At 70.3% G+C, this 56,740-nt stretch carries 51 protein-coding genes, 2 tRNA genes and 1 riboswitch (1 of these 54 only partly in view); of the genes, 36 read left to right on the top strand and 17 right to left on the bottom strand.

Translation table 11 applies throughout. The features are described 5' to 3' along the window. Positions 1-416, top strand: the final stretch of a protein-coding gene (locus MRBLWS13_RS06740; RefSeq protein WP_349428242.1) for a glycosyl hydrolase family 65 protein. 2,110 nt of this gene lie to the left of the window's left edge; the window shows 416 of its 2,526 coding nt (coding positions 2,111-2,526); its start codon lies beyond the left edge, outside the window; the stop codon is at positions 414-416. 109 nt (positions 417-525) lie between these two features. On the opposite strand, the gene MRBLWS13_RS06735 is transcribed toward MRBLWS13_RS06740, so the two are convergent. The 3 genes from MRBLWS13_RS06735 to thiM all read right to left on the bottom strand — a co-directional run bounded on the left by MRBLWS13_RS06735 (position 526) and on the right by thiM (position 3,550). Next, positions 526-2,061 (bottom strand): bifunctional hydroxymethylpyrimidine kinase/phosphomethylpyrimidine kinase, encoded by a 1,536-nt coding sequence (locus MRBLWS13_RS06735; RefSeq protein WP_349428241.1) that lies wholly within the window; start codon positions 2,059-2,061, stop codon positions 526-528. Continuing rightward, positions 2,058-2,702, bottom strand: a complete 645-nt coding sequence (gene thiE / locus MRBLWS13_RS06730) for a thiamine phosphate synthase (protein ID WP_349428240.1) — start codon at positions 2,700-2,702, stop codon at positions 2,058-2,060. The genes MRBLWS13_RS06735 and thiE overlap by 4 nt, the downstream gene beginning before the upstream one ends. A gap of 29 nt (positions 2,703-2,731) precedes the next feature. Then, positions 2,732-3,550: a hydroxyethylthiazole kinase gene (gene thiM / locus MRBLWS13_RS06725; protein WP_349428239.1), complete on the bottom strand. Its 819-nt coding sequence runs from the start codon at positions 3,548-3,550 to the stop codon at positions 2,732-2,734. After that, a riboswitch (TPP riboswitch) is annotated at positions 3,541-3,635 on the bottom strand. It overlaps the preceding gene by 10 nt. A gap of 64 nt (positions 3,636-3,699) precedes the next feature. Here thiM and MRBLWS13_RS06720 point away from each other — a divergent pair. The 3 genes from MRBLWS13_RS06720 to MRBLWS13_RS06710 all read left to right on the top strand — a co-directional run bounded on the left by MRBLWS13_RS06720 (position 3,700) and on the right by MRBLWS13_RS06710 (position 7,660). Continuing rightward, positions 3,700-5,994, top strand: coding sequence for a DNA polymerase III subunit gamma and tau (locus MRBLWS13_RS06720; RefSeq protein ID WP_349428238.1), 2,295 nt, complete (start codon positions 3,700-3,702; stop codon positions 5,992-5,994). Positions 5,995-5,997: 3 nt separating this feature from the next. Continuing rightward, positions 5,998-6,591: a recombination mediator RecR gene (gene recR / locus MRBLWS13_RS06715; RefSeq protein WP_349428237.1), complete on the top strand. Its 594-nt coding sequence runs from the start codon at positions 5,998-6,000 to the stop codon at positions 6,589-6,591. 139 nt (positions 6,592-6,730) lie between these two features. Then, positions 6,731-7,660, top strand: a complete 930-nt coding sequence (locus MRBLWS13_RS06710) for a DMT family transporter (protein ID WP_349428236.1) — start codon at positions 6,731-6,733, stop codon at positions 7,658-7,660. Positions 7,661-7,695: 35 nt separating this feature from the next. Here the strand turns inward: MRBLWS13_RS06710 and MRBLWS13_RS06705 are convergent, their stop codons facing one another. Then, positions 7,696-8,184, bottom strand: coding sequence for a hypothetical protein (locus tag MRBLWS13_RS06705; RefSeq protein WP_349428235.1), 489 nt, complete (start codon positions 8,182-8,184; stop codon positions 7,696-7,698). A 134-nt stretch (positions 8,185-8,318) separates the two neighbouring features. Here MRBLWS13_RS06705 and MRBLWS13_RS06700 point away from each other — a divergent pair, with 134 nt between their 5' ends. The 5 genes from MRBLWS13_RS06700 (at position 8,319) to MRBLWS13_RS06680 (ending at position 15,436) form a co-directional block, all read left to right on the top strand. Further along, on the top strand, positions 8,319-9,605 hold the full coding sequence (locus tag MRBLWS13_RS06700) for an aspartate kinase (protein WP_349429008.1): 1,287 nt from the start codon (positions 8,319-8,321) through the stop codon (positions 9,603-9,605). A gap of 292 nt (positions 9,606-9,897) precedes the next feature. Further along, positions 9,898-10,968, top strand: coding sequence for an aspartate-semialdehyde dehydrogenase (locus MRBLWS13_RS06695; RefSeq protein WP_349428234.1), 1,071 nt, complete (start codon positions 9,898-9,900; stop codon positions 10,966-10,968). 236 nt (positions 10,969-11,204) lie between these two features. After that, positions 11,205-12,635, top strand: a complete 1,431-nt coding sequence (gene mqo / locus MRBLWS13_RS06690; RefSeq protein WP_349429007.1) for a malate dehydrogenase (quinone) — start codon at positions 11,205-11,207, stop codon at positions 12,633-12,635. A gap of 91 nt (positions 12,636-12,726) precedes the next feature. Then, positions 12,727-14,763: a DUF2207 domain-containing protein gene (locus MRBLWS13_RS06685; protein ID WP_349428233.1), complete on the top strand. Its 2,037-nt coding sequence runs from the start codon at positions 12,727-12,729 to the stop codon at positions 14,761-14,763. Between the two features lie 25 nt (positions 14,764-14,788). Continuing rightward, positions 14,789-15,436, top strand: coding sequence for a thymidine kinase (locus MRBLWS13_RS06680; RefSeq protein ID WP_331912316.1), 648 nt, complete (start codon positions 14,789-14,791; stop codon positions 15,434-15,436). An 18-nt stretch (positions 15,437-15,454) separates the two neighbouring features. Here the strand turns inward: MRBLWS13_RS06680 and MRBLWS13_RS06675 are convergent, their stop codons facing one another. Continuing rightward, positions 15,455-16,285, bottom strand: coding sequence for a DUF1295 domain-containing protein (locus MRBLWS13_RS06675; protein WP_349428232.1), 831 nt, complete (start codon positions 16,283-16,285; stop codon positions 15,455-15,457). A 137-nt stretch (positions 16,286-16,422) separates the two neighbouring features. Here MRBLWS13_RS06675 and MRBLWS13_RS06670 point away from each other — a divergent pair, with 137 nt between their 5' ends. Together MRBLWS13_RS06670 and MRBLWS13_RS06665 are read left to right on the top strand one after the other, a co-directional pair. Then, positions 16,423-17,196: an FCD domain-containing protein gene (locus MRBLWS13_RS06670; RefSeq protein ID WP_349428231.1), complete on the top strand. Its 774-nt coding sequence runs from the start codon at positions 16,423-16,425 to the stop codon at positions 17,194-17,196. A gap of 11 nt (positions 17,197-17,207) precedes the next feature. Then, positions 17,208-18,605 carry an alpha-hydroxy acid oxidase gene (locus MRBLWS13_RS06665; protein ID WP_349428230.1) on the top strand — a complete coding sequence of 466 codons (1,398 nt, stop codon included), beginning with the start codon at positions 17,208-17,210 and terminating at the stop codon, positions 18,603-18,605. Between the two features lie 539 nt (positions 18,606-19,144). Here the strand turns inward: MRBLWS13_RS06665 and MRBLWS13_RS06660 are convergent. The 5 genes from MRBLWS13_RS06660 to MRBLWS13_RS06640 all read right to left on the bottom strand — a co-directional run bounded on the left by MRBLWS13_RS06660 (position 19,145) and on the right by MRBLWS13_RS06640 (position 25,500). Then, positions 19,145-19,921, bottom strand: a complete 777-nt coding sequence (locus MRBLWS13_RS06660; protein WP_349428229.1) for an HAD-IIB family hydrolase — start codon at positions 19,919-19,921, stop codon at positions 19,145-19,147. Positions 19,922-19,975: 54 nt separating this feature from the next. After that, a tRNA-Pro gene (locus tag MRBLWS13_RS06655) sits at positions 19,976-20,049 on the bottom strand. 17 nt (positions 20,050-20,066) lie between these two features. Continuing rightward, positions 20,067-21,602 carry a hypothetical protein gene (locus MRBLWS13_RS06650; RefSeq protein WP_349428228.1) on the bottom strand — a complete coding sequence of 512 codons (1,536 nt, stop codon included), beginning with the start codon at positions 21,600-21,602 and terminating at the stop codon, positions 20,067-20,069. 158 nt (positions 21,603-21,760) lie between these two features. Next, positions 21,761-22,693, bottom strand: coding sequence for a metallophosphoesterase (locus tag MRBLWS13_RS06645; protein WP_349428227.1), 933 nt, complete (start codon positions 22,691-22,693; stop codon positions 21,761-21,763). Further along, on the bottom strand, positions 22,693-25,500 hold the full coding sequence (locus MRBLWS13_RS06640) for a transglycosylase domain-containing protein (protein WP_349428226.1): 2,808 nt from the start codon (positions 25,498-25,500) through the stop codon (positions 22,693-22,695). The genes MRBLWS13_RS06645 and MRBLWS13_RS06640 overlap by 1 nt, the downstream gene beginning before the upstream one ends. 109 nt (positions 25,501-25,609) lie before the next feature. On the opposite strand from MRBLWS13_RS06640, the gene MRBLWS13_RS06635 reads away from it, so the two are divergent. Both MRBLWS13_RS06635 and MRBLWS13_RS06630 read left to right on the top strand, forming a co-directional pair. Next, positions 25,610-25,825, top strand: coding sequence for a hypothetical protein (locus tag MRBLWS13_RS06635; RefSeq protein ID WP_349428225.1), 216 nt, complete (start codon positions 25,610-25,612; stop codon positions 25,823-25,825). Between the two features lie 2 nt (positions 25,826-25,827). Beyond that, a complete protein-coding gene (locus MRBLWS13_RS06630; RefSeq protein ID WP_349428223.1) occupies positions 25,828-26,295 on the top strand; it encodes a RidA family protein in 468 nt (155 codons plus the stop codon). A 179-nt stretch (positions 26,296-26,474) separates the two neighbouring features. Here MRBLWS13_RS06630 and acs read toward each other — a convergent pair whose 3' ends face one another. Then, positions 26,475-28,469, bottom strand: coding sequence for an acetate--CoA ligase (acs, locus tag MRBLWS13_RS06625; RefSeq protein WP_349428222.1), 1,995 nt, complete (start codon positions 28,467-28,469; stop codon positions 26,475-26,477). 836 nt (positions 28,470-29,305) lie between these two features. On the opposite strand from acs, the gene MRBLWS13_RS06620 reads away from it, so the two are divergent. The 9 genes from MRBLWS13_RS06620 to MRBLWS13_RS06580 all read left to right on the top strand — a co-directional run bounded on the left by MRBLWS13_RS06620 (position 29,306) and on the right by MRBLWS13_RS06580 (position 39,210). Continuing rightward, positions 29,306-30,238, top strand: coding sequence for a TadA family conjugal transfer-associated ATPase (locus tag MRBLWS13_RS06620; protein ID WP_349429006.1), 933 nt, complete (start codon positions 29,306-29,308; stop codon positions 30,236-30,238). After that, the gene (locus MRBLWS13_RS06615) at positions 30,220-31,275 is read left to right on the top strand and encodes a type II secretion system F family protein (RefSeq protein WP_349428221.1); all 1,056 of its coding nucleotides are present in this window, start codon (positions 30,220-30,222) and stop codon (positions 31,273-31,275) included. Before MRBLWS13_RS06620 ends, MRBLWS13_RS06615 begins: the two co-directional genes overlap by 19 nt. Positions 31,276-31,386: 111 nt before the next feature. Beyond that, entirely contained in the window at positions 31,387-31,629 is a 243-nt protein-coding gene (locus MRBLWS13_RS06610) for a DUF4244 domain-containing protein (RefSeq protein ID WP_349428220.1), read from the top strand. Continuing rightward, complete coding sequence (locus tag MRBLWS13_RS06605) at positions 31,626-31,961, top strand: TadE family type IV pilus minor pilin (protein ID WP_349428219.1); 336 nt, start codon at positions 31,626-31,628, stop codon at positions 31,959-31,961. Before MRBLWS13_RS06610 ends, MRBLWS13_RS06605 begins: the two co-directional genes overlap by 4 nt. A gap of 133 nt (positions 31,962-32,094) precedes the next feature. Beyond that, the gene (locus tag MRBLWS13_RS06600) at positions 32,095-32,400 is read left to right on the top strand and encodes an Rv3654c family TadE-like protein (protein WP_349428218.1); all 306 of its coding nucleotides are present in this window, start codon (positions 32,095-32,097) and stop codon (positions 32,398-32,400) included. A gap of 67 nt (positions 32,401-32,467) precedes the next feature. After that, a complete protein-coding gene (topA, locus tag MRBLWS13_RS06595; protein WP_349428217.1) occupies positions 32,468-35,185 on the top strand; it encodes a type I DNA topoisomerase in 2,718 nt (905 codons plus the stop codon). A 62-nt stretch (positions 35,186-35,247) separates the two neighbouring features. Beyond that, positions 35,248-35,859: a dTMP kinase gene (gene tmk, locus MRBLWS13_RS06590; RefSeq protein WP_349429005.1), complete on the top strand. Its 612-nt coding sequence runs from the start codon at positions 35,248-35,250 to the stop codon at positions 35,857-35,859. A 559-nt stretch (positions 35,860-36,418) separates the two neighbouring features. Beyond that, positions 36,419-37,621, top strand: a complete 1,203-nt coding sequence (locus tag MRBLWS13_RS06585) for a DNA polymerase III subunit delta' (protein ID WP_349428216.1) — start codon at positions 36,419-36,421, stop codon at positions 37,619-37,621. A gap of 128 nt (positions 37,622-37,749) precedes the next feature. Continuing rightward, positions 37,750-39,210 (top strand): alpha/beta hydrolase, encoded by a 1,461-nt coding sequence (locus MRBLWS13_RS06580; protein ID WP_349429004.1) that lies wholly within the window; start codon positions 37,750-37,752, stop codon positions 39,208-39,210. A gap of 76 nt (positions 39,211-39,286) precedes the next feature. On the opposite strand, the gene MRBLWS13_RS06575 is transcribed toward MRBLWS13_RS06580, so the two are convergent. The 3 genes from MRBLWS13_RS06575 to MRBLWS13_RS06565 all read right to left on the bottom strand — a co-directional run bounded on the left by MRBLWS13_RS06575 (position 39,287) and on the right by MRBLWS13_RS06565 (position 41,966). Then, positions 39,287-39,946: a methionine ABC transporter permease gene (locus MRBLWS13_RS06575; protein WP_349428215.1), complete on the bottom strand. Its 660-nt coding sequence runs from the start codon at positions 39,944-39,946 to the stop codon at positions 39,287-39,289. Further along, on the bottom strand, positions 39,939-40,976 hold the full coding sequence (locus MRBLWS13_RS06570; RefSeq protein WP_349428214.1) for an ATP-binding cassette domain-containing protein: 1,038 nt from the start codon (positions 40,974-40,976) through the stop codon (positions 39,939-39,941). The genes MRBLWS13_RS06575 and MRBLWS13_RS06570 overlap by 8 nt, the downstream gene beginning before the upstream one ends. Positions 40,977-41,063: 87 nt before the next feature. After that, a complete protein-coding gene (locus MRBLWS13_RS06565) occupies positions 41,064-41,966 on the bottom strand; it encodes a MetQ/NlpA family ABC transporter substrate-binding protein (RefSeq protein ID WP_349428213.1) in 903 nt (300 codons plus the stop codon). A 256-nt stretch (positions 41,967-42,222) separates the two neighbouring features. Between MRBLWS13_RS06565 and MRBLWS13_RS06560 the strand changes: the two genes are divergently transcribed. Further along, a tRNA-Thr gene (locus MRBLWS13_RS06560) sits at positions 42,223-42,295 on the top strand. A gap of 58 nt (positions 42,296-42,353) precedes the next feature. After that, positions 42,354-42,749 (top strand): hypothetical protein, encoded by a 396-nt coding sequence (locus tag MRBLWS13_RS06555; RefSeq protein ID WP_349428212.1) that lies wholly within the window; start codon positions 42,354-42,356, stop codon positions 42,747-42,749. A gap of 25 nt (positions 42,750-42,774) precedes the next feature. Here the strand turns inward: MRBLWS13_RS06555 and MRBLWS13_RS06550 are convergent, their stop codons facing one another. Then, on the bottom strand, positions 42,775-43,728 hold the full coding sequence (locus tag MRBLWS13_RS06550) for an EamA family transporter (protein ID WP_349428210.1): 954 nt from the start codon (positions 43,726-43,728) through the stop codon (positions 42,775-42,777). 89 nt (positions 43,729-43,817) lie between these two features. Between MRBLWS13_RS06550 and MRBLWS13_RS06545 the strand changes: the two genes are divergently transcribed. The 6 genes from MRBLWS13_RS06545 to MRBLWS13_RS06520 all read left to right on the top strand — a co-directional run bounded on the left by MRBLWS13_RS06545 (position 43,818) and on the right by MRBLWS13_RS06520 (position 49,132). Further along, on the top strand, positions 43,818-46,154 hold the full coding sequence (locus MRBLWS13_RS06545) for an efflux RND transporter permease subunit (protein ID WP_349428209.1): 2,337 nt from the start codon (positions 43,818-43,820) through the stop codon (positions 46,152-46,154). Next, on the top strand, positions 46,151-46,741 hold the full coding sequence (locus MRBLWS13_RS06540) for an isochorismatase family protein (RefSeq protein WP_349428208.1): 591 nt from the start codon (positions 46,151-46,153) through the stop codon (positions 46,739-46,741). Before MRBLWS13_RS06545 ends, MRBLWS13_RS06540 begins: the two co-directional genes overlap by 4 nt. A gap of 9 nt (positions 46,742-46,750) precedes the next feature. Continuing rightward, a complete protein-coding gene (locus tag MRBLWS13_RS06535; protein WP_349428207.1) occupies positions 46,751-47,404 on the top strand; it encodes a DNA alkylation repair protein in 654 nt (217 codons plus the stop codon). Positions 47,405-47,431: 27 nt separating this feature from the next. Further along, positions 47,432-47,881, top strand: a complete 450-nt coding sequence (locus MRBLWS13_RS06530; RefSeq protein WP_349428206.1) for a GNAT family N-acetyltransferase — start codon at positions 47,432-47,434, stop codon at positions 47,879-47,881. Then, on the top strand, positions 47,878-48,186 hold the full coding sequence (locus tag MRBLWS13_RS06525; protein WP_349428205.1) for a hypothetical protein: 309 nt from the start codon (positions 47,878-47,880) through the stop codon (positions 48,184-48,186). Before MRBLWS13_RS06530 ends, MRBLWS13_RS06525 begins: the two co-directional genes overlap by 4 nt. A gap of 478 nt (positions 48,187-48,664) precedes the next feature. Then, positions 48,665-49,132, top strand: coding sequence for a hypothetical protein (locus tag MRBLWS13_RS06520; protein ID WP_349428204.1), 468 nt, complete (start codon positions 48,665-48,667; stop codon positions 49,130-49,132). Positions 49,133-49,139: 7 nt separating this feature from the next. Here MRBLWS13_RS06520 and MRBLWS13_RS06515 read toward each other — a convergent pair whose 3' ends face one another. After that, positions 49,140-50,561: a protein kinase gene (locus MRBLWS13_RS06515; RefSeq protein WP_349428203.1), complete on the bottom strand. Its 1,422-nt coding sequence runs from the start codon at positions 50,559-50,561 to the stop codon at positions 49,140-49,142. Between the two features lie 194 nt (positions 50,562-50,755). Further along, positions 50,756-51,418 carry a fasciclin domain-containing protein gene (locus tag MRBLWS13_RS06510; RefSeq protein WP_349428201.1) on the bottom strand — a complete coding sequence of 221 codons (663 nt, stop codon included), beginning with the start codon at positions 51,416-51,418 and terminating at the stop codon, positions 50,756-50,758. Positions 51,419-51,629: 211 nt separating this feature from the next. On the opposite strand from MRBLWS13_RS06510, the gene MRBLWS13_RS06505 reads away from it, so the two are divergent. The 6 genes from MRBLWS13_RS06505 (at position 51,630) to MRBLWS13_RS06480 (ending at position 56,484) form a co-directional block, all read left to right on the top strand. Continuing rightward, positions 51,630-53,357, top strand: coding sequence for a cytochrome c biogenesis protein DipZ (locus MRBLWS13_RS06505; RefSeq protein ID WP_349428200.1), 1,728 nt, complete (start codon positions 51,630-51,632; stop codon positions 53,355-53,357). 39 nt (positions 53,358-53,396) lie between these two features. Further along, entirely contained in the window at positions 53,397-53,999 is a 603-nt protein-coding gene (gene sigK, locus MRBLWS13_RS06500) for an ECF RNA polymerase sigma factor SigK (protein ID WP_349428199.1), read from the top strand. Beyond that, the gene (locus MRBLWS13_RS06495; protein WP_349429003.1) at positions 53,999-54,808 is read left to right on the top strand and encodes an anti-sigma factor; all 810 of its coding nucleotides are present in this window, start codon (positions 53,999-54,001) and stop codon (positions 54,806-54,808) included. Before sigK ends, MRBLWS13_RS06495 begins: the two co-directional genes overlap by 1 nt. Positions 54,809-54,856: 48 nt before the next feature. Next, the gene (locus MRBLWS13_RS06490) at positions 54,857-55,264 is read left to right on the top strand and encodes a helix-turn-helix transcriptional regulator (protein WP_349428198.1); all 408 of its coding nucleotides are present in this window, start codon (positions 54,857-54,859) and stop codon (positions 55,262-55,264) included. 94 nt (positions 55,265-55,358) lie between these two features. Further along, the gene (locus tag MRBLWS13_RS06485) at positions 55,359-55,766 is read left to right on the top strand and encodes a VOC family protein (protein WP_349428197.1); all 408 of its coding nucleotides are present in this window, start codon (positions 55,359-55,361) and stop codon (positions 55,764-55,766) included. Between the two features lie 79 nt (positions 55,767-55,845). Then, positions 55,846-56,484, top strand: a complete 639-nt coding sequence (locus MRBLWS13_RS06480; protein WP_349428196.1) for a DNA-directed RNA polymerase subunit beta — start codon at positions 55,846-55,848, stop codon at positions 56,482-56,484. The last annotated feature ends 256 nt before the right edge of the window (positions 56,485-56,740 follow it).

Here is a 56,740-nt window from a genome sequence, read left to right as displayed (position 1 = left end):
GCGGCGTGTGGACGGCGTTGGTCTCGGGCTTCGGAGGCATGCGCGACCACTTCGGCGAGCTGTCCTTCGACCCGCGGCTGCCCGAGGCGTGGCCCTCGCTCGAGTTCGTGCTGCACTGGCACGGCACGCGCCTGCTCGTCACCGTAACCCGCGACGAGCTGCGCGTGCGCGCGATGGAGGGCGACCCCGTCGGCTTCAGCGTGCGCGGCGTCGGCTACGTCGTCGGCCCGGGCGAAGAGGTAGTGGCCGCTCTCGACGGGCAGGGACCCGTCATCGCCGGGCGCCCGTCGCTGCGCGAGCTCGGCGACGCCCGCCGCGAGGACGGCTCCCTGCTGTCGGCGTCCGTGCCCACCGTCACCTCGACGATCCCGATCATCGTGGGAGCGGCGGACGTCGAGCACGGGGCGGACGTCTGACGGTCTCGCGAGCACCGGAGATACGGCGAGAACGGGACGATCCGAGCCGATCCGTCCTGTCTCCGCCGGATCTCCTGCTCTCGGGCGAGTGCGCGGCGGGCCGGACGCATCACGCGCGGGCGAAGAACTCCAGTTCGTGCTCCATCGAGCGGGCGAACGCAGCGCTCATGCGCGCCCGCTCGTGCGGTCCGGCCTCCCGCGCCGCTGCGTCGGCGATGTCGGCCGCCCGCGCGGTCGCGGCCGTGAAGGCGGGGTCGCCGTACATCGCGAGCCAGTCGTCGTACGGGTGCGCGTCATGGCGCCAGGCCGCCAGACGGACGCCGAGGTCGGTGTACAGCCAGAAGCACGGCAGCAGCGCGGCGACGAGCTCGCCGTATGACCGCGCCGAGGCGTGCAGGTGGTTCGTGTAGGCCAGGGTCTGCGGTGCGGGCGCGTCGGGGGGCGACCCGAGATGCGACTCATGCAGCCGCCTCTCCTCGACGATCGAGGACTCGGCCGCGCGTGCCCAGAACGCCTGCTCCGCGGAGGTCGGCGCGAGCGCGCTCGCCTTCGCCAGCACGCGGGAGTACTCGCCGAGGTAGAGCGCGTCCTGGGCGAGGTAGCGCAGGAACGTCGCGCGCGGCAGGCTGCCGTCGGCCAGCCCTCGGACGAAGGCGAGGGCGTCGACGTCGGCGCGCACGGCGGCCGCGGCATCCCACACCTGCGCCGCCCAAGAGGCGGCGGGGGCGCTCCCCACGGCCCCGCCACGCACCGCCGGCGCGTCGCGCGGAGCCTCCGGCCGCGTGGGCTCAGCCGCGACCCGCTGTTCGTGGAAGTGGTCGATCGGGCCGTTGCCTCCACCCACACCCAGGGCATCGGCGTGTGCGAGTGCGCCGGTGAGCCACGTCTTCGCGCGCACCAATGCGTCGGGCCAGGCCGCACCGCCCGCGCGCAGGGTCGCCATCGCCGACGAGAGCGAGCAGCCGGTGCCGTGGGTGTTCCGGGTTGCGACGCGGGTGCCGCCGACCTCGTGGACCGCGCCGTCGGCCGCGACGACCGCATCGGGGCAGTCCGCGCCGTCGAGATGCCCGCCCTTGAGCAGCACGGCCGTTCCCGTCGCGCTCGCGAGAGCCCACGCGTCGTCGAGAGCCTGCTCCCATGCCGTCGCTCGTGGGCGCCGGACGAGCACGGCCAGCTCCGCGAGGTTCGGGGTGATGAGGTCCACCGCGGTCGCGAGCGTGCGCAGCGCGTCCTCGGCGGCGGGGTCGAGCAGCCGATCGCCGCTGGTCGCCACCATGACCGGGTCGAGCACGACGACCGGCGGGCGCACGCGGGCGAGCCACTCCCGCACGGTCTCGATGATCTCGGCCGACTGCAGCATCCCGATCTTCACCGCATCGATCTGGACGTCATCCGATACGGCGTCGAGCTGCGCGGCGAGGAACGCCGTCGGCGGCACGTGCACCTCGCGCACGCCGTGCGTGTTCTGCGCGACGAGGGCGGTCACCACCGCCATGCCGTAGCCGCCGAGTGCGCCGATGGACTTGAGATCGGCCTGGATGCCCGCGCCGCCCGTCGGGTCGGTGCCGGCGATGCTCAGCACGCGCGGGATCGCCTGCGGGCGATGCGGCGCCGTCACGGTCTGCGCGACGGACACGTCGCTCACCGAGCGACCCCCTCGGCCTCGAGCGCGAGCACGTCGGCGGCGCTGCGGAAAGCGCGCGACGCCGCTGCGGGATCGTCGGCGCCGCAGATGGCCGAGATCACCGCGATACCCGCTGCGCCGGCTTCCCGCAGCGGTGCGACGTCGCTCAGGCGCACTCCGCCGATCGCGACGCAGGGCACGGTCGTGCTCGTCGCGAACGCCGCGAAGCCGTCGATGCCGAGCGCCGGCGGGTGGTCGGGCTTGGTCGAGGTCGGCCGGATCACCCCGACTCCGAGGTAGTCGACCGTGCCGGAACGCAGAGCGGATGCCGCGACCCGGTGCTCCGGCGAGTTCGCCGTCCATCCGATGACGGCGTGCGCGCCGAGCAGGCGTCGCGCCGTCTCGGGCGGCACGTCGGCCTGGCCGAGGTGGACGCCGTCGACGAGCGCCCCCGCCTCGCGCGCGGCGACGGCGACGTCGACGCGGTCGTTGAGCAGGAGCAGGCAGCGGCGGTCGATGACGTCCGACATCGCCACCGCCTGCCGCAGCAGCTCGCGCGCGCTGATGGACTTGGCGCGCAGCTGCACGACGTCGACTCCGGCGCCGACTGCGGCGTCGACGACGTCGACCAGCCGGTCGAACGGCACGCGGTCGTCGGTCACGAGATGCACCGCGAGGCGCGCGGCGCGGATCATCGAGCCGCGAGCGCGTCGGCGACGCGTGCATCGAGGTCGGCGGGCGCCGCCACCACGGCGTCGAGCGCATCGAGGAACGCCACGGCGAAAGACCCCGGCCCCTCCGACCGCGCCGCGGCCCGTTCCGAGGCGACCGCGTAGAGGGCGGATGCCGCCACCGCCGCCTCCAGCGGGGCGCACACACCGAGCAGCGCGGCCATCACCGCGCCGAGCGAGCAGCCGCCGCCGGTGACGCGGGTGAGGAGCGCGTCGCCGCCATGGATCCGCACGACCCGCTCGCCGTCGGTGACGAGATCGACCGGGCCGGACACGGCGACCACGCCGCCGGTGCGCAACGCGAGCGATCGCGCGGCGCCGGCCGCGGCATCCGTCCCGTCCGTCGCGTCGACACCGCGACCGCCGGCGCCCGCGCCTGCCAGCGCCAGGATCTCGGAGGCGTTGCCGCGGATGATCGTCGGTCGGTGATCGATCAGCTCGGCCGCGAGAGCCGTGCGCACCGGGAGCACACCGACCGCGACGGGGTCGAGCACCCACCGCGACGTGTGACGCACGGCCTCGCGGGCGGCATCGCGCTGCTCCGCGGTCGGGGTGCCGAGGTTGACAAGCACGCCGTCTGCGACGCCTGCGAACAGCCCTGCCTCACCGGGGATGTCGCACATCGCCGGGGCCGCGCCGACGGCGAGGAGGGCGTTGGCGGTGAAGTTCGTCACCACCGCATTGGTGATGCACTGCACCAGGGGTGAGGCCTCCCGCAGCGCCGTCAGCGCGGCGGCGGGGGAGAGGGCGGACAGGTGGGGTTCGGTGCGCGCGTTCATCGCGACATCCCTTCGCTCGCATGATCGAGATCAGGTTCGACGGGTGTGTTCTCAGCCCGTCGCGCGGGCACCCCGTGTCACTGCCGAGCAATCTAGCAGGCCGCGGGAGCGGCCACCGCGATGTCGGCGTCACGCCGTAGGCTGGGGGAGTGACCACCGCCCTCTACCGCCGCTACCGGCCCGAGTCGTTCGGCGAGATGATCGGGCAGTCGCAGGTCACCGAACCCCTGATGACGGCGCTGCGCAGCGACCGGGTCGGGCACGCCTACCTGTTCTCCGGCCCGCGCGGGTGCGGCAAGACGACGTCGGCCCGCATCCTGGCGCGCTGTCTCAACTGCGCGCAGGGGCCGACCGACACGCCCTGCGGCACCTGCGACAGCTGCGTCGAGCTGGGGCGCGGCGGTGGCGGCTCGCTCGACGTCGTCGAGATCGACGCCGCGAGCCACAATGGCGTCGACGACGCCCGCGACCTGCGCGAGCGCGCCGTGTTCGCCCCCGCGCGCGACCGCTTCAAGATCTTCATCCTCGACGAGGCCCACATGGTCACGCCGCAGGGCTTCAACGCCCTGCTCAAGCTCGTCGAAGAGCCGCCCGACCACGTCAAGTTCATCTTCGCGACGACCGAGCCCGAGAAGGTCATCGGCACGATCCGCTCGCGCACGCACCACTATCCGTTCCGCCTCGTGCCGCCCGCGGCCATGCTCGAGTACGTCGAGCAGCTCTGCGGGCAGGAGGGCGTCGAGGTGGAGAAGGGCGTGCTGCCGCTCGTCGTGCGTGCGGGCGGCGGGTCGCCGCGAGACACGCTGTCGCTGCTCGACCAGCTCATCGCCGGGTCCGACCCTTCGGCAGGCTCAGGGACCATTCTCGTGACGTACGCCCGCGCCGTCGCGCTGCTCGGCTACACCCACGCCGAGCTGCTCGACGAGGTGGTCGACGCGTTCGCCGCCTCCGACGCGGCGGCCGCGTTCGCCGCGGTCGACCGGGTCGTGCAGACGGGCCAGGACCCACGCCGGTTCGTCGACGACCTGCTCGAGCGCCTGCGCGACCTCATCGTCGTGTCGGCGACCGGTCAGGGCGCCGCCGCGGTGCTGCGCGGCGTCTCGGCGGAAGACCTCGCCCGCATGCAGCGCCAGGCCGATGCCTTCGGCACGTCGCGCCTGTCGCACATCGCCGACCTCGTGATCGCGACCCTCGACGACATGACGGGTGCGACCTCGCCTCGGCTCCAGCTCGAGCTCATGGTCGCTCGCGTGCTGGCTCGCGGAGCGGGCAGTGCGGGGCCGACAGTGCCTGCGGCTGCCGCGGCGCCGGCGGCCGCCGCTGCTGCCGCGCCGGCGGCTGCGCCCGCGTCGAGCGCACCGGCGCCGGTAGGCGCGACGAGCGATCGTCCTGCTGCGGCCTCGGCGCCCGCGTCTCCGAGCGAGCCCACGCCGTCACCCGCGGCCGCAGCGCCGGCACCCGCTCCCGTCGAAGCCCCTCCGGTTCCCGCGGGACCGGTCACGCTGGAGCGCCTGCAGCAGGCCTGGCCGCAGGTGCTCGGTCAGCTCGAGAACGTCAGTCGCTCGTCGTGGATGCTCGCCTCCGGCGCACGTATCGCGGCACTCGACGACGACGTGCTCACGCTCACCTTCTCGAGCCAGAGCGACGTCGCGAAGTTCAAGCAGCTCGCCGCCGGCAAGGGCCCGAGCGAAGACCTGCGCCAGGCGATCCTGGCCGTGCTCGGCATCCGTGTGAAGTACATCGCCCGCCACGACGCGGGCGGCGGCCCGGGTGGCGCGGCCGGATCCGGTCCGGCGAGCCCTTCGCCGACGGGTCCCGCACGCGAGGCGCCCCCGCGCACCGCCGCACCTGAGACCCCCGCCGCTCCGCGAACGCCTGCGACGGCACCTGCCGCCCCCGCCGCAGCACGACCCTCGAACTCGTCAGGACCCCGTGCGTCGGCATCCGGTCCCACCCAGCGCGGCCTGGTCTCGGCGCCCCGCGCCTCGGCATCCGGGGCTGCGTCGACAGCGTCGGCTGCGGCCGCCCCCGTGACCGACTGGGCCGTCGCGGCGATCCCGTCCGACGACGACGCCCCGCCGCTCGACCCGGGGCCGGCGGCGCTGCCGACCGAGACGCCCGGCCAGTTCGCGGTCGACGACGAGCCCGAAGACGCGGCGACCTCGATGGCGCGCGTCGCGACCCTGGCGCCCCCGCGCGAGGGAGACGTTCTTCCGCGCACCGAGGTCGTCCCCTCGATCGAGCGCGACGACGACGAGCCCGAAGACGAGCCGGATGCCGTCGCCGACGTCCCGGTGCCGCCGACGGTCGCGCCGCCCCTGACTCCGGTGGTCACGACGCGCAACGGCGGCGTGCAGCGCTACGGCGAGGCGGTGGTGCGCCAGGTTCTCGGCGCCACCTTCGTGCGCGAGGAGCCCTACGAGCCGCCGACGAGGTTCAGCTAGCCCATGTACGACGGCATCGTCCAAGATCTCATCGACGAATTCGGCCGCCTGCCCGGGATCGGCCCGAAGTCGGCGCAGCGCATCGCCTTCCACATCCTGCAGACGCCCAACTTCGACGTGTCGCATCTCGCCGAGCTGCTCAGCGTCGTGCGCGAGAGGGTGCGCTTCTGCGAGGTCTGCGGCAACGTCTCCGAGCAGGAGCGCTGCTCGATCTGCCGCGACCCCCGCCGCAACCTGACCCTCATCTGCGTCGTCGAAGACGCGAAGGACGTCGCCGCGATCGAGCGCACGCGGGAGTTCCGCGGGCTCTATCACGTGCTCGGCGGCGCGATCAGCCCGATCGCCGGCATCGGTCCGGACGACCTGCGCATCACCCAGCTGATGCAGCGGCTCGCCGACGGCACGGTGCAGGAGGTCATCCTCGCCACGAACCCGAATCTCGAGGGCGAGGCGACTGCGACCTACCTGAGCCGGCTGCTGCACACGCTCGAGATCTCGGTCACCCGTCTGGCGTCGGGCCTTCCCGTCGGAGGCGACCTGGAGTACGCCGACGAGGTCACGCTGGGCCGGGCGTTCGAGGGCCGACGCTCGGTCTGATCTCGACGGATGTCGGAACTCCGCCGTAGATTGGCGGTCGCCCGCCTCGCGCCGGGGTGCCGGTTCCCGGATGCTGAATCCCGAGGCCTGCGCACCGATCCGTGCCGCGGCGGACGATCACTTGACGGAGAGACACCATATGAACTCCTCGCAGCGCTTCGACACGCGCGCGTGGCTGCTGTTCGCCGCGATGGCAGTGCTGTGGGGCATTCCCTATCTCTTCATCAGCATCGCCGTGGAGTCGTATTCTCCGGCTGCGGTGGTGGCGGGCCGCACGCTTCTCGGCGCCGTGCTGCTCCTGCCGTTCGCGATCCGGCAGAAGGCGCTGCGCCCCGCGTTCGCCAAGATCGGCTGGGTGCTGCTGTTCGGCGCCATCGAGATGGCTGGGCCCTTCCTGCTCCTCGGTCATGCCGAGCAGACGCTGCCGTCGGGGCTCACCGGTCGGCTCGTCGCGACCGTTCCGCTGTTCGCGGCGATCATCGCGTTCGGCGGAGGTGACCGTTCGGTTCTCAGCCCGGCGCGCAGCATCGGCCTCTTCGTCGGCTTCGTCGGCGTCTTCGTGATCGTCGCAGGCCCCGGCCTCGCGGTCGAAGGCGGCGGCGGTCTCATCGCGGTCGGCGAAGTCCTGCTGGTCGCGCTGCTGTACGCGATCGCGCCGTTCGTCATCGCTACCAAGCTGCGCGACGTGCCCTCGCTCGGCTCCATCACCCTCGCGCTCCTCGCTGTCGGGATCTTCTACACGCCGATCGCGTTCCTGACGCAGCACCAGGTGCCAACCCTCGAGGGCACGCTGTCGCTCATCGCGCTGGCCGTCCTGTGCACGGCGGTGGCGTTCATCACGTTCTTCGCGCTGATCGCGCGCGTGGGCCCGGTGCGGGCGCCGCTGTTCACGTACGTCAACCCCGTCGTCGCGATCGTGCTCGGCACGCTCATCCTCGGCGAGCCGCTCACCCTCGGCCTGCTGATCGGATTCCCGCTGGTGATCGCCGGGTGCTGGCTCGCCGCCACCGGCGGCACGGTGCGAGCTCGCAAGGCGACGGCCGACCTGCCGCCGATCGGCCCGAGCTGACCGCTGCCGGCGCGGCCGCCGGCATCCTCCCCGCGTCAGCGGAGCACTTCGACGAGCACGATCCATGACACCAGCAGCGCCGCGACCACCGCGATGAGGGAGCCGGACGCGAACCACAGCAGTCCGCCCGGCTGATCCGCCGCCAGCAGCGCGCCGCCGACCAAGTAGGCGAGCGGAGCGATGAAGCCTACCGCGGACTTGCCGGCGCGAAGCCGGTTGGCCGGATGCCGGTTCTCGAAGATCCGCCGTGCCGCCTGCACCTGAAAGACGCCGGCGCCGAGCGCGAGCACGATCATCGCGACCCCGTAGGGGAGCGCGCCGACCTCGGGGATGAGTCCGACCGCCGACCCGATGAGCGCGAGGACGAGACCGGAGATGCCCGCGGCGAGACGCGCCGTGAGAGAAGCCTCTTTGATGATGTCGCCGATGTTGACGCTCGCCGCGACGATGACGAGACCGGCCAGAGCCGCCGTCGCGCCGACCATCGCGACGTTGAACTCCGACCATGCCTCGATCTGCTCCATGCTCGGATGCTAGCGCCGAGACACATGGCCGGTGGCGCATGGGAGCGTCCGTAAGATGGAGCGTCGGGTGAAGTTCAGAAGCTCTGGTGCGGCATCCGTTCTCGCCCACCCCTGACATACGCGTGGAGTTCGATGTGGCGCTGATCGTCCAGAAGTACGGCGGATCGTCGGTCACGGATGCCGAGAGCATCAAGCGCGTCGCGAAGCGCATCGTCGACACGCGCCGCGCCGGGCACGACGTCGTCGTCGCCGTGAGCGCGATGGGCGACACCACCGACGAGCTGCTCGATCTGGCGGGGCAGGTCGCGCCGATCCCCGCACCGCGCGAGCTCGACATGCTGCTCTCGAGCGGTGAGCGCATCTCGATGGCGCTGCTCGCCATGGCCATCCACTCGATGGGATTCGAGGCCCGCTCGTTCACCGGCAGCCAGGCCGGCATGATCACGACCGCCGATCACGGCTCCGCGCGCATCGTCGACGTCACGCCGATCCGCCTGCGTGAGGCCCTCGACGAGGGCGCGATCGTCATCGTCGCCGGCTTCCAGGGGTTCAACCGCGACACACGCGACATCACGACGCTCGGCCGCGGGGGTTCCGACACCACCGCCGTCGCGCTGGCGGCGGCACTCCAGGCCGACGTCTGCGAGATCTACAGCGACGTCGACGGCATCTTCACCGCCGACCCCCGCGTCGTGCCGAAGGCGAAGAAGCTGACCGTCGTGTCGGCGGAGGAGATGCTCGAGCTCGCCGCCAACGGCGCGAAGGTGCTGTACATCCGCGCCGTCGAGTACGCGCGGCGCCACCGCGTGCTGATCCACGCCCGCTCCACGTTCAGCTCGGGCGTGGGGACCTATGTGCTCGGCCCGGGGATGAGCGTCCCCGAGGGCGAAAAGGGAGAAGAGATGGAAGAGCCGATCGTCGCCGGGGTCGCCACCGACCTGGGTCAGGCCAAGATCACCGTCATCGGCGTGCCTGACGTGCCGGGCAAGGCGGCAGAGATCTTCAAGGTCATCGCGAAGTCCGGGGCGAACGTCGACATGATCGTGCAGAACGTGTCGGCCGCCGCGACCGGCCGCACCGACATCTCGTTCACGCTCCCCAAGACCGATGCCGCGACCGCGCTGAAGGCGCTCGCCGGCGACCAGTCCGACATCGGCTTCGAGAACCTCGTCCACGACGACCAGATCGGCAAGCTCTCGGTCGTCGGCGCGGGCATGCGCACGCATTCGGGTGTCTCTGCCACGCTGTTCGAGGCGCTCAGCGTCGCCGGCATCAACATCGAGATGATCTCGACGTCCGAGATCCGCATCTCGGTCGTGGTGCGCGGCGACGATCTGGCCGAGGCCGCGCGCGTCGTCCACACCGCGTACGGCCTGGACGGCGACATCGAGGCCACCGTCTACGCCGGCACCGGCCGCTGACCCCGACTCGCTCGGCGGCGATCCCGTCTCATGCCACGAGATCAGGTGATGTCACCGGTGCAGGAGGATCCCTCGCGCAACGTCCTGTCCTCGTGAGATCACCTGACCCCGTGACGCCCGCCGCCCGCGGGCAGCAGCTGGCGCCGCGCCCGCCTCGCGACAACGCGCAGCCCTGGAGCAGCCCGTAACGGCGGACCTCGCCGCAGCGGCAGGGCGGTAGAATCGGGCAACCCCGCGCGTCCGACGGTGCCCGCGCGTCCGCTCCACGCTTGTGCCCACGCTGAGGAACACCATGACCCGCATCTCCGATTCAGGACTCTCCGTCGCCATCGTCGGCGCCACCGGCCAGGTCGGCGGCGCCATGATCGACATCCTCGAGGAGCGCGGGTTCCCGGTGCGCGAGATCCGCGCCTTCGCCACCGCACGCTCGGCCGGATCCGACATCATCTTCCAGGGCAAGGCCGTGACCGTGGAGGATGTCGCCACCGCCGAACTCGGCGGCATCGACATCGCCCTCTTCTCGGCCGGCGCCACGGGCAGCCGTGCGCACGCCCCGCGCTTCGCCGAGGCGGGCGCCGTCGTCATCGACAACTCCAGCGCGTGGCGCATGGACCCCGACGTGCCGCTCGTCGTGAGCGAGGTCAACCCGCACGCGATCGCCGAGGCGCGCAAGGGCATCATCGCGAACCCCAACTGCACCACCATGGCCGCGATGCCGGCGCTGAAGGTGCTCGACAACGAGGCCGGTCTCGAGCGGCTCATCGTCAGCACGTACCAGGCCGTCAGCGGCTCAGGCCTCGCCGGGGTTCAGGAGCTGCTCGGCCAGGTCGAGGGCGTGCTCGCTCAGGGCGACGTCGAGCGGCTCGCCCGCGACGGCTCGGCGCTGGACTTCCCCCAGCCCGAGAAGTACATCGCTCCGATCGCCTTCGACGTCATCCCCTTCGCCGGGAACCTTGTCGACGACGGCCTCAACGAGACCGACGAGGAGAAGAAGCTCCGCAACGAGAGCCGCAAGATCCTCGAGCTGCCCGACCTCCGCGTCGCCGGCACCTGCGTGCGCGTGCCGGTCTTCACCGGCCACTCGCTCAGCATCAACGTGGAGTTCGCCCGCGACATCACGCCCGAGCGTGCGCGCGAGGTGCTCTCGAGCGCCCCCGGAGTGAAGCTCGAGGAGGTGCCGACGCCGCTGCAGGCTGCCGGCACCGACCCGGCATACGTCGGTCGCATCCGTGCCGACCAGTCCGCGCCGGAGGGCAAGGGGCTGGTGCTCTTCATCTCGAACGACAACCTGCGCAAGGGTGCGGCGCTCAACGCCGTGCAGATCGCGGAGCTCGTCGCTGCCAACCTGGGCGTCAGCGTCTGACCTTCCCTTCGACGACTCGAAAGCGAGCGGATGCCGCGGCCGCGGCATCCGCTCGCTTCTCGTTTCGGCAAGAACCGCAGGACTTTCGGGGGAGGAGCCGGCGCCCGGTCGGGGGTGCTTTCCGGCGGAACTAGAATCATCTGGTGACCGAAACGCCCTCCGACGCCCTGCCCAGCCCTGACGACAGCGATCTCCCCACGGGGACGGTCGACGTTCTGCTGATCGGCGGCGGCATCATGAGTGCGACGCTCGGCACGCTGCTGCAGCAGCTGCAGCCCGACCTCAAGATCGCGGTCTTCGAACGGTTGAGCGATGTCGCGCAGGAGAGCTCCAACCCCTGGAACAACGCCGGCACCGGCCACGCAGCGCTCTGCGAGCTGAACTACATGCCCGAGGGCAAGGACGGCACGGTCGATCCCGCCAAGGCGATCTCGATCAACGAGCAGTTCCAGCAGAGCCGTCAGCTGTGGTCGTCGCTCGTCGAGGCCGGCGTGCTCGACGCGCCGTCGACGTTCATCAACTCCACCCCGCACATGACCTTCGTGCGCGGTGAGAAGGACGTCGCTTACCTCAAGAAGCGCTACGAAGCGCTGAGGGACGAACCGCTGTTCGCCGGCATCGAGTACAGCGAGGACTCCCGGGTCATCAACCAGTGGGCGCCGCTGCTCATGCAGAAGCGCCGCAAGGGGGAGCCGTTCGCGGCGACCCGGATGCCGGCGGGCACCGACGTCGACTTCGGTGCGCTGACCCATCAGCTCATCGACCGGCTCGCCGAGAACGGCGCCGACGTCCGCCTCAACACCGAGGTCCGTCGCCTGAAGCGCCTGCCCGACGGCTCGTGGCGCGTCAAGTACCGTCGCACCGTCGGTCGCACGCCCGGCGAGATCCGCGCGAAGTTCGTCTTCGTGGGCGCCGGCGGCTGGGCGCTGAAGCTGCTGCAGCGCTCCGGGATCCCGGAGATCTCCGGCTACGGCGTGTTCCCGATCGGGGGGCAGTTCCTGAAGACCTCGAACCCGGCGGTCGTCGCTCAGCACAAGGCCAAGGTGTACTCGCAGGCGTCGGTGGGCGCCCCGCCGATGTCGGTGCCGCACCTCGACACGCGCGTCGTCGACGGCGAGGCGTCTCTTCTCTTCGGCCCGTTCGCGACGTTCAGCCCCAAATTCCTCAAGACCGGCTCGTGGTTCGACATCGTCGGCCAGGTGCGGCCCGGCAACCTGGGTCCGATGCTCAAGGTCGCGTGGGACAACCCGAGCCTCATCACCTATCTCGTCGGTGAGCTGCTGAAGAACCACGCCAAGAAGGTCGACAGCCTCCGCGTCTTCATGCCGACCGCGAAGGACGAGGACTGGGAGATCATCCAGGCCGGCCAGCGCGCCCAGGTCATGAAGAAGGACCCGGAGAAGGGCGGCGTGCTGCAGTTCGGCACCGAGGTCGTCACCGGCGCCGACGGCACCATCGCCGGCCTGCTGGGTGCGTCACCGGGGGCGTCGACCGCGGTGTCGATCATGCTCGGTCTGCTGAAGACCTGCTTCCCCGACCGCATCGACGCGTGGGAGCCGCGTCTGCGCGAGCTCATCCCGACCTACGGCGACACCCTCAACGCTCGGCCCGAGGTCGCGCAGGAGCTGCTCGGCGAGACCGCGGAGACACTTGCCCTCACCGCGTAGCGCGCGTGGGGCAGTGGTCGCTGCATCCGTCGAGCCTCGACCGGAACGCCCGACCGTGGGAGCGCGAGTGCTCGCCCCCTAGGGTGGGGGCATGCGAGCACGGCTCACCTGGCGCGTCTGGGCGATCGCCGTCGCCCTGATCCTCGTCGTCGTGGTGGCCGGTGCCGTCGTTCTCGTCCGCGCGGCGGCGTCCGACGGTGGCGCCGGGGGAGTCGCCTTGCGATCGAGCGCCGGTGGCGCGGCGGCACTGCGGGTGGCGGCATCCGTCGACGACTTCGCGTACGACTCGTTCGAGGCCGATTACTGGCTCGGAAGGGATGCCGGCGGCCGGAGCCAGCTCTACACGACCGAGACGATCGTCGCCCGCTTCCCGGACTTCGACCAGAACAAGGGCATCGTCCGGTGGATCCCGCAGGCGGATTCGGGCATCGCGCACGACACCGTGATCGTCAGCGTCACGGGTGCCGGCGGCGAACCGATCCCCTGGTGGACCGAGGAGGACGAGGAATTCGTCTATGTCCTGACCGGCGACGACACCTACGTGCAGGGGACGCAGACCTACGTCATCACCTACACGATGAGCGACGTCGTGCTGCGCTACGAAGACACCGACGCCGATGAGTTCTACTGGGACACCGTCGGCACCGACCACACACAGCCGTTCGGCGAGGTGAGTGCGCACGTGCACGTCCTGGGCGACGCGGCCGCAGGGCTGCAGCCCGACCGGGTCTCCTGCTACAGCGGACCCGCCGAATCGACCGAGCCCTGCGACATCCAGGCGGCGCCACCGACCGCGCCTCCCGATGAGATCGCGGTGTGGGCTCTGGGGCATGGCATCACGGCAGCGGGGGAGCGGCAGCTCGCCTTCACCGCAGCCGAAGCAGGCGTCGGGCGAGACGAGAACGTCACCGTGGCGATCGGCTTCGAACTGGGCACGTTCTCGGCGCCGACACCGCCACCGCCTCCGCCGTACCCCTGGTGGGAGTGGATCCTGCCCGTCCTGGGGCTTCTCGCCGGGTTCGGCGGACTGTTGTTCGTCCTCGCGATGAGGCGCTTCCTGCGCCGCAATCCCGATCGCTCGCCGGTCATCGTGCAGTACTCGCCACCGGTCGATGAGTCGCCAACGTTGTCGGCCGGTGTCCTCGGCGTGCCCGCGAAGGCGCTCGCCGCCCATGTCGTCGACCTCGCGGTGCGAGACAAGGTCGAGATCACGGCATCCGGCGATCGGTCCGACGCGGACGATTTCGACGTGATCCTGCGGGATGCGAACGGGCTCGAGCACGACGACAGACGCATCGTGACGACGCTGTTCGGAAGGGATGCCGCACCGGGCGACCGCGTGGACCTGGGGGTGTTCGCCAAGAAGCCGCCGGTCCGAGCGGTGACATATGTGCGGCGGATCGAGGACGCGACGGTCGATCGCGGCTATCGCAGCAAGACCCCGGGCTGGGTCGGCGGGGTTCGCGGCCTGCTGCAGTTCGGCGGCCTGGCGGTCGCCGTGATGCTGACGTTCTTCCTGGACGCGGTGCCGTCGGTGCTGGCGGATCTCGGGGCACTCGGCGGCTGGATCAATTTCCTCTCGATCGCGAGTGCGTTCGGCGCATTCATCGTGCTGCCGTGCATCGGCCTCCCAAAGACGACACTCACGCTCGCCGGCGGCACGCACAAGACGTACCTGGAGGGCATCCGCGCGTACCTCCGCCTGGCTGAGGAGGATCGCCTCCGGGCGGCGCAGACACCGCGGACCGCCGACCTCGTGTCGGGCGGACGCCGCGCCTACACCGACGCCCCGAACGCACCCGGTGCGGAGGTCGTCAACCTGTACGAGCGGCTCCTGCCGTACGCGGTGCTGTTCGGCATGCAGGGCGAGTGGGTCTCGGTGATCCGTGCTGCGCAGCCCGCCGAAACGCCCGTGGCACGCGTCGCCCTGTTCGACTCGGTCACGTCCGACTCGCTGTCGAATGCGTCCTCGTCCATCGGACGCCTCGCCGCCACACCCGTCTCGCGCGGAAGCTCCTCGAGCTCGTCCGGGTCGTCGTTCTCGAGCAGCTGGTCATCGTCGGGCGGTTCCTCCGGCGGCGGATTCTCGGGCGGCGGGGGAGGAGGTGGCGGCTTCGGCGGGCGGTGACGCCGCCACCGACTACGCTCGATCCGTGGCCAAGCTCTACTTCCGCTATGGGGCGATGAACTCCGGCAAGTCGACGTCGCTCCTGCAGGCCGCCTACAACTACGAGGAGCGCGGTCAGCATGTGCTGCTCGCCAAGCCCTTGATCGACACCAAGGGTGCCGACCAGATCGACAGCCGCCTCGGCGTCAAGCGCACGGTCGACTTCCTCGTCGGCCCCGACGACGACATCCGTGCCCTGTTCGCCGAGCACCGCGCGCGTGTGAGGGCGGATGCCGCGGCCACGCTGGTTCCGGAATCCGAGGAGCACGAGGTCGACGTCGCATGCTTCCTCATCGACGAGGCGCAGTTCCTCACCCGCGAGCAGGTGGACGACCTGCTGCGTATCGTCGTGTTCGACGGCGTCCCCGTGCTGGCCTACGGCATCCGCACCGACTTCCAGACGCAGGCGTTCCCCGGCTCGGCGCGGCTGCTGGAGCTGGCCCACAGCCTCGAAGAGCTCAAGACGATCTGCCGCTGCGGTCGTAAGGCGCTGTTCAACGCCCGCCTGGTCGGCGGCCGGTTCGTCTTCGACGGTGACCAGGTCGCCATCGACGAGCTCACTGCGGACCGCATCACGTACGAATCGCTGTGCGCCGAGGACTACCTGCGCGCGTCGGGCGGGCGCCTGGAGTGACCACCGGGCGGGCGGCGCTCAGGCGGTCTCGGGCGCGCGTCCGCGGCGACGAGGGAGAGGCACCAGCATCGAGGTCGTTCGCTGGTAGTCCCGATACGCGGGGTACTTCGCGGCGGAGATCGACTCGGTGAAGATCGTCGAGCCGATGAAGAGGACCGTGAGCAGCGCGGGCCCGGCGATGGTCCAGTTGAGCCAGCCGCCGCCGTCGGCGACGAGAGCAACCGCACCGAGCGCGTAGAACGCCCACCACTGAGCCTGCTCGAAGAAGAAGTTCGGGTGGCGGCTGTAGGCGAACAGGCCGGTCGTGAGGAAGGGCGGTTCGAGCGTGCCGCCGGCCGCCTTCTTCGCCTGGTGGAAGTTCCACTGCTGCTGGTCGGCCACGGTCTCGCCCACCAGGAGCGCCGCGAAGACCACGGCGAGTGCGGCATCCCACCCGTTGAAAGGCGCTGGATGCTGCCAGGCGATGAGGGCCGGCAGCGTGATGAGCACCAACAGGGCGCTCTGAAACCCGACGATGAAGAGCAGGTTGAACACCTGGAACTGCCACCGCTTCATCCGCCCGCGCAGGACCGCCCAGCGGTAGTCCTCCATGCCGGTGTAGCCGCCCTTGCGCGCGAAGTTGAAGGTCAGCCGCACACCCCAGGCGGTCACCAGCACCGCCATCACGACCAAGCGCGTGGCGTCGGCTCCGGCGGCGAGGGCGGCCCCGGCGAAGATCCACACGTAGATGACCGGGACGATCGACCAGATCCGGTCGATCCACGACGTCTCGTTCGTGATGAGCGAGGTGATCCAGCAGAACGCGGCAGCGACGCCCGCGACGATGAGGACGAGGGGGAGGGGATCCATGCGGTCAGAGTATCGCTCCCGGGCGACATCGCGCGTCACACGGGTTGTCTGTGGTCGGACCACACGTTATCGTGGTCTGACCACACCGTGCTCTTCATCGAGGAGGGCAGGCGGATCCGACATCGACGAGGAGATCCGTGGCAGGGACCCCCACTCCCCCGGCGATCGCACCGGCGCGCGCCTGGCGTGTCGTGCTCGAGAGGATCGAGACCGACCTGCTCGACGGCACGCTGCGCCCGGGCGATCGGCTCGCCCCCGAGCGCGAGCTCGCCGCCACCCTCGGGGTCGGTCGGTCCAGCGTGCGCGAGGCGCTGCGCGTGCTCGAGGTGATGGGCCTGATCCGCACCGGCACCGGCTCGGGGCCGACGTCCGGCGCCATCATCATCGCGACACCCGAGGGCGGCATGTCGGCCCTGCTGCGGCTGCAGGTCGCCGCGCAGGGCTTCCCCTTCGACGACGTCGTCGCGACCCGTCTCGTGCTCGAATCCGCCGTCGTGGACGCGGTCGCGACCGACCCGGCGCTGTCCACGGCGCGCGCCCGTGACGTCCTCGACGCGATGGATGCCGTCGACCTCACCGCGCCGGAGTTCCTCGCGCTCGACGCGCAGCTGCACCTCGCCCTCGCCGAGGCGTCGGGCAACGTCGTGATCGCCGCCATGATGGCGGGCCTGCGCACGGCCATCGAGTCGTACGTGCAGGCGGGTGCCGCCGGCATCGCGCAATGGGATGCCGCTGCCGACCGCCTCCGCCGCGAGCACCACGCGATCCTCGACGCCGTCGACGCGGGCGATGCGGCCCGCGCCCGAACCCTCGTCCACGACCACATCGTCGGCTACTACGCCTCGGCGGGCCTCGCGCGCTCCGCCGCCGACCCCGTCCCCGGATCCGCTGCGACGGGTCCGACCTTCTGAAAGGCAACCCCATGGTCCAGCGTCAGCTCCCCAAGCCTGCTGAGATGCTCGAGCTCATGCAATTCAAGAAGCCCGAACTCGACGGGCGCAAGCGCCGGCTCGAGGCGGCGCTCACGATCCACGACCTGCGGACGATCGCGAAGCGTCGCACGCCCAAGGCGGCCTTCGACTACACCGACGGCGCCGCCGAGGGCGAGTTCTCGCTCGCGCGTGCGCGCCAGGCGTTCGAGGACGTCGAGTTCCACCCCGACATCCTGCGACCGGCCGAGCACGTCGACATGTCCACCGAGATCCTCGGGGGTCCGTCGGCGCTGCCCTTCGGCATCGCGCCGACCGGCTTCACGCGCCTCATGCAGACCGAGGGTGAGACCGCCGGCGCGGGCGCAGCCGGTGCCGCAGGAATCCCGTTCACGCTCTCGACGCTCGGCACCACGTCGATCGAGGACGTGAAGAAGGCCAACCCGCACGGGCGCAACTGGTTCCAGTTGTACGTCATGCGCGATCGCGAGGTCTCGTACGGACTCGCCCGCCGTGCGGCCGCAGCCGGCTTCGACACGCTGCAGTTCACCGTCGACACGCCTGTCGCCGGTGCCCGCCTGCGCGACAAGCGCAACGGCTTCTCGATCCCGCCGCAGCTGACTCTGGGCACGATCATCAACGCCATCCCGCGGCCGTGGTGGTGGTACGACTTCCTCACCACGCCGAAGCTCGAGTTCGCCTCGCTCTCGACCACCGGCGGCACGGTGGGCGAGCTGCTGAACTCGGCGATGGACCCGACGATCAGCTACGACGACCTCGCGATCATCCGCGACATCTGGCCGGGCAAGATCGTGGTCAAGGGCGTGCAGAACGTCGCCGACTCGAAGCGGCTCATCGATGCCGGCGTCGACGGCATCATCCTCTCGAACCACGGCGGGCGCCAGCTCGACCGCGCGCCGATCCCCTTCCGGCTCCTGCCCGAGGTGGTGCGCGAGGTCGGCAAGGATGCGACCGTCATGGTCGACACGGGCATCATGAACGGCGCCGACATCGTCGCCTCGATCGCGCTCGGTGCGAAGTTCACCCTCATCGGCCGCGCGTACCTCTACGGCCTCATGGCGGGTGGCCGCCAGGGCGTCGACCGCACGATCGAGATCCTGCGCAGCGAGATCGAGCGCACCATGAAGCTGCTCGGCGTCTCCACCCTCGCCGAGCTGGAGCCGCGCCACGTCACCCAGCTCACGCGCCTGATGCCGCTGGCGGGCGCGCCGGCTGAGGCTGTCGGCGGCGGTGCACCGCGCGTGCGCGTCGCGTCCGGCGCGGCGGCGCGGGCTCCGAGGACGACGGCGAACGGCAAGACGGATGCTGCGGCATCCCGTCCGGCGAAGACCACGGCGTCGAAGGGCACCACGTCGCGCCCCCAGGGCTGATCCGTTCGACGCTTCGCTCGCTCAACGCCCGCACCGGTCTCGTCGGTCGTTGAGCGAGCGAGGGCGAGCGAGGATTTCGGTCGTTGAGCGAGCGAGGAACGAGCGAGACGAAACGCGCGGGTTCCGGCGCAGTCGCGAAGCTCGGGGCGTTTCGTCTCGGTCGCTGGCGCTCCCTCGCTCAACGACCGGGGGGGTCTGCGTCGCGTGCTCGATGGTCCGGGGGAGCGGGTCGTCGCATTCGGGTCGTTGAGCGAGCGAGGGCGAGCGAGGATTTCGGTCGTTGAGCGAGCGAGGAACGAGCGAGACGAAACGCGCGGGTTCCGGCGCAGTCGCGAAGCTCGGGGCGTTTCGTCTCGGTCGCTGGCGCTCCCTCGCTCAACGACCGGGGGTCTGCGTCGCGTGCTCGATGGTCCGGGGGAGCGGGTGGTCGCGTTCCGGTCGTTGAGCGAGCGAGGGCGAGCGAGGATTTCGGTCGTTGAGCGAGCGAGGAACGAGCGAGACGAAACGCGCGGGGCTCACGCCGGCCCCCGGCAAACGCGTCAGACGCGGACGGGAAGCGTGGGGATGAGCTCTTCGAGGTAGTCGGCGGTGTCTTCCCAGCCCTCGACCGCATGGCAGCGCACGCCGATCGCGAGGACGGGGTAGTCGTTGCCGTCCGGGTCGAGGCGGTCGCCGACGAAGAGCATGTCGTCGAGTGCGATGCCGGTCTGCTCGGCGAGCTGGCGCATGCCGTAGGCCTTGTCGATGCCCTGCTCGGTGATGTCGACAGACGTCGAGCCGCCCGAGCGCACCTCGAGGTCGGGCAGCAGCGCAGCCACCGCGGCGCGCAGGGCGTTCTTCTTCTCGCCGGTCGGGTCCCACGCGGTCTTGGCGGAGACAGGAGCCTGCTGGCCGAGCGCCGAGAAGGTGATCTGCGAGCCGCGGTCCTCGAGGATGTCGCCCCACGTCTCGGATTCCCAGAGCCCGAGGCGACGCGCCTCACCCTCGACGGCAGCGAGTGCCCGCGACTTCTGATCGTCGGTGAGCGAGCGCTTGTAGACCGTGACGACCTCGTCCTCGGTCAGGCGGTAGTACTGGGTGCCGCAGGTCGGCAGCAGGTGCAGTCGAGCGAGCGCGGCAGGGGACGCCTCCGGAAGCCGGTCGACGACCTGCGTCGTGAACTGACCGAGCTGACCACCGGAGATGATCGCCACCTCGACGCGCTCGGCCAGCGCGATGAGCAGCCCGCCGATGCGCTCGTCGATCTGGCTCTTGGAGGGTGCGAGGGTGTCGTCGAGGTCGAAGGCGACGAGAAGGGGCGGGATGCTGTCCGTCACGGTGTCCGTCCTTTCATGCCAGAGGCTCCGCCTCGCGGCGGAGCCTCTTCGCTGTCGGGGTGACAGGATTTGAACCTGCGGCCTCTTCGTCCCGAACGAAGCGCGCTACCAAGCTGCGCCACACCCCGTCGACAACCCCATGAGTCTACCTGATCGTGAGCCGTGCTCCGAACCGAGGGCGTCGGGACGCGACGATCGCGACGCCGATGCTGACCAGGCCGATGGCGATCGCCAGGGGCGTGCGGACGGCACTGACATCGAGCCCGGTCGCGGCGAGCGCGGCCGGCGGAGGACTCGGAGCGACGTCGGCAGCGGCGGGGCCAGGCGTCGTCACAGCGGGCGTCGGGGCGGGCGTCGGCTCCACCGCAGGCGGCGCGACGACGGCGACCTGCGACGGTTCGCCGAAACGCTCGGTCCACACGAAGTCCGGTCCGGTGTGGGCCGCCACCGTGGCGATCTGGTCGGCACCGCTGACGCTCCACACCGCTGTGTAGAAGCCGGGGGCCGTCATCTCCCACGGTGATGCGACGGTGTACGCCGCTGTCGGACCGAGGACGGGATCGGTCGTGACCTGCAGGGTTCCTGCGACGGTCGCGCCTTCGGGAATCTCCGAGTTCGGAGCCGGCTCAGCATCGGTGCGGTAGACGACCGCACGGGCGGTCACGGGCAGATATGAGCCGTCCCCGGAACGGGGCCACGATCCGTCCTCTGCGGCGAACGTGACCTGGTCGATGTACGGACCTGGAGCCGTCTCCCGCGCCGGCACCTGTGTCGCGATGGACGGCGAGAACGGGGGGACGCGCGGGGCGGCATCGGCTCCCGCGATGTCGAACGGCACAGCGCCGGCGGGACCGGCGGTCTGCTGGCCGCCCGGCGTGGTGTAGTGGCGCACTGCGGCGGGAAGGCCGGCGGTCAAGCGGCCTGTGCCGCTGACGGTGTACGCGCGGCCCGGCTCAGGCTGGACCGTGCGGATGGCGTAGGTCGTGCCCGCCGTTGCGCCCTCCAGCGTGGGTGAACCCGTCGTGGCGAAGACGGCGTTCACAAGGGTCACCGTCCCGGTCGCGGCGCTCGTGGCGTCGACGCGCACGGTGCCGGTCCGGTGGTCTGCGGGGTCGGTCGAGAACGCCAGACTTCCGCTCGCGTCGACCGCGTTCTGCGCCGCGCGGACGGCCTCGTCGTAGTAGGCGACAGCCCGCTCCTGGACGGCCAGGTCATGCTGCGGCGCGAGTGCAGACATCGTCCAGTGGATCGCTCCGGCAAGCGAGTCGCCCCGGTATCCGAACGCGTGGAGCGTCTCCTCGCGGTTCGCGATCGCTTTGACGGCCCACGCCACCGCGGCAGCCTGGACGGGATCATCGGTCTGCCCGTAGGCGGACACCAGGAGATTGATCCCGGCGAGCTGCTGCGACGACAGCCCGGCGGCCGATCCGCTGATGCCGTGGTCGCTGCTCGGCCCGGTGGGAGCAGGCGCACCCGGGGTGATGCAGTACGTATGCACGCCGTCGATCAGCATCGAGCCATGCCATCCGTAGGCCGAGATCGGTGCCCACGTGCCGAATCCGGTACCGCGCTCGGCGGCGTCGGCGCGCGGCGGTGCTGCGACGTCTATGACGAAGAGCACCGCCAGGACGACGATGACGAGGATATAGGCGGGCAGAGGGAGAGTGCGCGATCGAAGCAAGCGCACGAGGCGGGAGGGGCGACGCGGTGTCAGGGGGAAGGACGGAGGTTCTGTTCTCGGCACATTGCGAGACTGCCCGCCCCGTGTGTTCCCTGGACCACCGTCGCGCCGATCTGTGGACCAAGCGCGCGAAGCCCCGCTTGGGGAGGAGTTGAGCGCTACGCCTGAGCCACGAGGGTCAGAAGCGACGCCTCGGGCCGGCACGCGAAGCGCACGGGTGCGTAGATCGAGTGTCCGAGACCCGCGCTGACGTTCAACGGCACCGTGCGCCCGCCGTGCGTCCACGAGCTGAGTCCGCGCGCCTGCTTCAGTGGGATGTCGCAGTTCGCGACAAGAGCGCCGAAGCCGGGGATGCGCACCTGACCGCCGTGCGTGTGACCGGCGAAGACGGCGTCGGCGCCGAGGTCGACGAAGTCGTCGAGCACGCGCCGGTAGGGGGCGTGCGTCACACCGAGCGTGAGGTCGGCGGACTCCTGGCTGCGCAGCGCCGACAGCGGGCCGGGGAGGGCGTCGAGCTTGTCCCACTCGCGGTGGGCGTCGCTGACGCCGAACGCCGCGATACGGCGGCCCGCGGCATCCATCGTTCCGACGCGGTTGTTGAGGTCGAGCCAGCCGAGCTCGTCGGTGAGGTACTCGTCGAGCGCCTGGGTGTCGAGCGGCTCGGACGTGTGCTTGACCTTCGACGGCCCGGTGAAGTACTTCAGGGGGTTGCGGGGGGAGGGAGCGGCGTGGTCGTTCGAGCCGTGGACGAAGACGCCCGGGATGCCGCGCAGCGGGTCGAAGGCCGCGCGCAGACCGCGAAGGCCGTCGACGTGACCCATGTTGTCGCCGGTGTTCACGACGAGGTCGGGCTCGAGCTCGGCCAGGGCCGCGATCCACTCCTGCTTGCGATGCTGCCACGGCGCCATGTGCGCGTCGGAGAGATGGAGGACCCTGATCGGCGCGGAACCGGCGGGAAGCATCGGAACGTCATGGAAGCGGACCGTGAACAGGTAGCGCTCGATGCCGACGCCCCAGATCGCGGCGCCCGCGCCGACCGCCCCCACCGTGCCGAGCACGGTGAGGGCGGTGCGAGTTGCTGCAGGCGGCACTAGTCGTCGTCACCGCCGCCAGGCCCGCGGCCCCCGCCGCCGCAGACTGCGGCCGTGTAGTCGACGGCGATCGACGTGTTGCGGTTCACCACGCTGCCGGCGGACGGGTTGGTCGCGCCCGCTCTCGTCTGAGCGCCCAGTGCGGCGTCGGCCGTACAGCTGCCGTCGCTCACGTTGCCGAAGCCCGCGCTGCGCAACGCCTTCTTGGCGTCCTCGAGCGTGCTCCCCGATACGTTGGGGATCGTGAGACCCTCTCCGTTGCTGGGGTTGATGGTGACGGTGCTGCCGCCCGCGACCTTGCCTGCGCCCGGGTTCTGAGCGCCTACGACACCCGCGGGCTGATCGGAGTCGACCGGGTCGCCGACGCTCACGCTGAAGCCGGCGTCCTCGAGCGTCTTGGTCGCCTGTTCGACCGTCTGACCGATGACGTTGGGGAGGTCGGTGAGCACCTGCTTGGTCAGCTCGGAATCCGGGCCCGCGAACCTGTCGCCGCCATAGGCTGCGTTCGCTGCTGCCTGCACGTCCCGCGTGATGCGATACCGGATGTCGGACAGGCGGACGCCGTTGTACGACGTCTTGAAGATGTCGCCGCCGCCCTGGACGTTGCCTGCCCACGTCGCCGTCGCAACCTTCGTGCTCGACTCGATGAGCCACGACTGGATCTCTTCGTGCGTGCCGGTCTTTCCGATGAGAGGCGTGCCGTCGCGCGGGTTGCCCTGATTTCCGGTGCCACCGTTCATCACGCCCTGAAGGGCATATGCCGCAGTCGCCGCAACACGGGGCTCGAGAACCTGGTTGCACGTCCGCTCGGGCTTCGGCAGGTCGTTGCCATCGGAGTCGGTGACTCGGTCGATCACCTGCGGCTGGCAGTAGATGCCGTTGTTGGCGACTGTCGCATACGCCTCGGCCATCGCGAGGGGCGAGACGTTCGCGGTGCCGATCACCGAGTTGAGATTCTCCATCTTGATGGGATCGCCGTTGCCCTGCGTGACGCCCATCTTCGTGGCGACGTTTGCGATGTCGCAGAGGTCGAGCTTCTCCGCCATGGCGAAGTAGCCGGTGTTCAGCGAAGACGCGGTGAACTGCATCGGCGTACCCACGCGGCCTCGATCTCCGCCGAAGTTCCCTGTGGGCTTCGTCGCCGTGTTCGTCCACGTCTCGCCGCAGACGGTCAGCTTCTTGAACAGGCGCAGCGTGCCGTTGAGCGTCTCGTTCACGGACTTGCCCTTCTCGAGCCAGTCGAGGAGTGTGAAGAGCTTGAATGTCGACCCGGCGTTGAAGCCGGTCGAGTTGCCGAACTGCAGATCGCCGGCATAAACCTGCGCCGAGTAATTCAAGTCGGGCGCGACGGAGGCGTCCTCACTGAACTTGGTGTTCTGCGCCATCGCGAGGATTCGGCCGGTGCCGGCCTCAACGCTCACGGTGGTGGAACCGAAACGACCGGGGGAAGGAACAGTCGTGCCCTGGCGCATCTCGATCGATGACGGCGCGTAAGTGGCCATAGCCTGCTCGGCCGGGGCCTGGACGCGCGGGTCGAGTGTCGTGTAGACGTTGAGGCCACCACGCTGGAGCGTCTCCTGGCGGTCCTCGGCGGTCTCGCCGAATGCCGGGTCATTGAGGATGACGTACTTGACGTACTGGCAGAAGTAGGCGGCGCCGCCGGCGTTGGCGCAGCCGGTCTTGGGCGGGTTGATTGCCGGCGTGATCGGCCAGACCGCGGCCTCGACGTACTGCTCGCGTGTGATCTTGCCGTCGTCGAGCATGCGACTCAGCACGTACAGCTGGCGGACCTTCGTGGAGGTGTAGCCGTCGGCCGCGGCGAGCTTCTGTTCCTCGGTGATCTCACCCGAGGCTACGAGGTCGTCGAGCACGGTGAGGTTCGCGCCTTCGTCGATGACTCCGTCCGGCGCCTTGTTGAACGTCGCACCGTCGGCGCCGAAGATCGAGCCGCCCGCTTTGTCGATGCGGTAATTGTTGGGGTTCTGCACCATGCCGGCCAGCGTTGCCGCCTGCGCCACGGTGAGGTTCGCGGCGCTGGTGGTGAAGTAGTAGCGCGCGGCGGCCTCGATGCCGTAAGTGATGCCGCCGAAGTTCGCGATGTTGAGATAGCCGAGAAGGATGTCGTTCTTCGAGTACTTCTGCTCGAGGGCGATCGCGTAGCGCATCTCCTGCAGCTTGCGCGTGTAGCCCTCGGAGCCCTCTGCGGTCGTCGCATCGGTCCAGCAGTTGAGGAGCGCCTGGTCTCGACTGACCTTGACCACCGCCGCACCGCTCTCGTCGAGGACCGGCTCGCCGGCCTCGTCGGTCTCGTACTCCGTCTCGGCGTTCTGCTCGCACTTCTGGATCAGCACGTTCTTCACGTACTGCTGGCTGATCGAAGAGCCGCCCTGCGTCTCCGAGGCGCCCCCCGCGTTGGAGAGCAGAGCGCGTGTCGTGCCGATGAGGTCGATGCCGCCGTGCTGGTAGTAGCGCGGGTCCTCGCTGGACAGGAGCGCGTCGTACATGACGGGGTTGATCTGGTCGAAGGACACCGGGGTGCGGTCCTGCTCGAGGAACTGCGTCATCAGGCTCGGCTGACCCGTGGCGGGATCGGTGTAGTAGAAGTTGCTCGGAAGCATGAGCTTGTCGATCTCGAGCGAGCTCGGCAGATTGTCGAACATCGTGATCGCGCGCTCGGCCGCAGTGCTCGTGATGGCGACCGCGGGAGTGATCGTCGCTGCGATGAGGACACCGGCTGCGGCGCTGAGGCCCACGAGCCCGGCGAGTCCGCCGAGCACACCTGTGGCCGTGCGTTTGGTATCAGGCATAGGCTTGATCGTAGGGGAGATACCTGGGCGATTCCCTCAGAGACGTGCGCCCGCTGAGGTGTTTCCCAGCCTTCACCTGCCGTCCTTTCCGCATACCCGAGGAGTCGCGATGACGACGTGGGAGTACCTCACCACGCCCCTTCTGATCCACAACACCGCTGCCATCCTCAATAACTGGGGCAAGCAGGGCTGGGAGCTCGTCCAGGTCGTCCCAGGTCCCGAGGGCGGTCTCGTCGCGTACCTGAAGCGCCCTGTCGGCGGGGGAGAGCAGAACGCGGGACTGGATGCCGCAGCCCAGGCCGCCCAGCAGTTCGAGGGGGCCTGACCATGGCCGTCAGCGACCGTCTCGCCGAACTCGGCATCGCCCTTCCCGACGTCGTCCCGCCCGTCGCCGCGTACGTGCCCGCCAAGGCGTACGGCGACCTCGTCTACACCGCCGGCCAGCTGCCGATGGTCTCGGGCGCGCTGCCCGCGACCGGCAAGGTGGGCGAGGGTGAAGGACTCGTCCCCGCGGCCGACGCCAAGGGATACGCCCGCCAGAGCGCCCTCAACGCCATCGCCGCGGCGGCGGCCGCCGTCGGCGGGGTCGACCGCCTCACCGGCGTGGTCAAGGTCACCGGCTTCGTCGCATCCATTCCCGAGTTCACCGGCCAGCCGGGCGTGATCAACGGCGCCAGCGAGGTCCTCGGTGAGGTCTTCGGCGACGCGGGGAGGCACGCGCGATCGGCGGTCGGCGTTCCCGTGCTGCCGCTCGACGCCCCCGTCGAGGTCGAGGTCGTCTTCTCGTACGCCTGACACCAACGACAGAGCGGATGCCGCAGCCCTGGGCTGCGGCATCCGCTCTTCTCGTTCGCCCGATGTCGGTCGTTGAGCGAGTGAGGAACGAGCGAGACGAAACGCCCCGGACTCTCCGCACTGTCCCGGGGCGTTTCGTCTGCGGACGCTAGAGCGCCCTTCGCTCAACGACCGGGGTCTTACTTGACCTGGGCCGAGATCACGGACATGACCGCCGTGTCGGCGAGGGTCGTCGTGTCGCCGACCTCGCGGCCCTCGGCGACATCGCGCAGCAGGCGCCGCATGATCTTGCCGGAGCGGGTCTTGGGCAGCTCGCCCACGATGTAGACGTCGCGAGGACGCGCGATCGGTCCGATCTGCTCGCCGACCCACAGGCGCAGGCTCTGCGCGAGGCCGTCGGGGGCGTGGGCGGACAGGTACGACTGCTTGATGATGACGAACGCCACGACCGCCTGGCCCGTCGTCTCATCGGACGCGCCCACGACGGCAGCCTCGGCGACGGCTTCGTTGCCGACCAGCGCCGACTCGATCTCGGTGGTCGACAGCCGGTGGCCGGACACGTTCATGACGTCGTCCACGCGGCCGAGCAGCCAGACGTCGCCGTCGTCGTCGAGTCGCGCGCCGTCGCCGGCGAAGTAGTAGCCCTGCGTCTGGAATTTCTCCCAGTACGTCTCGACGAAGCGGTCGGGGTCGCCCCAGATGCCGCGCAGCATCGACGGCCACGGCTCGGTGACCACGAGGAGCCCGCCGTTGCCGTTGCCCACATGGGTGCCGTCCTCGTCGACGACGTCGATCGAGATGCCGGGCAGGGGGACCTGCGCCGAGCCGGGCTTCGTCTCGGTGACGCCGGGCAGCGCCGACACCATGATCGACCCGGTCTCGGTCTGCCACCATGTGTCGACGATCGGCGCGGTCTTGCCGCCGATGATCTTGCGGTACCACATCCACGCCTCGGGGTTGATGGGCTCGCCCACTGATCCGAGCAGCCGCAGCGACGACAGGTCGAACTGCTTGGGGATCGCCCGCCCGAGCTTCATGAAGGAGCGGATCGCCGTGGGCGCGGTGTACAGCACGGTGACCCCGTACTTCTGCACGATCTCCCACCACCGGCCCGGGTGCGGGGTGTCGGGCGTTCCCTCGTAGAGCACCTGGGTCGCACCGTTCGCGAGCGGACCGTAGGTGACGTAGGAATGGCCGGTCACCCAGCCGATGTCGGCGGTGCACCAGTACACGTCGGTCTCGGGGTGGATGTCGTGGACGACCTTGTTGGTGAAGGCCGACTGCGTGAGGTAGCCGCCGGAGGTGTGGAGGATCCCCTTCGGCTTCCCAGTCGTGCCCGACGTATAGAGGATGAACAGCGGGTTCTCTGCAGGGAAGGCCTGCGCCTCGTGCTCGCCGGACGCGGCCGGGATGACATCGTGCCACCACAGGTCGCGACCGTCGGTCCAGTCGACCTCGTTGTCGCCGCGCTTGACGACGAGAACGTGCTCGACGGTCTCCTGCTCGCCGGTTCCGCGATCGCCGAGGGCGAGGTCGACGGCGGGCTTGAGCGGGGAGACCTTGCCCTTGCGGTAGCCGCCGTCAGCGGTGATGACGAGCTTGGCTCCGGCGTCGTCGATGCGGGCGCGCAGGCTGTCAGCAGAGAAGCCGCCGAAGACGACCGAGTGGATGGCGCCGACGCGGGCGACCGCCAGCATCGAGGCGACCGCCTCGGGGATCATCGGCAGGTAGATCGCGACGCGGTCGCCCTGGCCGATCCCGAGCCCCTCGAGCACGTTCGCCAGGCGCTTGACCTCGTCGGTGAGCTCGGCGTACGTGACGCGACGCTCGTCGCCGGGCTCGCCCTCCCAGAGCAGCGCGACGCGGTCGCCGTTGCCTGCTTCGACGTGACGGTCGAGGCAGTTGTACGCGACGTTGAGCTCACCGTCGGCGAACCACTTCGCGAACGGCGGATTCGACCAGTCCAGGACCTCGGTGAACGGCGTGTGCCAGTGGAGGTCGCGCGCCTTGTCGGCCCAGAATCCGAGCCGGTCGGTCTTCGCCTGCTCGTAGAGCTCGGCCGTCGCGACCGCGTTCTCGGCGAACTCGGTCGTGGGTGCGAAGTGCCGCTTCTCGGTGAGCAGGTGGTCGATCTGGCTGCCTCCGGACTGCGTGACAGGTGACTGTTCGCTCATGGGAGCGCGCTCCTTTGCGGGCTTGAGGTGGACGCCGAGGGGTGTCGGCGAGTCTGCCAGGAAATGTACCCAGAGGCGCCGGACGCGACTACCCCCGATAGTAGGTGGCGAGGTGATGTTGGACTCGGACCGATATATCAGTGAGAATCCTCTCCTTTTCGTTTTGTCGGGCCCCCTACCTCGCATATGCTGACCGTTGGCCGAACTTCGATTCTGGCATTGCGGCGCCCGACGTCACCCCCCGAATTCGGGCCCGCGCTTGGCGGCATCCCATTCCCCCCATGGGATGCCGCCTCTAATTTTTGGGAGCGGTACCGCTCCACTTGTCACCCGCTCCTCCCCAACCGCTGGTGGGCGTGAGTCATCCACGGATCGCTCGGTTCGCCGTCAGACGACGGTAGGTCAACTCATAGCGTCGGGGCATGTCCGCTCCCTTCGTCGCCCGCCCCCGCTCCGGTGTCGGCGCTGCGCCGGCGGTGAAGGACGGATGGGATGCAGGGACCCGCTCTGCCCGTGAGGGTGCTGACGTGGGAGGCATGGTGGCTTGGCGTCCGGTGGCGAAGAGCGCGGCTGCCGAGCGGGGAACGGTCCAGCACGCGGTGGCTGATCGCGCGTCGCGCGCCGTCACACCTGTCGAACGCGCCGGCACAGCACTCGCAGGGCGGTCAGCGCGTGGTTCCTGGGTGCCGGAGCGCGGCGCTGCCGCGGACGACACGGCACTCGCGGGCGTGCTTCGCAACGGCGGCTCGGAGACGCCGCCCCCGCGCGGCGATGGACTGCGCGATCGCCGCGAGGCGCCGCCTCCCGCGCGGAGAACCGCCGAAGAGCGGCCCGCGGTGCTCGCGCCCTTCGCGGCGTACCTCGACGAACCCGACGTCACGGACCTCTTCGTCAACGGCGGCGCGGGACTCTTCGTCGACCGCGGTGCGGGGGTCGTCGCGGCACGCGAGTGGCGGGCCACAGAAGAAGAGGTACGCGATCTCGCCGTCGCAATCATCGGTGCGGGCGGGCGGCACATCGACGACGCGACGCCGTGCGTCGACGTGCGGCTCGAGGGAGGCATACGCGTGCACGCCGTCCTGCCGCCGATCGCACCGGAGGGGACAGTGCTCTCGATCCGCGTGCCGCGTCTGGAGGTCGCGACGCTCGACGACCTGCAGCGTACGGGCATGTTCGACGAACGCATGCGGCGCCGGCTCGGCGAGGCGATCGCGGCGCGAGCGAATCTCCTGGTCTCCGGCGCGGCCGGCGCCGGGAAGACCACCCTGCTCGCCGCACTGCTCGCCGAGGCTCCCGACCATGAGCGGATCGTGACGATCGAGGATGTCGCGGAGCTGCGGATCGTGCACCCGCATCACGTCCGGCTGGAGGCGCGCCAGCCCAACATCGAGGGCGCCGGTGGCATCGGTCTGGCGCGGCTGGTGCGCGAAGCCCTGCGCATGCGCCCTGACCGGCTCGTGGTCGGCGAGTGCCGCGGCGACGAGGTGCGCGAGCTGCTGTCGGCGCTCAACACCGGTCACGACGGCGGCGCCGGGACGGTGCACGCGAACAGCCTGCGGGACGTGCCCGTCCGGCTCGAGGCGCTCGGCGCCCTCGCGGGGCTCGACGATCATGCCCTGGCACGCCAGGCGGCCAGCGCGATCGGGCTGGTGCTGCACGTCGAGAGGGGCGCGGACGGAGCGCGGCGCATCGTCGCGGCCGGGCGCCCGGTGATGGACGGCGACGGTCGCCTCGCCATCGAGGAGGCGCGATGGGTCGGCGAGCGATGACGCGCCCGCAGCCGGCGTCCGATAGGTCGGGCCGGTTCGGCGGTCTGGCGTCGCGGGGGCGCTTGCTGCGGCGGCGCGGGCAGTCGGCCCCGTCGCCGGCCGCGGATGTCGCTGCGACGGTGCTGCGGCTCGCCGTGCTGCTGCAGGCCGGGGTGTCTCCCGCCAGGGCGTGGCAGCACCTCGCCGACGCGGGCGATCCATCGGCGGCACTGGTCGTGTCGTCGATCGACGCGGGGATGCCCCTGCCCGCGGCGGTGGCGGCAGCCGGACCGGGCGCATGGCCCGATGTCGCGGCGGCCTGTCAGGTCGCCCTCGTCGTCGGAGCGCCCCTCGCCGAGTGCCTGCGCGGGCTGGCCGTCGCGTTGCGCGACGCGCACGAGGCGGCCGACGATGTGCGTGTCGCGCTCGCCGAACCGGCCGGGACGGCGCGGCTGATGAGCTGGTTGCCGCTCGTGGCGGTCGGATTGGGAGCAGCGCTGGGCTTCGACACGTTCGGGACACTCTTCACCAACCCCCTGGGACTCGCCTGCCTCGCCGGTGGTGCGATCCTCATGGTGGTGGCGCAGCGCTGGACGTCGCGCCTGGTGCGCGGCGCCCACGCGTCCGATGACATCCCGGGTCTCGAAGCCGAGCTGATCGCGATCGCGCTGACGGGTGGTGTCTCGATCGATCGGGCGCGCTCGGTCGTCCGCGATGCCCGCGCATCCCGCGCCGCGCGGCCGCCGACGGCCGAGGGCGTCGGCGTCGGGCTTGCGCCGGCGCCACGTCACGCCGACGCCGCTCGCGAGGCCGGAAGCTATGACGTGGATGCCGTGCTGGCGCTCTCCCGCACGGCCGGCGTGCCGGCGGTGGAGCTGCTGCGCGCGTCCGCCTCCCACGAGCGCCACCGGGCCCGCATCGACGGGCGGCTCCGCGTCGCGCGACTCTCATCGCGACTGCTGCTCCCGCTCGGAGTCTGCACGCTGCCCGCGTTCCTCCTGCTCGGAGTCGCCCCGATGATGCTGAGCGTCATGTCGACGATGTCGGTCTCGCTGTGACGGCGTCGGCGCCTAAGGCCTCCGGCCCGGCACGCGACGGCGGGCGCTCGGCTCACCGCGTCCCGACTCCCTGAACCGTGCCCGCACACCCTTCGATCGAACGGAGAAATCATGTCCTTCCCCTGGAGCAAGCCCTCGTTGCCGACTCTCACCCGTCGACGCGCGGAGCGCCTCTTCCGCCCACAGCGGGTCGACGGCGCGCCGGCCGACGACACGGGCGCCGCGACGGCCGAATACGCGATAGCGACGATGGCGGCCGTGGCGTTCGCGGGCCTCCTGGTCGTCATCATGCGCAGCGACGAGGTGCGCGGCATCCTCACGGACCTCGTGCGACGCGCGCTCACGGTGGCATGAGCCGCCCGCGGCTGGGCGACGACCGCGGGTCGGTCGTCGCCGAGTTCGCGGTCGCGCTGCCCGCCCTCGTGCTCGTGCTCGTCGTCGGAGTCGGAGCGCTCGCCGGCGCGTCGCGGCAAGTGCGCCTGCAGGATGCCGTGGCGGACGCCGCGCGCCTGAGCGCGCGCGGCGAGTCGGACGAGCGTGCGCGTTCCGCCGTGTCGGCGGCGGTGGTCGGGGCATCCGTCGACATCGTCCCGCGCGGCGAGCTGGTGTGCGTGAGCGCGTCCGCGTCGGCGCTGTTCGGGCTCCGGATCACCGCCACCGGCTGCGCGCTGGGCGGCGGCCTGTGACACGGCGCGGGGGTCGCACCTCGCCCGCCCCGGGGGGCGAGGTGTCCGCTCCGCGGCCTCGTCGATCGGGCGCGGTGTCCGCTCCGCGCCGCGGCGTCGGGCCGACTGAGGGCGGCCGCTGATGCCGGGAACGATGGCGGTCACCGGTATCGTGGCCGCCGCGGCGGTCCTCGCGTCAGGTCTCGCGATGGTCGGCGGCGCGGCGGTCGCCGGGCAGCGGCTGGCATCCGCGGCGGACGCCGGTGCCCTTGCCGCAGCGGACGCTGCATCGGGCGCGATCCCGGGAGTTCCGTGCGAGCGTGCAGCCGAGGTCGCCGGCACGTTCGGAGCAACCGTGGAGGACTGCCGACTGGACGGGCTCATCGCGACGATCACCGTCTCCGCGCAGCTGGGACCGGTGACCGCGCGGGCCGCGGCACGCGCAGGCCCACCGCCGTGATCCCGGCTCACAGCGCCTGTACCGATAACTGGCGTGTATGGTTTGCGTCGAAGAAAGGACGCCCCCGTTGGCAGAAGGCAAGAAGCTCGTCATCGTCGAGTCACCGACGAAGATGAGGTCGATCCAGGGGTATCTCGGCGACGGCTACGAGGTGCTGAGCTCGGTCGGCCACATCCGCGACCTCGCGGATAAGCGCGACATCCCGGCAGACAAGAAGCAGGCGTACGGGAAGTACTCGATCGACGTCGAGAACGGCTTCGACCCCTACTACGTCGAGAGCGAGCGCGGCAAGAAGACCGTCGCCGAGCTCAAGCGCGCGCTGAAGGGGGCGGACGAACTCCTGCTCGCCACCGATGAAGATCGCGAAGGCGAAGCCATCGCGTGGCACCTGCTCCAGACGCTCAAGCCCAAGGTCCCGGTCAAGCGCATGGTGTTCCACGAGATCACCAAGGACGCGATCCAGGCCGCCGTCGGCAACACGCGCGAACTCGACCTCGCGCTCGTCGATGCCCAGGAGACCCGGCGCATCCTCGACCGCCTGTACGGCTGGGACGTCAGCCCCGTGCTCTGGTACAAGGTTCAGCAGGGCACCTCGGCGGGCCGTGTGCAGTCGGCCGCCACCCGCCTCGTGGTCGACCGCGAGCGCGAGCGGATGGCTTTCGTGTCGGCGTCCTACTGGGACATCGAGGCGCTCGCTGCGCCCAACCGGCCGCAGGGCATCGACGAGTCGTTCTCGACGCGCCTCGCGCGCCTCGACGGCGCAGTTCTCGCCCGCGGCACCGACTTCGACGACAAGGGCCAGCTGAAGAAGGCCGTCGTCGTCCTCGACGAGGCGCAGGTGCGCGAGCTCGCCGCGGCCATCGAAGCTGCGGGCGAGGCATCCGTCACCGCTCTGGAGTCCAAGCCCGGAACCCGCAGCCCCAAGCCCCCCTTCACGACGTCCACGCTCCAGCAGGAGGCCGGGCGCAAGCTCTCGATGAGCGCCAAGCACGCCATGGGCGTCGCACAGCGGCTCTACGAGAAGGGGTACATCACCTATATGCGCACGGACTCGACCGCACTGTCGACGCAGGCCATCGAGGCCGCGCGCGAGCAGGCGGTCGCGATGTACGGCGCCGCGTCGGTGCCGCTGAACCCGCGCACCTACCGCAACAACAGCAAGAACGCCCAGGAGGCGCACGAGGCGATCCGCCCGTCGGGCGAGACCTTCCGCACGCCCTCCGACGTGTCGAGTCAGCTCGACCGCGACGAGCTCCGCCTGTACGACCTCATCTGGAAGCGCACCATGGCGAGCCAGATGTCCGACGCGAAGTACGAGACCACCACCGTGACCCTCGAGGTCGCGGCGGGCGGGCGTCGTGCCGAGTTCACGGCTTCCGGAACCGTCTACACCTTCAAGGGCTTCCTCGAGGCCTACGAAGAGGGGCGCGACGAGAAGCGCAGCGACGCCGACAAGTCCGACGACCAGGCGCTTCCCGCGATGGCCGTGGGCGACGTGCTGCGGCTTCGCGAGGTCGAGCCGAAGGGACACTCGACGAGCCCCAAGCCGCGCTACACCGAGGCCAGCCTCGTCAAGGCGCTGGAGGAGAAGGGCATCGGCCGCCCGTCGACCTTCGCGAGCATCATCGACGTGATCCTGAACCGCGGCTACGTCACCAAGCGCGGCCAGGCCCTGATCCCGAGCTGGCTCGCGTTCAGCGTGGTGCGCCTGCTCGAACAGCACTTCGCCGACCTCGTCGACTACGACTTCACCGCGGCGCTCGAGGACGACCTCGACGCCATCGCACGCGGCGAGCAGAAGCGCCAGGACTGGCTGCAGGAGTTCTACTTCGGCTCCACCGACCACGTCGGTCTCCGCAACATCGTCGAGAACCTCGGCGAGATCGACGCCCGCGCACTCAACTCCACGCCGATCGGCGATGTCGCGACCCTGCGGTTCGGCAAGTACGGGCCGTACCTCGAGGTGCCCGACAAGGAGAATCCGGATGCCGAGCCCCGCCGCGTCAACATCCCCGAGGATCTCGCGCCCGACGAACTGACCCCGTCGCGGGCGCAGGAGCTCATCGACGCGCCCGTGGCGGGCGACCGCGTGCTGGGAGAGAACCCGGCGAGCGGCAAGCTCGTGGTCGTGAAGGACGGACGCTTCGGCCCGTACGTGCAGGAGACCGACCCGCCGGCGGCGGAAGAGGTCGACGAGGAGACCGGCGAAGTCGTCGCGGTCGAGCCCGAGCCCGCGCCGAAGAAGCGCGGCGCGAAGAAAGAGGCAGCGCCCAAACCGCGGACGGCGTCCCTCTTCAAGTCGATGTCGGTCGACACCATCGACCTCGACACCGCACTCCAGCTGCTCGACCTTCCGCGCACGGTCGGCCTCGACCCCGAGACCCAGGAGCCGATCACCGCGCAGAACGGCCGGTACGGTCCGTACCTCAAGAAGGGCACCGACTCGCGGACGCTGCAGAGCGAGCAGCAGATCTTCGACATCACGCTCGATGAGGCGCTCGCCGTGTACGCGCAGCCGAAGTATGGCGCCCGCGGCGCCTCCTCGGCGCTGAAGGAGTTCGAAGCCGACCCCACGAGCGGCAAGGCGATCAAGCTCAAGGACGGCCGGTTCGGTCCGTACGTCACCGACGGCGAGACGAACGCGACGATCCCGAAGGGCGAGGACGCGATGGAGGTCACGTTCGAGCGCGCGGTGCAGCTGCTGGCCGACAAGCGGGCGAAGGGTCCGGCCAAGCGTCCGGCGCGGCGCACGACGACCACGCGCAAGCCCGCGGCGAAGAAGTGACGGCGGACACCGAGCCCCGATCGGTTCCTGAGCCCTCCGAAGGGCGGCCGTCGGCGACCGGACTGTTCGTCACTTTCGAGGGCGGCGACGGGGTCGGCAAGACCACCCAGGCGGCGCTCCTCGACGAGTGGCTGACGGATGCCGGACGCACCGTGGTGCGCACGCGTGAGCCGGGCGGCACCGAGGTGGGCGTGCTCATCCGCGACATCGTCCTGCACCACCGGGGCGAGGTCGCCGCCCGCGCCGAAGCCCTGCTGTACGCCGCGGATCGCGCGCACCACGTCGAGACGCTGGTGCGTCCCGCGCTCGCGCGCGGCGAGGTCGTGATCCAGGACCGTTACCTGGACTCTTCCGTCGCCTACCAGGGCGCCGGACGCGTGCTCGGCCGTGATGAGGTGCGCCAGCTGTCGCTGTGGGCGACGGACGGCCTGCTGCCCGACGTGACCGTGCTGCTCGACCTCGACCCCGCGACGGCGCGCGCGCGGCTCGACGCCGACGACAAGCCGTTCGACCGGCTCGAGGCCGAGAAGGAGCACTTCCACGCCCGCGTGCGCGAGGAGTTCCTGGCACTCGCGACCGCCGAACCCGCCCGCTTCCTCGTACTCGACGCGTCCCGCCCCGTCGACGAGCTCGCCGCCGCCGTGCGCGAGCGTGTGGCCACCATGCTGGGCTGACCGTACGCCGGACGGCCGGCATCCGTTCCGAGTTCAGGTGATTTCACCGGGCAGCCGGCATCCGTTCCGAGTTCGGGTGATTTCACCAGGCCGCGGGCATCCGTTCCGAGTTCGGGTGATTTCACCAGGCCGCGGGCATCCGTTCCGAGTTCAGGTGATTTCACCGGGGTAGGACGCTTGCGCGCAGATCGTCCTGCCTTCGCCACATCACCTGATCTGGTGACTCGCAGATGCCCCGGTGAGGACGGACGTCCCCGGTGCGGACGGACGTCCCGGTGCGGACGGACGTCCCGGTGCGGACGGTGCTCGAGGAGGGATGCCCCGACGGATGCCCGGTGCGACGGATGCTCGGGGAGGGATGCCCCGGTGCGGACGGACGTCCCCGGTACGGAGTGGCTCCCGCGCTCGTGTCTGCTGCGAGATCAGGTGATTTCACCGGGGTAGGACGCTTGGCCCGCAAATCGTCCTGCCTTCGCCACATCACCTGATCTGGAGACGTGGTCGCGGAGGCTATCGACCGAGGCGCGCGCTGTCAGCCCCCGCGGTTAGGCTGGGCGGGATGGATGCCGCGACCCAGCCTGCCAGCGCGCACGAGCGCGACGCGCGCGACGGCGCGGGCAGCGGAGCGGCCCTGCCGTGGGGCGATGTGTGGGGACAGCCCGAGGCGGTCGCCGCACTGCGTGAGGCGGCATCCGACCCCGCGTCGATGACGCACGCGTGGCTCATCACCGGCCCCCCGGGGTCGGGCCGCTCGACGCTGGCGCACGCGTTCGCGGCGGCCCTCATCGCCGAGCCGGGCGACGAGCGGGCGATGCACCAGGTGCTGGCGGGCACCCATCCCGATCTGACGGCGCTGCGCACCGAAGGCGTCATCATCTCCATCAAGGACGCCCGGGCCCTCGTCGAGCGCTCGTACTTCTCACCGTCGTTGGGCCGCTACCGGGTCATCGTCATGGAAGACGCCGACCGCATGGCCGAGCGCACGTCGAACGTTCTGCTCAAGGCGCTCGAGGAGCCTCCCGAGCGAACCGTGTGGGTGCTGTGCGCGCCGAGCGACGCCGACCTCCTGCCCACGATCCGCTCGCGCGTGCGCACGCTGCGGCTGCGGGAGCCCGACATCGCCGACGTCGCCGATCTCATCGTGCGGCGCAGCGGCGTCGATCCGGTGATCGCCGAGCAGTCGGCGCGGCACGCCCAGCGTCACATCGGCATGGCCCAGCGGCTGGCGACGGATGCCGCGGCCCGCGCGCGCCGCGACGCCACGCTGCGGGGGGTCCTGGCTGTGCGGGGCGTCGGAGACGCCGTCGAGGTGGCCGGAGCGATCGTCGCCGCGGCGACCGACGACGCCAAGGCGCTCACCGCGGAACGCGACGAGGCGGAGCGTGCCTCGCTCCTGCGCACCCTCGGCATCGCCGAAGGCGGTGCGATCCCACCGGCGGTGCGCTCACAGCTGTCCGCCCTCGAGGACGATCAGAAGCGCCGCGCCACGCGCAGCCTGCGCGACGGCATCGATCGCGTGCTCACCGACCTCGAGTCCATGTTCCGCGATGTGCTGATGCTGCAGTTCGGCCGCGACGCCGTCCTCATCAACCGCGAGCTCGAGCCCGACCTGCATGCGCTCGCCGTCGCGTGGACACCGGAGCGCACCCTGACCGTCGTGGATCGCATCGGCGTCACCCGTGAGAATCTCGAACTGAACGCCGCGCCGGCGCTGGCGCTGGAGAGCATGCTCGTCACCGTCGCAAGCGGAAGGACCCCGTGAACCAGACCCGCCCCCGCCGAGGCCCTCGGCCACCGCGCTTCGACAGACTCGGCGACCGGTGGAGGACCCCTGCCCTCGTGGCCGGCCTGGCTGCGGCATCCGTCCTCCTGAGCGGCTGTCTCTCCGCGATGATCCCCGACGCGTCGCCGCGTCCGACATCGAGCAAGGCGGCCGACGTCGACGGCGTGCCGGCAGACCTGCTGCCGTTCTACGAGCAGGACCTCGCCTGGACCGACTGCGACGGCTTCGACTGCACCACGGTGACCACCCCGCTGGACTGGGCGGACCCGTCGAAGGGCGAGATCGAGCTGTCCGTCATCCGCAGTCGTGCCGAGGGGAGCGGCGAGCCCATCGGGTCGCTGCTCACCAACCCGGGCGGACCCGGTGCGAGCGGCGTGGGCCTCATCCGCGACTCGGTCTCGTTCGCCGTGAGCGACCCGGTGCGCCAGCGCTTCGACGTGATCGGGTTCGATCCGCGCGGCGTCGGCGAGTCGACGGCCGTCACCTGCTTCGACGCGAGCGCGATGGACGCGTACCTCTTCGACATCCCGCAGGACGCACGGGGAACGGATGCCTGGAGCGAAGAGCTGCTCGCCCGGCACCAGGAGTTCGGCGAGGCGTGCGAGGCGAACAGCGACGGCATCCTGCCGTACATCACGACCGACAACGCCGCCCGCGACATGGACCTGCTCCGCGCTGTGCTCGGCGACAAGGAACTGAACTACCTCGGCTACTCGTACGGCACGTTCCTGGGAGCCACGTACGCGAAGCTGTTCCCCGAGAAGGTCGGGCGCCTCGTGCTCGACGGCGCCATCGATCCCTCGATCCCGGGGCTCGACGTCGGCATCACTCAGGGCATCGGCTTCGAATCGGCCCTCCGCGCCTACATGGCGGACTGCCTCACCGACGACGAGTGCCCGTTCCGCGGCACCGTGGACGAGGCGATGGCCGATCTCGGGACGCTGCTGGCGAGCGTCGACCGCGACCCGATCCCCAACGGCGACGGGCGCTTGCTGGGCGCCGACTCGCTCATGACGGCGATCGTCGCCGCCCTGTACTCGCAGGACAGCTGGGGCTACCTGACCACGGCGCTGAGCGACGTGCTCGAAGGCAACGCCGAGGTGGCGTTCCAGCTCGCCGACTTCTACTACAACCGTCAGAACGGCGCCTACCTCGACAACCAGACCGAGGCGTTCCGCGCGTACAACTGCATGGACTACCCGGTCGACGCGACCGAGGAGGAGCAGGCCGCGGCAGAGGCGCTGCTCGCCGCCGAGGCGCCGACCGTCGCCCCGTACTGGAGCGGTCCCGACCCCTGCGAGGTCTGGCCGTACCCGGCGACCGGCGTCCGCGAGCGCATCACCGCCGAGGGCGCCGCGCCCATCGTCGTCGTGGGCACCACGAACGATCCCGCCACCCCGTACGAGTGGTCGGTCTCGCTGGCGGAGCAGCTGTCGTCCGGCGTCCTGGTGACCCGTGTCGGCGAGGGCCACACCGGCTACAACAAGGGCAACGCCTGCGTCGACTCCGCGGTGGAGACCTACCTCCTCGACGGCACACCGCACGAGGACGGTCTGCGCTGCGAGTGAATACCGACGCATGAGAGAAGCGGATGCCGCAGCACACGGCATCCGCTTCTCTCATGGCGGTGGACCGCCGAAGCGCTCAGCGCCGCAGCACCCGGCGGGCGAGAGCGTTGCCGATGAACTGCACGGCCTGCACTATCACGATGATGACGAGCACGGCCGCCCAGGTGACCCAGGGGTTGAACTGCTTGAAGCCGTAGACGATCGCGAACTCGCCGAGGCCGCCGGCCGCCACCGCGCCGGCGATGGCGGTCATATCGACCAGCGCCACGACGATGAACGTGTAGCCGAGGATCAGCGGGCCGAGCGCCTCGCGGGGGAGCAGGCGCAGGAGGATCCGCGAGCGGCTCGCGCCGGTGGCCCGGGCCGCCTCGACGACACCGGGGCGTACCGTGAGCAGGTTCTGCTCGACGATGCGGCTGATGGCGAACAGCGACGCGATGGTGATCGCGAAGATCCCGAACTCGGGGCCGATCCCGGGGATGCCGAGGCTGCGGGCGATCGGCTGCACCGCGGCGAGCAGGATCACGAACGGGATCGGCCGGAAGAAGTTGACGATCACGTTGATGGTCCCGAAGAGGAACCGGTTGGGGAAGAGGCTTCCGGGTCGCGTCGCGTACAGCGCCAAGCCGACGAACAAGCCGGCGATGCCGCCGAACACGAGGCTGAGCGACACCACGTACAGCGTCTCGGCCGTTGCGGCCCAGAGCTCGGGAAGCAGATCGACGAGCCTATCCACGGGCGTCCTCCTCGATGAGCGGCGCGAACGCCGAAGCGGCGTCGATCGCCTGCTGCACGGCATCCGGCTCTCCGGTCAGTGCCAGGGTGAGATGCCCGAACACACGGCCGGCGATGTCGTTGATTCCGCCGTGGATGAGTTCGAACCGCACACCGTGAGATGACAGAGCGGCGAACACGTCCGCCTGGGTGACGTCGCCCTCGCGCACCGTGAACGTCACGATCCGCCCGGGGTGTCGATCCCGGAGCGTCCGCAGCTGGTCGCCGGCGGGCACGTCCTCGATGATGCTCGCGACGAACCGGCGCGTCGCCGCGTGGCGGGGTGCCGACAGTACGTCGAAGACCGCTCCGCTCTCGATGATGCGCCCGTTCTCCATCACGACCACGCGGTCGGCGAGCGTGCGGATGACGTCCATCTCGTGGGTGATGACGAGGATCGTGACGCCGAGCTCCGCGTTGATGCGTGCGAGGAGGGCGAGCACCTCCTGGGTGGTGTCGGGATCGAGCGCGCTCGTCGCCTCATCGGCCAGCAGGATGCGCGGGCTCGTCGCGAGCGCCCGGGCGATGCCGACGCGCTGCTTCTGCCCGCCCGAGAGCTGCTCGGGATAGCTGCGCGCCTTGTCGGCCAGGCCGACGAAGCGCAGCAGGTCGTCCACGCGCGCTGCGATCTCGGCCCGCGAGCGGCCGGCGACCTCGAGGGGGTAGGCGACGTTCTTCGCCACCGTGCGCGAGTCGAAGAGATTGAACTGCTGGAAGATCATGCCGATGTCGCCGCGCAGTTCACGCAGTTCGCGCTCGCGAAGCCGGGTGATGTCGCGGCCGTCGATCTCGACGGTGCCGCTGGTCGGGGTCTCCAGTGCGTTCACCAAGCGCAGCACGGTGCTCTTGCCGGCGCCGGAGTAGCCGATGATGCCGCACACCTCGCCGGCCGCGACGTCGAGCGAGACGTCGTCGACGGCGACGATGGGCGGGGCGTCCTTGGCGGACGCCGGGAAGGTCTTGGTCACGCCGTTCAGGCGGATGAGGGTCATGGATGCTCCTCGGCGGAACGCGCGTGTGCGGCCCGGGCGAACGAGGCGCCGACGGGCCGCACAGGCGAGTGACGCGGTGTGGCGGTCTTACGAGTTGGCGCGGATGTCGTCCTCGACGTCGGTGAGCGACGTGAGGAGCTCGTCGACAGGCGTCTTGACGAGCACGGCGGTGCCGCCCGACGCCTCGACGACGCCATCGAGCACGTCCTGCGTGTTCTGGTAGATCTCCACGAGCTTGAGGTACGTCGGGTTGTCGGCGTCCTCGGCCTTGGCCGCGAAGATGTTGATGTACGGGAACGCGTTCGGGTCCGACGGGTCGTCGGTCGCGATCGCGTCCTCGGGCGTGAGGCCGGCGTCTGCGAGGAAGTCATTGTTCACGATCGACGCGGCGACGTCGGGCAGGGATGTCGCGGTGAACGCGGCGTCGAGCGCCTCGACCTTCACCGTCGACTCGGGGAGCACGTCGGCGACGGTGGAGAACACCGAGCCGCCGTCTGCCAGCTCGATGAGTCCGGCCGACTGCAGCACGAGAAGCCCGCGGGCCTGGTTCGACTCGTCGTTGGGCACGGCGACCGTGGAGCCCTCGGGGATGTCGTCGACCGACGCGTACTGCGACGAGTACAGGCCCAGCGGGTAGATCGCGGTGGCGCCGATCGGCTGCAGGTCGTCGTCGCTCTGCACGTTGTAGGTCGCGAGGTAGATGATGTGCTGGAACTGGTTGAGATCCAGCTCGTCGGCCGAGAGCGCGGGGTTCGGCTGCGTGTACTCGCTGAAGTTGACGAGCTCGACCTCGATGCCCTCGTCGGCGGCCGCCTCCTTGTAGGTCTCCCAGTACGGGTCGCCGGAGTCGACGACGCCGATGCGGACCACCTCGTCCTCGGCGGAGCCGCCGGCGGCGGCATCCGTCCCGTTTCCGGCGCAGCCGGCGAGGAGGAGGGCGAGCGGCAGCGCGAGCGCTGCGGTGGTGATGAGCTTCTTGGGCGTGGACATGTGCGTGCTCCTGTGGATCGAGGCCCGTGTCGGCGGGTGACCGCGTGCACGATCCACGGGACCGCGCACGCTTCGTCGCGGACCGCGTTCGAACCTATGTGGCGCCCGCCGCTCGCTCGAACCGGGCCGTAACACGTCGACACCCAGCGAGCGCCGATGCCGGGGGAGGAGGCCGAGCCGCAGGCGACCCGTCGTGTTCGCGAGCACTCGCGAGACCCTGTAAGATCGTTGCTTGTGCATCGCGCAAGCGAGGCGCGCCACCTTAGCTCAGTCGGCAGAGCGATTCACTCGTAATGAATAGGTCAAGGGTTCGATTCCCTTAGGTGGCTCAGAACCGGAACGGCCGCGAGCAGCGGCCGTTTTCCGTATGTGAAGGACGGTGGTGCGGTGTCCCAGGCGATCGACGCCCTCGCCGAGATCTTCTCGTGGATCGGGTTCGGCGTGGGCGCACTGCTCGCCGGGGTCGCGCTGATCATGTACCTGTTCGACGGCACATGGGTGCCGGCGCGAGCCGTCGTCGAGTCAACCGCCCATGGCCGTCTGGTCCGCTGGTTCGATGAGGACGGCGGCGTGGGGGAGGCGCACCTCACCCACGAGCAGGAGCACCACATCGGCGACGCCGACATGGCCGACATCTTCGTCCGGCGCGGATCCCTCAACCGTATGCGGTTGACGCAGGGCTCGCCGGCGGTGCGGGCCGTCGCGCTCCTTGCCGGCGGGATGCTCGCACTCGGCGTGGTCGCACTGGTGACCTCGCTCGTGATGCTCTTCGCCCGCGGCTGAGCGCTCGGGCGTCCCCGGCGGCCGCCTATGCGACGGCGAGCATGCCTCCGGCGGTGAGGGCCAGACCGAGGCCTACCCACTGGATCGCTGCGACGCGCTCTCGCAGGACGATCGCGGCCAGCAGGATCGTGCCGGCGGGGTACAGCGCTGTGAGCGCCGAGACCACCGCGAGGTCGCCGATGCGCAGCGCGACCAGCAGGAGCGCGTTGGCGGCGGCATCCGCGATCCCGCATGCGACGGCGAGCGTCCACGCCCGCCGTGCCGTCATCGTCATGCCTCCCGGCTCCGCCGCGTGCTCCAGATCGGCGTGTCCGCTCGGCATCGCCCCGAGCGGCGGACCTGCGACGGCGAGCACGGAGCGCGCCGGCGCGCCGCGGCGCATCGCCATGAGGGAGAGGATGCCGACCACCGCCATCGTGACGACGCTGCTCGTGGCGCGGCCGGTCACGAGGGGCACGAGGCCGCTGTCGGCGGAGGTCTGGTCGACGATGATGAGGAAGGCGCCGATCGCGAGTCCGGCGCCGACCGCCATTGCGAGTCCACGGGGGTTCGGCCGCACGATCTTCTCGCCCGGGATGAAGCCGACCAGGACGACGGCGACCAGGGCCACCGCCAGCCCGGCGTAGCCGATGGGCGCCATCGCATCGCCCTTAACGAGCAGACCCCACAGCATCGGGGCGATCGCCGAGACGACCGCGGTGAGCGGCGACAGGATGCTCATCGGTCCGATCGCGAGACAGGCGTACAGCAGGGCGATGGCGACGACGCCGACGATGCCGGCGAGGATGCCCCACCCGACGTCCGCGGCCGTCCATACGCCGCACACCAGCGGCTGCACGAGCGCGAGCGCGACGAGTCCGGACAGAGCCGCCACGGCGGTGACGACGATGGAGCGCAGCCGCCGCGCGGCCAGGCCGCCGAGGAAGTCGGCGGAGCCGTAGATGACGGCGCCGACGAGGGCGAGGGCGGCGGAGAGCATCGCGACCCAGCATAGGAGGCAGGCCGAGACCCTCGGGCGGCATCCGGACTCCGTTTCACGAAACGCAGTTCGCTAGATAAGCTAGCGATATGTCCTCGCCTCACCACGCGAACCGCCGCCCCTCCGGGTGGCTGCGCATCGGCATCCCCGCCCTGCTCGTGCTGATCTGGCTCGCGGCAGGATCTATCGGCGGACCCTACTTCGGCAAGGTCGACGAGGTGTCGACCAACGACCGGTCCAGCTTCCTGCCCGAGGGGGCCGACGCCACGCAGGTCAACGAGCGGCTGGCCGACTTCCTCGGCGAGGACAGCATCCCCGCGGTCGTGGTCGTCACCGGCGACGGCGAACTGTCGGAGGAGGACGTCGCCGACGTCCAGGCGCTGGCCGACGACATCGCCGGGATCGAGGGCGTGCAGGAGGATGTCTCGCCGCCGATCCTGTCGGAGGACGGCGAGGCGGTGCAGATCTTCGTCCCGATCGATGCCTCCGGCGAGGTGGGCGAGACGGTGGAGGCCCTCCGGACCCTCGTGGCCGACGAGCTTCCGGACGGCTTCGAGGCCTGGGTCACCGGGCCGGCCGGCTTCACGGCGGACCTCGTCGAGGGCTTCCTCGGCATCGACGGACTTCTGCTCGGCGTGGCGTTGATCGCGGTGTTCCTGATCCTCGTGATCGTCTACCGTTCGCCGCTGCTGCCGGTCCTCGTGCTCCTGACGTCGCTCTTCGCGCTCTGCGCGGCGCTGCTCACCGTGTGGTGGCTCGCCTTCGCCGGCATCGTCGTGCTCAACGGGCAGGTGCAGGGCATCCTCTTCATCCTCGTCATCGGCGCCGCGACGGACTACGCGCTGCTGTACGTCGCCCGATTCCGAGAATCCATCGCGTCCGGCGCGTCGAAATGGGACGCGACGCTCTCGGCGTGGCGCGGAGCGTTCGAGCCGATCCTCGCGTCCGGCGGCACCGTGATCGCGGGCCTGCTGTGTCTGCTGCTCTCGGACCTGGCGACCAACCGCGCCCTCGGACCGATTGCGTCCATCGGCATCGCGTTCTCCGTGCTCTCAGCGCTGACGTTCCTGCCGGCGCTCCTGGCGCTCTGCGGCCGCGCGGCCTTCTGGCCCTTCATCCCGAAGCAGCCGCTGGCCATGATCCCCGACGATCTGACGCAGCCGGTCAAGGGCGTCTGGCCGCGACAGGCGCGGTTCGTGGCGCGCAATGCCCGCGTCGTGTGGATCGCGTGCACGATCGTCCTGCTCGCCGGTGCGATCGGTATCACGCAGCTCAAGGCGGACGGCGTGCCCACGAGCGACCTCGTGCTCGGAGCGTCCGAGGCCCGCGACGGTCAGGAGGTGCTCGCCGAGCACTTCCCGGCGGGGTCGGGATCGCCGGCGTACGTGATCGTTCCCGAAGAGGACCTCGCCGGCACGGTCGAGGTGCTCGAGGCGTCGGACGGCATCGAATCGGTGGCCGTCGCCTCTGAGGACTCCCCGACCGGACAGGCCGCCGTCGAGGTCCAAGACGGCGAGCCGGTGCTCACGGCGGTCGACCCGCCCGGCACGCCTGCTCCCGAGGCGACCGTCGCCGACGGCGACGTCCTCGTCGTCGGGACGCTCACGGATGCCGCCGACTCGCTCGCCGCTGAGGACACCGTCCGGCAGCTCCGTGCGGATCTCGACGACACGCTCGGCGCGGGGACCGCGGTCGTCGGCGGCGAGACGGCGACCGACATCGACACCAACGACACGTCGACGCGCGACCGGACCGTCATCATCCCGGTCATCCTGCTGGTGATCCTGCTCATCCTCATGCTGCTGCTGCGGTCGATCCTGGCGCCGGTGCTGCTCATCGCGACGGTGATCCTGTCGTTCGCGACGGCGCTCGGTGTGAGCGCGCTCGTGTTCAACGAGGTGTTCGGGTTCCCCGGCGCCGATCCCGCGGTGCCGCTGTACGGGTTCGTGTTCCTGGTGGCGCTCGGTGTGGATTACAACATCTTCCTGATGTCGCGCGTGCGCGAGGAGTCCCTCGTGCACGGCACCAGGCCCGGCATCCTGAGGGGTCTGGTCGCGACCGGCGGCGTCATCACCTCGGCGGGTCTGGTGCTGGCAGCGACCTTCGCCGCTCTCGGCGTCATTCCGATCCTGTTCCTGGTGCAGCTCGCCTTCATCGTGGCCCTCGGCGTGCTGCTCGACACCTTCGTCGTGCGATCTCTTCTCGTGCCGGCGCTGTCGTATGACATCGGCCTGGCGATCTGGTGGCCGTCGAAGCTGGCGAGACGCGACGGGACGGCATCGGCCGGGCGCGACCCCGGCTCTTCCGAGGGCTCTCCCGCTGAGCCGGTCGACCAGCCCCTGCCCGCGGAGACGGAGGCCGCGCTCGTCGCAGACGACGGACACCCCCTCACTCGAGAGGAGTACAGGCGTACGCTCGAATCATGACTAAGGCGCTGTTCATCGTCGATGTCCAGAACGACTTCACCGAGGGCGGTGCGCTCGGCGTGGAGGGCGGGGATGCCGTCGCGCAGCGCATCACGGAGTATCTGGTCACGCACGCCGAGGAGTACGCCGTGATCGTCGCCTCGCGCGACTGGCATCACGGCGAGGGCGACAACGGCGGGCACTTCAGCGCAGAGCCCGACTTCGTCGACACGTGGCCGGTGCACTGCGTGGGCGGCACCGAGGGCGCGGAGTACGACGCCGGCCTCGACACCTCGGCGGTGACGCACCACGTCAAGAAGGGCCAGGGCGCGCCGGCCTACTCGCTGTTCGAGGGCACCACCGACGACGGTGCCACCGTGGCGCACCTGCTCGAAGAGCACGGGGTGGTGGATGTCGACGTCGCGGGCATCGCGACGGACTACTGCGTGCGCGCCTCCGCCCTCGACGCCATCGAGCACGGGCGGCACGTGCGGATCCTCACCGACCTCGTCGCCGGCGTCGCGCCGGAATCGAGTGACGCCGCACTGGCCGAGCTCGCCCACGCCGGAGCCGAGCTGAGCCACTCCGGTCTCTCCGGCGGTGACTGAGCCCCAGGCATGCCACCGACGGCCGAGGGCGTCCGCGCGGCGCTCGAGGCCGCGGCATCCGCTGAGGAGCGGGCCAAGACCCAGCGGCGCATGGCAGATGCGCGCACCGAGGTGATCGGCGCGCGCATGGGCACTGTCTTCGGCATCGCGAAGACGAATGCACGGATGCCGCTGGCCGAGGTCGACCGGCTCCTCGACGCGGATGCCTACGAGATGCGGATGGTGGCGGTCTCGATCCTCGACTTCCAGGCGCGCACGAAGGACGCCGACCGCGCCGCGCTGTACGAGCTCTGGATGCGGCGGATGGACCGCATCGACACCTGGGACTTCATCGACCGCGGGGCTCCCCGTGTCCTGGGCGGGTACCTGCTCGACCGGCCGCGGGAGGTGCTGTTCGACCTCGCGCGATCCGACGACTGGCTGCGGCGTCGTACGGCGATCACGGCGGCGTTCTGGATCATCCGCGCGCACGACCTCGACGACCCTCTCGCGCTTTGCGAGATCCTCGCGAACGACCCGGAGCACCTGGTGCAGACGAACGTCGGCGTGGCGCTGCGCGAGATCGGGCGGGTCGATCGTGCGCGCCTGGAGGAATTCCTCGCGCGTCGCAGCGCCGATCTCAGCGCGCACGCGCGACGCACGGCGCGCACCGCACTCACCTGACGCCCGCGACCCGCTAGCGTCTGTCCTGTGACCGACATCCGCCCGCTCGCCACCGGCGACCACGACGCATGGCTGCCGCTCTGGCGCGGCTACCTGGAGTTCTACGAGTCCGAGCTCTCCGACGAGCAGACCGAGCTGACATGGAACCGCCTCCTCGATCCGCAGTTCCCGATCCACGGCGCGATCGCAATCGACGGCCGGGGCCGGGCGGTCGGACTCGTCCACTGGCTGACGCATGCGGCCACGTGGTCCGCGACACCGTACGTCTACCTCGAAGACCTCTTCGTCGCCCCCGATACCCGCGGCACGGGTGCGGGTCGAGCACTCATCGACCACGTGACCGAGTGGGCGCACACGCACGATGCGGCGAAGGTCTACTGGCTCACGCATGAGACGAACGGGACGGCCCGCACGCTCTACGACCGGGTGGCGAGCCACACCGGGTTCGTGCACTACGAGATCGGACTGAACCGATGATGACGACCGACGCCGCGCCCGCCGAGCGCTCCACCGGCGACATGGTCGCCACACTGCTGCTGATCGGGTTCTCGGTCGGCGCCGCGGTGGTGTTGTTCTTCGTCTCGCTCGCCTGGGCCATCGGCAGCTATGACAACACGCTCGCCATCGTGCTGGGCGGCTACATGCCGCTTGCTCTCGCGGTCATCGGGGGAGTTGCAGGCATCATCGCGCTCTCGCGCAAACACACGGCGTTCTGGTATCCGCTGATCGCGCTCGTGCTGAGCATCGTGGTGTGGCTCATCGCCGCCGCGATCGCCCGCTGAAGGGGAGGCGGCGCGTAGCGCTGCGGCTCGATCGGTTGTGGTGCCCCCACAGGGGCTCGAACCCTGGACCCACGGATTAACCTGCTGCACTGAGTTTCCCCAGCCACCGTCTCCGGCTTGCAGTCTGGACTATATCTTCACCTTCGGCCGGACCGGTCAGGTGCGCCGCGTGTAGTCTCTGAGGTTCCCTTGCGGTTACCTGCTGATTGCCCAATCCCTCGGATTTTCACTGCCAGGTGTCGTTCAGACACTTGGCGAGTACCTCGGGCTCTCAGGGTGTTCCAGCATATAGCGGCGGTCATCCAGCGCATTTCGGCGCTGGCGCTCCATTTTGTTGTATTGAAGTCCGTTGCTCTAACCAACTGAGCTATAGGGGCGCCTCCACCCTAGCAAGGCGACGCGGGTGGTCGGAGCGTCGGAGCCCGCATCTACGCTGTGGGTTCCCACCTCTGGAGGCGTTGGGGAAGGAGACGGGAGCGTGATGAGCAAGCACTGCGGCGCATGCGGGCGCGCAAAGCCGCTCACCGAGTTCAACCGCAAGGCGTCCCGCCCCGACGGTCTCCAGGAGGTATGCCGTGAGTGCAACCGGCAGTCGTCGCGCGACTACTACGCGCGCAATCGTGAACGTCATGTGCGGGTCATCGTCGAACGCACCGCGAAGCGCCGCGCCGAGGCGAAGGCGTTCCTCGCGACCTACCTGCGCGACCACCCGTGTGCGGATTGCGGTGTGACTGACCTCCGCGTCCTCGACTTCGACCACAGGCCGGGCGCTCACAAGCGCAAGGACGTCATGGCGATGGTCAAGGAGGGGTTCAGCATCGCCAAGCTGTCGGAGGAGATCGCCAAGTGCGACGTGAGGTGCCGCAACTGTCACGCGATCGTGACGCTCGAGCGCGGCGGCGACAACTGGCGATCACGAGCGATGCGCGATATCGCTTCGCGCTGAACGCGGCTCAGCCCCGCCCGTTCCCGTTCCCGCGCCCGCTGTTGCCGTTTCCGTTTCCGTTGCCGTTGTTGTTCCCCGGGCCGCTGTTGTCGTTGACGTCGCCTCCGCCGCCGGTGTCTACCGGCGGCACGTCCTCGGCCGGGAGCTGCTCAGCGGGCACGTTCGCCGGCGCATCCTCGACCGGAGCCTCCTGGGTGGGCACCGCCGGAGCCAGCTGCTCCGCGGGGGGAGTGGATGCGGGGTCCGGTTCTGGGGACCAGCTGTTCGCCAGCAGCAGCGACCCGAGCGCTAGTCCGAGCACCAGCAGCGCCGCGATGACAGCACCGATCACCAGGACTCGACGGGAGGGTCGGCGCTGCTCGTCCGGAACGGATGGGACGACCACGGCCGCGCTATCCGTCACTGCCGAAGCTCCCGAGGCGAGGGCGGCCATGCGCGCATCGCGGCGGAGCGCGCCGCGCTCGACCAGGCCTGGGGGATGAGCCACGAGCGCCGGCCCGGGGAAGACCTGGGTAGGGCCGGTGACGGGCGACGCGACAGGCACCGTCGCGGGGTCGGCCCTTTCACGGGCGATGGTGTTCTCCATCGCCGCCAGGCGGGAAGCCGCCGTCACGACCTCGAGCGCGGTGGGTCGGTCGTCCGGGCGGATCGCCGTCATGCCGCGCAGCAGGCCCTGCCACGACGGGTGGAGCGACTCCGGGATCTCGGGCGCCGACGACAGACGTGCCACAACGGTTCCGATGCCTTCCGCATCGCCGAACGGGCGTTCGCCGGTCAGCGCCTCGATCAGCAGGAGACCGAACGCGTAGATGTCGGCGGCCGGCGCCGGCGGCACACCTCGCGCCTGCTCCGGAGCGACGTACGCCATCGTGCCGACGATCACTCCGGGGGTCGTGACGCGCGCCGTGTCCATCAAGTAGGCGATGCCGAAGTCCGCGAGCTTCGCCCGCCACTCCCATCCCGGCCGCGGAGATGACCACAGGAGCACGTTCGAGGGCTTGATGTCGCGATGCACGACCCCGTGCTCGTGCGCGACGTGCAGGCCCTCCGCGATGTCGATCGCGATCGATGCGACGATCCGCGGATCGACAGACCCGCGCGCGATGAGATCGCGCAGGGTGATGCCGTCGACGTGCTCCATGACCAGGTAGCTGGTCTCACCCGTGCCCACGCGAGCATCGAACACGGTGACCAGGGAATGGTGACTCAGAGAGGCGAGGAGCGTCGTCTCCGACAGCGCACGCTCGACGGAGTCGATGCCGTCGGTGGGCTCTCGGAACACCTTCACCGCCACTGAGCGCTGGAGATGGGTGTCTTCGGCGCGATAGACGCGCGCCATTCCACCCTCGCCGATCCGCTCATGCAGGACGTAGCGATCGTCCAAGATCTCGCCGGTGGACAACTCCGCCGACTCGCGCAGGTCTGTCACGTCTCCTCCCACCCGGTGTCCGCACCCCTCCGGCACAACCCCAGGCCGAGGATAAGGCTAGACAGCACAACTGATCAGGCCCACACCCTTGACTCTCCCGCGACCGCGTGCATGTGGACACCACGAGACCGCCGGCGACCTCGCTTCGCCGGCGGCCTCGTGCCCCCCTGCATGCCGGCCGAAGCCGGCGTCGGTCACTGTGCCGGAGGCATCAGGACCGAGTCGATGAGATACACGGTGGCGTTGGCCGTCTGCACGCCGCCGCAGATCACGTTCGCGTCGTTGACCATCCAGGCGTCGCCGCTGCCGGTCACCTCGAGATCGGCGCCCTGCACGGTGGTGTGCATGCCGGCGATGTCGGCGGGCTCGATCCGGCCAGGCACCACGTGGTAGGTGAGGATCGATGTCAGCGTCGCGGTGTCGGTCTTTAGCGACTCGATCGTGGCGGGGTCGAGCGCCGCGAACGCTTCGTCGACCGGCGCGAAGACCGTGAACTCGTCACCGTTGAGAGTGTCGACGAGGTCCACCTCAGGGTTCAGCTGGCCGCTCACGGCAGCGGTGAGGGTCGTCAGCATCGGATTGTTGGATGCCGCCACCGCGACCGGGTCCGCCGACATGCCCTCGATCGAGCCGGCGCCGTCCGGCACGGCCTCGGCGTAGGCGGCGCAGCCCGGGCCGACGAGGTCTGCGGCGGGGTCGGCCGCCATCGGCGCCTCGCTCGATTCCATGGCGGGTGCGGACGGTTCGGTGGAAGGTTCGGCGGCCGAGCCGCCCATCGAACAGGCGGACAGCGCGAAGGTCGCGGCGACGGCGAGAGCGAGCCCGGCCGACAGACGCTTCCTGGTGATGCGAGACATGTCTTCCTCCTCCATGCGGTCGTGCGACCGCGGTCTGGTGGCCCCCGGTGCGGGGAGCGTGCCGCAGGAGCGGCTACACGGACTGTTCGGAGGGCTCGCCGGAACGGATTGGAAGAATCGGATGCCGATCCCCAGCACGCCCGCATCACACGCGTCCGACCAATCCGAACCGGACTCCGGAGCGAACAACCCGCAACACCTAGGGGGACGTATGGAGCTCGTCATCATCGGTCTGCTCGGCGGACTCATCACGGGGATCTCGCCGTGCATCCTGCCGGTGCTGCCGGTCATCTTCCTGACCGGGGGCGCGCAGTCCGCCCGGCTCGACGACGCGGCAGGCGGCGCGGCGCCCGTGTCGCGATGGCGGCCCTATCTCGTGATCGCGGGTCTCATCACGAGCTTCACCCTCGTGACGCTGCTCGGCTCGCTCGTGCTCGGAGCCCTCGGGCTTCCCCAGGACGTGCTGCGCTGGGCGGGTATCGCCGTGCTCGTGCTCATCGGTATCGGGCTGCTCGTGCCGCGATTCGAGCAGCTGCTCGAGAAGCCTTTCCAGAAGCTCGCGCGTCGCTCGGAGGTGCAGAACCGGGGAAGCGGGTACGGCGTGGGGCTCGCATTGGGAACCGTCTTCGTGCCGTGCGCGGGACCGGTGCTCGCGGCGATCATCGTCGCCGGATCCACGGGACGCATCGACGCCGGCACGGTCGTGCTGACGGTCTCGTTCGCGGTGGGGGTCGCCATCCCGCTCCTGTTCTTCGCACTGGCGGGCCGTGGGCTCGTCGAGCGCATCCGCGCGTTCCGCAAGCGCGAGCGCGGCCTGCGCGTCGCCGCGGGCGTCGCGATGCTCGCCCTCGCCGTGGGCCTCGTCTTCAACGTGCCGCAGGCGCTGCAGCGCCTCGTGCCCGACTACACCGCAGGCGTCCAGCGGGAGCTCACCGACAATTCCGACGCCCGGCGGGCGCTCGACCTCGGCGGTCTCGTCACCGACGAGAACCGCGAGCTCGACCAGTGCACGAACGGCGCGTCCGAGCTCGAGTCGTGCGGTACGGCGCCGAGCATCCGCGGCATCGGGGCGTGGCTGAACACGCCGGGCGGCGCCGCGCTCGACCTCAAAGACCTTCGCGGCCAGGTCGTCCTGATCGACTTCTGGGCGTACTCCTGCATCAACTGCCAGCGCAGCATCCCGCACGTCGTCGCGTGGGACCAGGCGTACCGCGACGCGGGGCTGCAGGTGATCGGCATCCACTCTCCCGAGTACGCGTTCGAGAAGGATGCCGGCAACGTCGTCGCCGGCGCGCGCGACTTCGGCATCACCTACCCGGTGGCCCTCGACAACAGCCTGTCGACGTGGACGAACTACCGGAACCGCTATTGGCCCGCGCACTATCTGATCGACGCGGACGGAACGGTCCGGCACATCGCGCTCGGCGAGGGCAACTACGCCGCGACCGAGAAGCTCATCCGCGAGCTGCTGGAGGATGCCGATCCCGATGTGACGCTGCCCGATCCGACCGACGTCGCCGATCACACTCCGGACGCCGGCACCCGCACGCGCGAGACGTTCCTCGGGTCGGCGAAGGACGTCAACTACGGCGGTGAGCCCGCGTATCGGGCGGGCGAAGCCGAGTACCGGCTGCCCGACGACCAGCCGGCCGATTCGTTCGCCCTGGACGGCGCGTGGCGGGTCGAGACGCAGTACGCGGCTCCGTCGGGGACCGCGGGCGGCGGCATCCGTCTGCAGTTCCATGCCGAGGAGGTGCGCATGGTGCTCGCCGGCGAGGGGGAGGTGCGCGTGCGCCTGGACGATGGCCGCGAGCAGACCCTGGCCGTGTCGGGGACGCCGCGTTCGTATGCCGTGGCGGAGACCGACGATGCGGCCGCGCACGTGCTCGACGTGCGCGTCTCGCCGGGAGTCGACGTCTACTCGTTCACGTTCGGCTGACACCGGGTGCGATCAGGTCGCGGGGAGGTGACGTAGGGCATGCTGGTGGACATGGTGATCGACGGGATCGACGTGCCGGAGGACGGCACGGAGCCGGTCGACCGCATCGGAGAGCTGCTGCTGCGGGTGGCTGCCGGCGATCAGGCGGCCTTCGCGCGCGTCTACGACCTGCTCTCGCCGCGCGTCTTCGGTCTGATCCTGCGGGTGCTCGTTGACCGGGCGCAGAGCGAGGAGGTGCTGCAGGAGGTCTTCCTCGAGGTGTGGCAATCCGCGTCGCGGTTCGCTCCGAACAGAGGTCAGGGGAGAACGTGGGTGCTCACGATCGCGCACCGCCGGGCTGTGGACCGTGTGCGGGCCTCGCAGTCGAGCACGGATCGCGACGTGCGCGCGGGATTCCGCGACCTCGGGGTAGCCCATGACGAGGTGGCGGAACAGGTCGAGCTGCGCATCGAGGGGGAGAGGGTGGCGACCGCGCTGTCGGCACTGCCGGACGCCCAGAAGGAAGCGCTGACCCTCGCGTATTACGGGGGCTACAGTCAGAGCGAGATCGCGGCCCTGGTGGGAGCGCCGCTGGGGACGATCAAGACGAGGATGCGGGACGGTCTGTCCCGCCTGAGAGCAGAGATGGGGGTGACCGCGTGATGAACGAGGAGGAGTTCGCCGAGCTCGCCGCAGGTGCTGCGCTGAACGCGCTGTCGCCCGCCGACCGCGAGGCGTTCGAGGCTGCGCGCCGCCGGCACCCCGAGTGGGAGGAGCGAGTGGACGCGGATGCCGCGACCGCCGCCGCCCTCGCCGACACCGTCGCCGATGCCGTGCCCCCGCTGACGCTGCGGTCCACGCTGCTGTCGCGGGTCGCCGCGACCCCTCAGCTGCCTGCCATGGACGCGTCCGCCGCCGCGGTCGCCGAACCGGTCGCCGCGTGGTCCGAGAGCAGCGATCGGCCGGCCTCTGAGCCGCCGCCCGCCACCGCGGTCATCCAGGCCGTCTCCCGGCGTCGCTGGACCCGCGGCATCGTCGCGCTCGCCGCATCGTTGGTGCTGCTCGTCGCGCTGGGGCTCGGCGCGGCCATGATCAACGACTACCTGAACCGGCCGGCCGAGGTCGTCGCGCTACAGCAGATCGAGGATGCCCCCGACGCGCAGTCGGCCACGGTCGAGGTCACCGACGGCGGCACCGCGACCGCGCACTGGTCGGAATCGCTCGGCACGGTCGTGCTCGTCTCGCAAGGGCTCCCGCAGATCGCCGACGACGAGAGCTTCGAGCTGTGGTTCGTACGCGACGGAGGTGCTGTCTCGGCGGGCACTTTCGACTCCGCTGAGGGCGAGGCGACGGCACTGCTCGACGGTGCGCTGGAGCCGGGCGATGTCATCGCGGTGACGATCGAGCCGCAGGGCGGGTCGCCCACCGGCGAGCCGTCGACGGTTCCGATCGTCACGATCCCGACGGCGTGAACCGCGATCCGAAGCGCGCGCAGTCGTCATCCCGGTAGCGTGAAGTCCGTGGTTTCCGCTCCGCAGACGACCCAGACGCTCGCACACCTGCGCCGCGCCCGCGACCTCATCGACCGCGACTACGCCCAGCCGCTCGACGTGCCGACGATGGCGACCCGGGCCCTGATGTCGCCCGCGCACTTCTCCCGGGAGTTCAAGGCCGCCTACGGCGAGACGCCGTACGCGTACCTCATGACGCGGCGCATCGAGCGGGCGATGGCGCTGCTCCGCGAGGGTGTCTCGGTGACGGATGCCTGCACCGCCGTCGGTGCGACATCGCTCGGCTCGTTCAGCTCGACGTTCTCCGAGATCGTGGGGGAGACCCCGAGCTCATACCGCTCGCGCCCGCACGATGCCGCCGAGGCCATGCCGCTGTGCGTCGCGAAGATCCTCACGCGGCCGACCCGGTACGTCTGACGCGGAGCGGCTCGGCGCAGTGCCCGGCTCGCCGCTCGTGAACCGAGCAGGATCGGAGAAGCGCGGGTTCGCGAGGGATCGTAGCGTGGCATGCATGACGAACATCGCCCTGGCATACAGCCCCATCACCGTCGACGACGTCGACGCCGCCATCCCCTTCTACCGCGACGGTCTCGGCCTCGAGGTCGTCAACGACGTCTCGTACGACGGTCACCGCTGGGTGAGCTTCGGCTTCCCGGGCCAGCCCGGCCTCTCGCTCGTGGTGTCGGATCCGTCCGCGGGCCGTTCGCCCGACGACGGCGAGGCGCTCCAGCGTCTGATCGTGAAGGGGTCCGGCCCCGGACCCTACGTCTTCACGACCAGCGACCTCGACGCGACGTTCGAGAAGCTGCGCGCCTTCGGCGCGGAGGTGCTCCAGGAGCCCAAGGAGCAGGGGTGGGGTCCGCGCGACTGCGCCTTCCGCGACCTCGCCGGCAACCACATCCGCATCAACCAGGTCTGAGCGCCGGGTCATGTGCCTCCCCTGGGCGGCCGCGATGCCGCGCGAGCCGGTTCTCGTGGCGGCGAGTAGCCTGGACCGAATGAGCGATTCGTCCAGGGAGTTCCACAAGCCCGTCCGGCGCCCGGCCGAGGTCTTCGACCGGGCGTTCGCAGCCGAGGACCCGGCTGAGGTCTCGCGCGTCGCGCACACCACCGCGCACGCCTTGCTCGCCAGGGTCCGCGCCGACCCGGACGGCGGCGTCGTCGACCGGCTCGTCTCGTTCACCGACGAGAACGGCATCGACGACCTCGCCGAGCTGTGGTCGCGTTCGCCTGCGAAGACGCTGCCCGGCGCGCTGTGGCGGCTGTACCTCGTGCAGCTCATGATCCACGACGACCCGCGCACGGCCGCGCTCCTGTACGAGCGCGGCCGTGCCGAGCTCGCCTCCGTCGACGACGTCGTGGCCGGCGCGCCATCGCCCGCCGGTCCCGACGAGCTCGTCGCCCTGGTCGACACCATCCTGCGCGGGCTTTTCGAGGGCGACTTCGCGGTGGCCCTCGACCGCGCCGCGGCGTTCTGCCGCGTCCAGGCATCGGGCGCGACACACCTCGCAGACGACTACGAGACGACCGAACCCGAGCGCGCGTCGGCGTTCACCACGCGGGCGCTGCGCCTCTCGGACTATGGCGCCGACCTGTCGGCCTGCGCAGCCCTCTGGCGCCGCGACGCCCTGACCTGAGATCCGCTGGCGCTTCGCTCACAGCCCTGGCGGTGAGACTGCAGCCGGCTGCCGAGACTGCGGGTGAAACCCACGGTCTCGGCGGTCAGTTGAGGTCTCACGGAGCACGGCGCGAAGGAAGCGCCCGGACGGATGCCGGGTACGAAAGTGCCGGGCCGCAGAACGCCTCTCGGCGCGGCGCCGCTCGTAGCGGCAAAAGTTGGAGCCCGGGGTTACTGCGGCCCGGCCGATCCAGTGTAACCGAGACGAGGGGCCG

Origin of the sequence: Microbacterium sp. LWS13-1.2 (assembly GCF_040144835.1) — a bacterium.
Classification (GTDB): Bacteria; Actinomycetota; Actinomycetes; order Actinomycetales; family Microbacteriaceae; genus Microbacterium.
Note: the sequence above shows the minus strand (reverse complement) of the source record. Positions and strands in the feature narration are given on the sequence as shown.

Excerpts from the sequence above, each read along its gene's own strand:
- thiM (WP_349428239.1), bottom strand. The coding sequence starts at position 3,550 with ATGAACGCGCGCACCGAACCCCACCTGTCCGCCCTCTCCCCCGCCGCC.
- recR (WP_349428237.1), top strand. The coding sequence starts at position 5,998 with ATGTACGACGGCATCGTCCAAGATCTCATCGACGAATTCGGCCGCCTG.
- MRBLWS13_RS06710 (WP_349428236.1), top strand. The coding sequence starts at position 6,731 with ATGAACTCCTCGCAGCGCTTCGACACGCGCGCGTGGCTGCTGTTCGCC.
- MRBLWS13_RS06705 (WP_349428235.1), bottom strand. The coding sequence starts at position 8,184 with ATGGAGCAGATCGAGGCATGGTCGGAGTTCAACGTCGCGATGGTCGGC.
- MRBLWS13_RS06695 (WP_349428234.1), top strand. The coding sequence starts at position 9,898 with ATGACCCGCATCTCCGATTCAGGACTCTCCGTCGCCATCGTCGGCGCC.
- mqo (WP_349429007.1), top strand. The coding sequence starts at position 11,205 with ATGAGTGCGACGCTCGGCACGCTGCTGCAGCAGCTGCAGCCCGACCTC.
- MRBLWS13_RS06685 (WP_349428233.1), top strand. The coding sequence starts at position 12,727 with ATGCGAGCACGGCTCACCTGGCGCGTCTGGGCGATCGCCGTCGCCCTG.
- MRBLWS13_RS06675 (WP_349428232.1), bottom strand. The coding sequence starts at position 16,285 with ATGGATCCCCTCCCCCTCGTCCTCATCGTCGCGGGCGTCGCTGCCGCG.
- MRBLWS13_RS06665 (WP_349428230.1), top strand. The coding sequence starts at position 17,208 with ATGGTCCAGCGTCAGCTCCCCAAGCCTGCTGAGATGCTCGAGCTCATG.
- MRBLWS13_RS06640 (WP_349428226.1), bottom strand. The coding sequence starts at position 25,500 with ATGCCTGATACCAAACGCACGGCCACAGGTGTGCTCGGCGGACTCGCC.
- MRBLWS13_RS06635 (WP_349428225.1), top strand. The coding sequence starts at position 25,610 with ATGACGACGTGGGAGTACCTCACCACGCCCCTTCTGATCCACAACACC.
- MRBLWS13_RS06630 (WP_349428223.1), top strand. The coding sequence starts at position 25,828 with ATGGCCGTCAGCGACCGTCTCGCCGAACTCGGCATCGCCCTTCCCGAC.
- acs (WP_349428222.1), bottom strand. The coding sequence starts at position 28,469 with ATGAGCGAACAGTCACCTGTCACGCAGTCCGGAGGCAGCCAGATCGAC.
- MRBLWS13_RS06615 (WP_349428221.1), top strand. The coding sequence starts at position 30,220 with ATGGGTCGGCGAGCGATGACGCGCCCGCAGCCGGCGTCCGATAGGTCG.
- MRBLWS13_RS06610 (WP_349428220.1), top strand. The coding sequence starts at position 31,387 with ATGTCCTTCCCCTGGAGCAAGCCCTCGTTGCCGACTCTCACCCGTCGA.
- MRBLWS13_RS06605 (WP_349428219.1), top strand. The coding sequence starts at position 31,626 with ATGAGCCGCCCGCGGCTGGGCGACGACCGCGGGTCGGTCGTCGCCGAG.
- MRBLWS13_RS06600 (WP_349428218.1), top strand. The coding sequence starts at position 32,095 with ATGGCGGTCACCGGTATCGTGGCCGCCGCGGCGGTCCTCGCGTCAGGT.
- MRBLWS13_RS06585 (WP_349428216.1), top strand. The coding sequence starts at position 36,419 with ATGGATGCCGCGACCCAGCCTGCCAGCGCGCACGAGCGCGACGCGCGC.
- MRBLWS13_RS06580 (WP_349429004.1), top strand. The coding sequence starts at position 37,750 with ATGATCCCCGACGCGTCGCCGCGTCCGACATCGAGCAAGGCGGCCGAC.
- MRBLWS13_RS06570 (WP_349428214.1), bottom strand. The coding sequence starts at position 40,976 with ATGACCCTCATCCGCCTGAACGGCGTGACCAAGACCTTCCCGGCGTCC.
- MRBLWS13_RS06565 (WP_349428213.1), bottom strand. The coding sequence starts at position 41,966 with ATGTCCACGCCCAAGAAGCTCATCACCACCGCAGCGCTCGCGCTGCCG.
- MRBLWS13_RS06550 (WP_349428210.1), bottom strand. The coding sequence starts at position 43,728 with ATGCTCTCCGCCGCCCTCGCCCTCGTCGGCGCCGTCATCTACGGCTCC.
- MRBLWS13_RS06545 (WP_349428209.1), top strand. The coding sequence starts at position 43,818 with ATGTCCTCGCCTCACCACGCGAACCGCCGCCCCTCCGGGTGGCTGCGC.
- MRBLWS13_RS06540 (WP_349428208.1), top strand. The coding sequence starts at position 46,151 with ATGACTAAGGCGCTGTTCATCGTCGATGTCCAGAACGACTTCACCGAG.
- MRBLWS13_RS06535 (WP_349428207.1), top strand. The coding sequence starts at position 46,751 with ATGCCACCGACGGCCGAGGGCGTCCGCGCGGCGCTCGAGGCCGCGGCA.
- MRBLWS13_RS06525 (WP_349428205.1), top strand. The coding sequence starts at position 47,878 with ATGATGACGACCGACGCCGCGCCCGCCGAGCGCTCCACCGGCGACATG.
- MRBLWS13_RS06510 (WP_349428201.1), bottom strand. The coding sequence starts at position 51,418 with ATGTCTCGCATCACCAGGAAGCGTCTGTCGGCCGGGCTCGCTCTCGCC.
- MRBLWS13_RS06505 (WP_349428200.1), top strand. The coding sequence starts at position 51,630 with ATGGAGCTCGTCATCATCGGTCTGCTCGGCGGACTCATCACGGGGATC.
- sigK (WP_349428199.1), top strand. The coding sequence starts at position 53,397 with ATGCTGGTGGACATGGTGATCGACGGGATCGACGTGCCGGAGGACGGC.
- MRBLWS13_RS06495 (WP_349429003.1), top strand. The coding sequence starts at position 53,999 with ATGAACGAGGAGGAGTTCGCCGAGCTCGCCGCAGGTGCTGCGCTGAAC.
- MRBLWS13_RS06485 (WP_349428197.1), top strand. The coding sequence starts at position 55,359 with ATGACGAACATCGCCCTGGCATACAGCCCCATCACCGTCGACGACGTC.
- MRBLWS13_RS06480 (WP_349428196.1), top strand. The coding sequence starts at position 55,846 with ATGAGCGATTCGTCCAGGGAGTTCCACAAGCCCGTCCGGCGCCCGGCC.